The sequence below is a fragment of the Flavobacterium johnsoniae genome (assembly GCF_030388325.1).
In the GTDB taxonomy this organism is placed as follows: domain Bacteria; phylum Bacteroidota; class Bacteroidia; order Flavobacteriales; family Flavobacteriaceae; genus Flavobacterium; species Flavobacterium johnsoniae_C.
Map to the genome: position 1 here is coordinate 4,094,679 of NZ_CP103794.1, position 57,671 is coordinate 4,152,349.

General features: G+C 35.3%; 30 protein-coding genes (1 of these 30 only partly in view). All 30 read right to left on the bottom strand.

Going from position 1 to position 57,671, the window contains the following annotated elements; genetic code table 11:
* Positions 1-225: 225 nt before the first annotated feature.
* Positions 226-2,139 carry a glucosamine-6-phosphate deaminase gene (nagB, locus tag NYQ10_RS17670; protein WP_289877545.1) on the bottom strand — a complete coding sequence of 638 codons (1,914 nt, stop codon included), beginning with the start codon at positions 2,137-2,139 and terminating at the stop codon, positions 226-228.
* Positions 2,140-2,444: 305 nt separating this feature from the next.
* Positions 2,445-4,538: an alpha-L-fucosidase gene (locus NYQ10_RS17675; RefSeq protein WP_289877546.1), complete on the bottom strand. Its 2,094-nt coding sequence runs from the start codon at positions 4,536-4,538 to the stop codon at positions 2,445-2,447.
* A gap of 138 nt (positions 4,539-4,676) precedes the next feature.
* A complete protein-coding gene (locus tag NYQ10_RS17680; protein ID WP_289877547.1) occupies positions 4,677-5,324 on the bottom strand; it encodes a Pr6Pr family membrane protein in 648 nt (215 codons plus the stop codon).
* A gap of 47 nt (positions 5,325-5,371) precedes the next feature.
* A complete protein-coding gene (locus NYQ10_RS17685) occupies positions 5,372-5,929 on the bottom strand; it encodes a YdeI/OmpD-associated family protein (RefSeq protein WP_289877548.1) in 558 nt (185 codons plus the stop codon).
* Between the two features lie 116 nt (positions 5,930-6,045).
* Positions 6,046-7,317 carry a bile acid:sodium symporter family protein gene (locus tag NYQ10_RS17690; protein ID WP_289877549.1) on the bottom strand — a complete coding sequence of 424 codons (1,272 nt, stop codon included), beginning with the start codon at positions 7,315-7,317 and terminating at the stop codon, positions 6,046-6,048.
* Positions 7,318-7,459: 142 nt separating this feature from the next.
* Complete coding sequence (locus NYQ10_RS17695) at positions 7,460-8,122, bottom strand: aspartate/glutamate racemase family protein (RefSeq protein ID WP_289877550.1); 663 nt, start codon at positions 8,120-8,122, stop codon at positions 7,460-7,462.
* Positions 8,119-9,498: a four-carbon acid sugar kinase family protein gene (locus NYQ10_RS17700; RefSeq protein WP_289877551.1), complete on the bottom strand. Its 1,380-nt coding sequence runs from the start codon at positions 9,496-9,498 to the stop codon at positions 8,119-8,121. Before NYQ10_RS17700 ends, NYQ10_RS17695 begins: the two co-directional genes overlap by 4 nt.
* Positions 9,498-10,739, bottom strand: coding sequence for a ribulose-bisphosphate carboxylase large subunit family protein (locus NYQ10_RS17705; RefSeq protein ID WP_289877552.1), 1,242 nt, complete (start codon positions 10,737-10,739; stop codon positions 9,498-9,500). The genes NYQ10_RS17700 and NYQ10_RS17705 overlap by 1 nt, the downstream gene beginning before the upstream one ends.
* A gap of 243 nt (positions 10,740-10,982) precedes the next feature.
* Entirely contained in the window at positions 10,983-13,394 is a 2,412-nt protein-coding gene (locus NYQ10_RS17710; protein WP_289877553.1) for a sugar-binding domain-containing protein, read from the bottom strand.
* Between the two features lie 257 nt (positions 13,395-13,651).
* Positions 13,652-17,173: a malectin domain-containing carbohydrate-binding protein gene (locus tag NYQ10_RS17715; protein ID WP_289877554.1), complete on the bottom strand. Its 3,522-nt coding sequence runs from the start codon at positions 17,171-17,173 to the stop codon at positions 13,652-13,654.
* A 362-nt stretch (positions 17,174-17,535) separates the two neighbouring features.
* Entirely contained in the window at positions 17,536-20,286 is a 2,751-nt protein-coding gene (locus NYQ10_RS17720; protein ID WP_289877555.1) for an alpha-d-galacturonidase, read from the bottom strand.
* Positions 20,287-20,439: 153 nt separating this feature from the next.
* Entirely contained in the window at positions 20,440-21,324 is an 885-nt protein-coding gene (locus NYQ10_RS17725; RefSeq protein WP_289877556.1) for a sugar phosphate isomerase/epimerase family protein, read from the bottom strand.
* A gap of 161 nt (positions 21,325-21,485) precedes the next feature.
* Positions 21,486-22,631 (bottom strand): sialidase family protein, encoded by a 1,146-nt coding sequence (locus NYQ10_RS17730; RefSeq protein WP_289877557.1) that lies wholly within the window; start codon positions 22,629-22,631, stop codon positions 21,486-21,488.
* A gap of 143 nt (positions 22,632-22,774) precedes the next feature.
* Complete coding sequence (locus tag NYQ10_RS17735; RefSeq protein WP_289877558.1) at positions 22,775-25,525, bottom strand: glycoside hydrolase family 78 protein; 2,751 nt, start codon at positions 25,523-25,525, stop codon at positions 22,775-22,777.
* 237 nt (positions 25,526-25,762) lie between these two features.
* On the bottom strand, positions 25,763-27,331 hold the full coding sequence (locus NYQ10_RS17740; protein ID WP_289877559.1) for an MGH1-like glycoside hydrolase domain-containing protein: 1,569 nt from the start codon (positions 27,329-27,331) through the stop codon (positions 25,763-25,765).
* 296 nt (positions 27,332-27,627) lie between these two features.
* Entirely contained in the window at positions 27,628-30,078 is a 2,451-nt protein-coding gene (locus NYQ10_RS17745) for a glycoside hydrolase family 95 protein (RefSeq protein WP_289877560.1), read from the bottom strand.
* 268 nt (positions 30,079-30,346) lie between these two features.
* The gene (locus NYQ10_RS17750; RefSeq protein ID WP_289877561.1) at positions 30,347-31,765 is read right to left on the bottom strand and encodes an acetylxylan esterase; all 1,419 of its coding nucleotides are present in this window, start codon (positions 31,763-31,765) and stop codon (positions 30,347-30,349) included.
* Positions 31,766-31,916: 151 nt separating this feature from the next.
* A complete protein-coding gene (locus NYQ10_RS17755) occupies positions 31,917-34,697 on the bottom strand; it encodes a glycoside hydrolase family 78 protein (RefSeq protein ID WP_289877562.1) in 2,781 nt (926 codons plus the stop codon).
* A 222-nt stretch (positions 34,698-34,919) separates the two neighbouring features.
* Positions 34,920-36,782: a six-hairpin glycosidase gene (locus NYQ10_RS17760; protein ID WP_289877563.1), complete on the bottom strand. Its 1,863-nt coding sequence runs from the start codon at positions 36,780-36,782 to the stop codon at positions 34,920-34,922.
* A gap of 163 nt (positions 36,783-36,945) precedes the next feature.
* Positions 36,946-37,863, bottom strand: a complete 918-nt coding sequence (locus tag NYQ10_RS17765) for a glycoside hydrolase family 43 protein (RefSeq protein WP_289877564.1) — start codon at positions 37,861-37,863, stop codon at positions 36,946-36,948.
* Between the two features lie 79 nt (positions 37,864-37,942).
* Positions 37,943-39,511, bottom strand: coding sequence for a glycoside hydrolase family 28 protein (locus tag NYQ10_RS17770; protein WP_289877565.1), 1,569 nt, complete (start codon positions 39,509-39,511; stop codon positions 37,943-37,945).
* A 232-nt stretch (positions 39,512-39,743) separates the two neighbouring features.
* Complete coding sequence (locus tag NYQ10_RS17775; RefSeq protein ID WP_289877566.1) at positions 39,744-41,150, bottom strand: glycoside hydrolase family 140 protein; 1,407 nt, start codon at positions 41,148-41,150, stop codon at positions 39,744-39,746.
* Positions 41,151-41,324: 174 nt separating this feature from the next.
* Entirely contained in the window at positions 41,325-44,408 is a 3,084-nt protein-coding gene (locus NYQ10_RS17780; RefSeq protein WP_289877567.1) for a DUF6298 domain-containing protein, read from the bottom strand.
* A gap of 352 nt (positions 44,409-44,760) precedes the next feature.
* On the bottom strand, positions 44,761-46,467 hold the full coding sequence (locus NYQ10_RS17785) for a thrombospondin type 3 repeat-containing protein (protein ID WP_289877568.1): 1,707 nt from the start codon (positions 46,465-46,467) through the stop codon (positions 44,761-44,763).
* A 52-nt stretch (positions 46,468-46,519) separates the two neighbouring features.
* Positions 46,520-47,212, bottom strand: coding sequence for a DUF3826 domain-containing protein (locus tag NYQ10_RS17790; protein WP_289877569.1), 693 nt, complete (start codon positions 47,210-47,212; stop codon positions 46,520-46,522).
* A gap of 68 nt (positions 47,213-47,280) precedes the next feature.
* A complete protein-coding gene (locus NYQ10_RS17795; protein ID WP_289877570.1) occupies positions 47,281-48,990 on the bottom strand; it encodes a polysaccharide lyase in 1,710 nt (569 codons plus the stop codon).
* 91 nt (positions 48,991-49,081) lie between these two features.
* The gene (locus NYQ10_RS17800) at positions 49,082-51,079 is read right to left on the bottom strand and encodes a RagB/SusD family nutrient uptake outer membrane protein (protein ID WP_289877571.1); all 1,998 of its coding nucleotides are present in this window, start codon (positions 51,077-51,079) and stop codon (positions 49,082-49,084) included.
* Positions 51,080-51,096: 17 nt separating this feature from the next.
* Positions 51,097-54,426: a SusC/RagA family TonB-linked outer membrane protein gene (locus NYQ10_RS17805; RefSeq protein WP_289877572.1), complete on the bottom strand. Its 3,330-nt coding sequence runs from the start codon at positions 54,424-54,426 to the stop codon at positions 51,097-51,099.
* A 693-nt stretch (positions 54,427-55,119) separates the two neighbouring features.
* Entirely contained in the window at positions 55,120-56,106 is a 987-nt protein-coding gene (locus tag NYQ10_RS17810) for a pectinesterase family protein (RefSeq protein ID WP_289877573.1), read from the bottom strand.
* 212 nt (positions 56,107-56,318) lie between these two features.
* On the bottom strand, positions 56,319-57,671 hold the 3' portion of the coding sequence (locus NYQ10_RS17815) for an aceric acid hydrolase (RefSeq protein ID WP_289877574.1). Its footprint extends 669 nt past the window's final position; only the last 1,353 of its 2,022 coding nucleotides appear in the window; its start codon lies off the right edge, out of view — the gene reads right to left on this strand; its stop codon occupies positions 56,319-56,321.

Sequence of the window (57,671 nt, forward strand, 5' to 3'; positions counted from 1 at the left end):
GCAAAGTTTATTTACAAAGCTTTGCGAACTTTTTTTGCTCAATCTTTAAATATAAAGAATAAAAAACCTTTGCGAACTTTGCGTAATTCTTTGCGCCTTTGCGGTTAAAAAAATACTAGAAAACAAAAAAGCAGTCTCTCCAGACTGCTTTTTTTCTCAATTATAGGTAACTAACCAAAATAAACCATGAAAAATAGTTTATTATCTTCATTGCTGGAAAAACACCTAGAAATGATAACGTTTAAACGCCTCAATAGCCGAATAATCTGCTAATCCTAAGCTGTGGTATTTTTCTGCAGTCAATCTATTTCTGTCTTCAACTCGCACCCAAAACTCCCTGCTATCATCACCTTGAAACATTACGCCGTCTTTTTGAGACTGGTGATAAAAAATAGCATGTCGCTTCTTTAAAACTTGGTCAGGACTCATTGGTACTGCCATGTCAATTTGGTACGATTCCCATTCATGCCAAGCGCCTCTGTAAAGCCAAACCCAGCAATCATTCATAAAACTTACGTTCTTTAGCCTTTTTAAAGCTTCAAACAAACTATCCAAACACACTTTATGAGTTCCGTGTGGATCTGCTAAATCTCCAGCGGCATAAATTTGATGCGGTTTTATTCTTTCAATAATGTCACACATAATGTCGACATCTGCATCCGAAAGATTATTCTTTTTAACTGTTCCTGTTTCGTAAAACGGAAGATCTAAAAAGTTTACATTAGCATCTGGCAAACCAATATAACGCGTAGCTCCAAAAGATTCGCTTCTTCTAATTAATCCTTTTAATTTTCTAACTTCTGGCGAATCGATTTCGTTTCCAGTTCTGTTTTTAAGGAAATCAATAATTTCCTGAGAAACTTTAGAATCTGGATTCACGGCTTTTGAAATTTCTGCAAACTTCAACGCTTCTTCATTTGAAACGGCAATATTCCCAGAAGTCTGATATGCTACATGAACATCATGTCCCTGCTCTACCAAACGGTCAAAAGTTCCTCCCATCGAAATCACATCATCATCTGGATGCGGACTGAAAATAATGATTCTTTTCTTTTCCGGCGTGGAACGCTCCGGTCTATAAGTATCATCTGCATTGGGTTTTCCGCCCGGCCATCCCGTGATGGTTTGCTGCATTTTATTAAACATTTTAATGTTCAAATCGTATGCAGTTCCTTCCTCCGTCAAAAGACTCGACATTCCGTGGTCGTTATAATCTTTATCCGTCAGTTTTAGGAAAGGTTTCTTCGTTAACTCACTTAACCAAGCCACCGCTTTTAATTTTAGTTCGTCTGTCCAAACACAAGACTTTACCAGCCAAGGCGTTTTTACACGCGTTAATTCAGACGAAGCTTCTGTATCTAGAACAAATGTTGTGTTGTGATGCTCTTGTAAATACGTTGCTGGCACTTGCGAAGAAACCTCGCCCTCGATTGTCTTTTTTATAATTCCTGCTTTACTGATTCCCCAACCTAGTAAAACAATTCTTTTTGCATTCCTAACGGTTCCAATTCCCATTGTAATGGCTTTTCTCGGAACATTGTCAATTCCTAAAAAAGAAGAAGCCGCGTCAATTCTCGTAACGTGATCCAGAGTTATACTTCTAGTTCCTGAGTTTACGTGCGAACCTGGCTCATTAAACCCGATATGCCCAGTTCTTCCGATTCCTAAAAGCTGAAAATCTAATCCTCCGTAAGAGATGATTTTCATCTCATAATCAATACAATATTGCTGTAATTCCTCTGCACTTACTTGTCCGTCTGGAATATTTATATTTTCTGGATGAATGTTTACATGATGAAATAAATGCTCATGCATAAAATGATAATAACTCTGAATATCATTTTTATCCATCGGATAATATTCATCTAAATTGAAAGTAACTACGTTTGCAAAACTTAGCCCTTCCTCTTTATGCATTCTCACCAATTCTTCGTAAACTTTAATTGGCGAAGAACCTGTTGCCAAACCTAAAACACAAGGTTCGTTTAGTTCATTTTTTCTCTGAATTAAATTGGCAATTTCGCGAGCAACTAAGACAGAAGCTTCTTGCGAAGATTCGAAAATAACATTATGAATTTTCTCGTAACGAGTTTCTTCAAATTTACCAGCTTCTCTAAAACCTATATCTTCTTTAATCATTTGCCGCTTGCCATTTAATTAGTAAGATAAAAGTAGAATTAAATTACTCTTTCCTATTAAAATTTCGACTAATAACGATTGCGCTTCGGCAGAAAGCAAAATAAAGCAGTCCCAAAAAAAGCAACTTCTTTTTTTAAAGCTTCGGAGAAGCTCAATATTTATAGCAAAAAGAATAAAGATTTACAGCATAAAGCTCCGGAGGAACGACATATTATTGAGATTGTAAAAAAATATGTCGTTCCTCCGGAGCTTTTTTTGTCTTATTGCAATTCTATAAATATTTCACCCCGCTGGGGTTTACGTATTTACTCCACAACTCCAATTTCAGCAATAGAAACAGTTTGACTATTTCCTACTGCTCCTGTAGCTACAAATCTTAAAAATCTTGCTTTTACCACAGTAAAACTCTTAATTTGTTCAATTGGATTGTGTTTGATATTTGAGAATTCTCCTTCCGATCGCTTCGTCCAAGTTATATTATCTTCGCTCGTATAAAACTCATAATTTGAAATCAAACTCAAATTGCTTCCAACTTGCTGTGGCGTATAGGTAAAACCTTTTATTGTGCTCAATTCTCCCATATCAATAATTATGGTTTGAGGCAATTTATTTTCATTGTTCCCGAATCCACAAGCGGTATTAGCATCGCCATCAATAATTTTCTCAACCGATTTATCATCTCCGCTAGAAATAGAAATTACTCTCCATTTTTCTTTAGAAACACCATATTTTGCAGTTTTCACGGCGCTGTTGATTTTCTCTTTCGTATTTCTAGAAATGGCTTGAATTGTAACTGCTTTATTATAAGTAAAAGGAGCTTTATATAAAATACTTTTTTCCGAAGGTTTTTTTCCGTCAAGCGAATAATAAACGGCATTTCCATCTTCCGATTTAATCGTAACCAAACCATTTTTATCACGAAGAATTTGAGGCTCTTTAACGAAAGTTGGTGCATTAAACGCTTCAATTGTACTGATTACAAATCCAGCTTTTGCATCTAAAATATTGATTCTAATTGCCGAAGCGATAACACGATCTAAACGCAGAATTCTTTTGTAACCAATTGTAGTTTCATTGGCAATTGTTTTCCATTGTCCGTTTACATTTGCTTCAACAGAAAATGATTTCACACGTTGACCAAGTTTAATATATTCTTGAAGTAAAAGTCTATTAATTGCCGTTGGTTTTTTAAACGTAAATTCTATTGAAGCTTGTTTTACTTTATCATCTGTTGCCCAATAAGTATTTTTATTTCCGTCAATAACATTCTGAGGTTCGAAATTAGAATCGTTTCCACGAATGTTCGAAGCTTGGACTTTCGTTTCTGCTAATAATTCTTTCTTGAAATCGGCTTTAATTGTCGCAACTAATTCTTTCAATCTTGCTTCATCATTTTCGTGAACTAAACCTCGTTTATCAACTGGAAGATTTAATAACAAAGTCGCATTTCGTCCGATCGATTCATAATAAATATCGACCATTTCGTCAAGCGAACGCACTTTATCGTCTTCCACCGAATGATAAAACCATCCTGGTCTTATCGAAACGTCGGCTTCTCCTGGAACCCATTTTTCTCCGTCTTCATGTCCAGACATAAATTCGCTATAATGCACTTTTCCAGCCAACTCATCTTTCTGGCGAAGCAACGACCAATTTGTTTTTCCTGCACGTCCTTCTTCATTACCAATCCATCTTGCTTCAGACGGACCAACTCCCCAAACCAAAGTTTTTGGTGCGATGTCGTAAATTAATTTATAGGTTTCATCCCAATTATAATACGTAAGCGAATTGATTTTTCTGGTTTCGTTTGCACCGCCATAATAGCCGTCTCCGCCGTTTGCTCCGTCAAACCACATTTCGAAAACATCGCCGTAATTCGTCAATAATTCTTTTAACTGATTCCTGAAATACGTAACATATTCAGGTTTTCCATATTGCGGATGATTTCTATCCCAAGGCGAAAGGTATAATCCTAATTTTAAATCGTACTCTTTGCAGGCAGCAGCCAATTCTTTTACCAAATCACCTTTACCATTTTCCCAAGGCGAATTCTTTACAGAACGTTCAGTATACGCTGATGGCCAAAGACAAAAACCATCGTGATGTTTAGCAACCAGAATAATTCCTTTCATTCCAGCCTCTTTCACCACGCGCGCCCATTGGCGAACATCTAATTGCGACGGATTAAAAAGTTCTGGCGATTCGTCTCCAAAACCCCATTCTTTATTGGTAAATGTATTTAGTGAAAAATGCACAAAAGCATAGAATTCCATTTCCTGCCAATCGATTTGTTTTTGCGTCGGAACTGGTCCAAAAGGTTTTGGAGCATTGGCAAATTCTTGTGCCGAACTGCTAAAAATTACACCAAAAAGACATAAAGAAAGGTAAATGTTTTTCATTGCTGATCTGCTTTAAAATAGTCTATAAAACATAAATGTACTATAAATTGAATTTGCTTGTATAGAATTTCGACCAACAACAAATCTTAAAGTGTTTTTGGCAGAAAGTACATTTTACTAAAAATTGATTTTTATGAATTAAGTAAAACTTTTAGTCTTTAATCTTAAAACAGAAATCAAAATAATAGATAAAACCACAAAAGCAATTAAGATAAATATACCATTTACAATTGCAGTTTTGAAACCCAATTTAGTTGCATCAATAAAAGGATACGGATAAAAACTTGTGAGAATTCCGTGAAACAAAGTGTAAATGATGTAAATGATTGGATAAATCAACCAAAAAGAAATAACTTTAAAAGATATCTTTTGCGGACTTACAAAAAACAGCCAATAAAAGAAAAATAATACTGGAACTACGGTGTGAAAAATTTCACTGACAATACGGTGATGTCCCTTTAAATCAACAATTTGACGAAGAAGCAGATTAAAAACAATTCCAACAATCAAGATATAAACCGTAATTGCAGTAATTGTAGTGCATTTTCTAAAAAAAGTATTCATTGCACATTTTCCGCCAAATAACAGCATGGCAGTACAAATGAAAACTATAGTATTTGTGGTAATAGTAAAAAAACTAAAAAAACGAACTGCGGCACTGAAAAAAGTAAATTCAGAACCTTTTAGCAATAAATAAAACTGTACTGGCAAAGCGTATAATTCTAAAGAAAAAATAATACCCAGCAAAATTTCCCCCTTTATTTTTGTGGTATTTTGTATTTCCATATAGCACTATAAATCAATACACTAAAATAATAAATTTTATATAATCTTTACAATACCCTTTTTTGTTTTTCGCTTTCCACAATTGTCTTTTCTAATCTTGATAATTGAGTCTTTTCTTGCTTGGCACTCATAATCCAATGAATCATTACTTTTTTGTATGAAGGTGCTTGTTTCTCGAAAAAATCCCAAGCAGTTTTATTGCTTTTAAACTGTTTTTCATAAACTTCCAAAAGCGGAACAGGCTCTTTTTCGTGAGAATATATTTTGGATTTATTTTCGGTTCTAAGACTAAAAGCTTTCAAACCAGCTTCTTTCATAAGTCCAGCTTTAGTTAAATCTTCCATTTTTTGAATATTGATAGCACTCCAAATACTGGAAGTTTTTCTAGGCGTAAAACGAATGGTATAACTATCCTTATCGATAGATTTTCGAACACCATCTATCCAACCAAAACAAAGCGCTTGATCTACAGATTCTGGCCAAGTTATAGAAGGTTTTCCGCTTGTAACTTTATAAAAACCAACTAAAAGTTCTTTCTCGCTTTGATGATTTTTCTCAAGCCATTTTCTAAATTCTGATTGGTTTGCGAAGAAAGTTGGTGTCATTTTTCTACTTATTTTTATAATGAAAATTATTAACGTAATTCAATATGGCTCTAAATTACAAACTTCCGTTTAAATTGCTCTAAACGGAAGTTTTACTTTTATAAAATAATAAGAAATCAAGAAATAACTTCTTCCTCATCTCCTTTCTTTCGCCAATAATTAGCCAATAAAGAACCCGAAACATTCATCCACGGACTAAATACAGCCGAAGCTAAACCTAAAGTTGCCAGTTTTCCCATTGAACCTGCCAATCCAGAAGCCATGCCACCATTTTGAAGACCTACTTCGAAAGCGATAGTTTGACTGCTCTTTTTGTCCAGACCGCTGAGCCTGCTGAGCCAATAACCAAAAAAATAACCCGCTCCGTTGTGCAAAACTGAAGCTAAGAAAAGTAAAAAACCAATCTGAATTAAATTATCCCTTCCCGCTGCTGTGGTTACCAATGTAAAATAAATGATTCCGAACATAGAGAAATAAGGCATAATCACATCTATTTTTGGATATACTTTATACAATAAATGATACATTGTTCCAACGATAAAAGCGCCACAAGTGAAATTGATTATTTCTAAAATATGCGAAGCCGTACTATCTTCAGCAACTGCAAACGAATTTCCGAAGAATAGGACAATCGCCAGCCAAACAGCTGACAGGAAAGTCAGAATATAAATTCTCTTTTTTGCCAGATTCCCATAGTTTTTTAATATATCGTGAATCATTGCAGCTGCCAAAGGCACAAGGACAATTTTAATAATTTCCATCATCATATTGAAGAAATGCACTTCGACCATAGTACCTGCAAATATTTTCATCAAAAACGGAGTCATTATTGGCGCAGCCAAAGTAGACATTGCCGTTACAGTTACTGACAAAACCAAATTTCCTTTGGCTATATATGTCATCACATTCGAAGCCAATCCGCTGCTGCAAGAACCAATCAAGATAATTCCCGCTGCGATTTCAGGTTCAAAAACAAACGTTTTGGCAATCAGAAAACCCATAATCGGCATAATAGTAAAATGTCCCAACAAACCAATCAGAACACCTTTTCCTGATTTTCGAATACCCGTAAAATCTTCAATGCTCATCTGCGTTCCCATTCCGAACATTACCATTTGAATGATAATTAGAATAAGCCATTTATTACGCATATCGAAACTGCCTACGTGCAGAAAAAAATCAGGATACAGCAATCCTGCACAAACTGCAGTGATGATCCAAAACGTGTATTGATAACCGCTTAATACTTTCAGATGTCCTGCTCCAATGGCAATACTAGAAAAACCAAACAGTAACCCTAACTTCCATATTATCTCTATTTGCTGTAACCAGCCCAAAGCAGCTGCAATAAAAAATATTGGGATAGCCCAAAGAAAATATTTACGCATACAAATAATTATTAAAACATGTTATTATTCATTTCTTCCAAACCATATAAGGCATATAAGATTCAGATAAGTTTTCTTTTTGCATAATGCTTAAATGACCTTATATGCCTTATATGGTAAAAAATTAATCTGTTTATTGTTTTTAGAAATAAAGCTCTGCTAGTTTTTTCATTGCAATAGTTGGACTTGCCAAAATAGGCACTAGTTTTTCTTCGGCACTTAAGCCATCGACAACACGTGCCATTGAAGCCTGTGCCAAAACAATTACATCTACTTCTTTCATTAATTCTTTTAGCGCTTTAGCAACCATTTCATCATGTTTAGCAGAATCTCCGCTCATTAAAGCTTCAAAAGCACCTTCACATAATTTCGAAGTAATAGTTGCATTTTTACCTGCCAATTCTGCTCTTCTTCTAACCAAATCACTGGTTGGTTCCAAAGTCGTTGGCAAAGTAGCAATTACACCAATTTTGCTGCTAATCTGCACTGCTTCATCCGCCATTGCCTGATCTACACGAATCACTGGAACTGTTGCCAATGTCGCAGCCGTTTCGATCGCCACACCAATAGACGAACAGGTTACCAAAATCACATCCGCACCTGCAGTTTCGGCAGCCTGAACATGGCTTACGACTCTTGCAGCAGTATTTGGCATTAATTTTCCTTTTTTGATTACGTCTTTTATCAAGCTGTCATCCACTATATTGAATGTTTCAATTCCCTGTAAAAACTCATTGCTTAATTGCTGAAACAACGGAACCAATGTTGCCGATGTGTGTACAAAACCTAACACTTTTGCGCTCATAATTTTTCTCCTTTTAATACTTTTATAAAATAATCGGCGGTGCCCACTTGTCCGCCTTTAAAATTCATTTCTATTCCATTTACCCATTCATTGTCTGAAACTGCCATGCAAAGCGGAGCTCCAGGAGCGATTGGCGCAATCATTTCCAGTGCCAGAATATCCAATTCCGAAGCAGCATAACTCGAAGTATCGCCACCTGCAAAAAGAATTCTTTTTATTTTGACCGCTTTTAATACTTCTTTTGTTATTTGTCCCAAAACGCTTCCGTAAACTGAACTGCATTGTTTCTGAATTTCATTTGCTGAAAAGCCTTTTGATTTAAAAAACAATTCGGTTTCTGCAATACGCTGATCGTTTGAACCCTTGCTAGTATGTAAAATGGTACTTTTACCCTGATTGAAATTGTCGACAATTTGAGCAACTGTATTCTTTATAATTTCAGCCTGATTTTCAATAGCAACGGCTTTGCTTTCTAATGCGATTTCCAAAAATCCATTTTGCAAAGCATTTTCAATTTGACCTGATGTTACTGGAGAACAGCTTCCTGATAAAACAAGTATGGGAGAAATTTCTCCTGCTGATTCAAATGTTTTTTGATTTCCTATAACTTTTTTGTCTTTCCAATCTAATCCCAAAGCCATTTCGATTCCGGATGAACCCACAGAAAATAATGTTTTTTTGGCCGCTAATTCATTAAAAACATTTCCAATCGTTTTGAGATGTTCCAAATTGAATCCGTCGAAAAACAGGATTTCCGATTTGTTATTAGCTACTTCTTCCAGAACTTTTTCAGAACCCTTTTCAATTGTGGTTAAATTGACAAGATTGATGGATTTCTCGGTTTGTTTTGCCAAATGAATCGTCAAATCCCCTTCCAAAGCAGGTGTTACAGGATGTTTGCTCATAGACGGATGACGGTCGATACGGTAAATTTCTCCGTTTCCGATAGTTCCCATTCGGGCAAAGAGATTTCCAAATACACAAAATCTTCCCAAATGTGGTGCTGACGGCGAAACCAAAACTGTTTTCTGATTGAAAACCTCGCTTCCAATTTCAATTGCTTTTCCAATGTTACCAACGTGTGGTGCCGAATCGAAAGTAGAACAGACTTTATAATGAAAATGTGCAGGTTCAAAACTTTTCAGGTTTTCGAAAGCAGGAAAAAGTTCTTCTTCCATTTCTGAAGGCGACATTGATCGACTTTTTCCAGCTAGACCAATTGCTTGAATTTTTGGAAAACGATCTAAGTCCTTTTGAGTTGGTTTTCTAAGAAAGAGAATGGTTTTAACTCCAGCCAATGTCAGAAATTCAAGGGCATCCGTAGAACCCGTAAAATCATCCCCATAATAAGCCAATAGCAATTTATTGTTTTTCATTACTTAGAAAATTTCTTTACTGATGCGGCAAATTCAGGATACTTCAAAGCAGTTTCTTCCACAGACAAACCTTCAACGGCTCCCGTCCAAGCTTGCTGTAATGCGTTTACTCCAGCTTTTGGTCCCATAGGATGTGCTAAAATACCGCCACCTGCCATATACAACAAATCGGTAGTTTGGGTTCTTCTGTAAGTTTCTACCGCTTGTCCTCCCCATTGTCCCGAAGAGACAACAGGCAAGATTTCGTATCCGCCTAAAAACGGTTTCAAACAAGATTTTATGGACGTCACTACTGAATCATCCGATTCCCAAAATTTATTCTGAATTCCGTTAACGTGCAGTTGGTCGACTCCCGCCAGACGCTGAATTTTTTGATAAGCAGGAAACTCAATTCCCAACAGAGGATGACGGTTCAGCATTCCCCAGCCGTTTCTGTGACCGTGAATAACGAGTTCACCCTGATCACATATTTTCTTCGTTCCCGAAAGCCCGACACTGTTGATGCTAATCATTGCGCAGCTACCTTCTTCCTTTTTAATCAAATCGTATTTTCGTTGCATCTCGTCAATTTCATCACTTATATTGAAAGCATACATTACTTTTTTACCCGTTTTTTGTTCGTTGTCACGGATGACTTTCATTATTGCTTTTACCCTTTCGTCAAAAGGCGAATTAGCAGCAGATCCCATCAATTCATCGTCTTTAATAAAATCGATTCCGGCATCAATTAATGATTTTACCAAAGTTGCGGTTTCCTCCACGCTCATTCCTATGCTGGGTTTTATAATAGTTCCAATCATTGGTCGGTCGGTTACGCCACAAGATAATTTAGAGCCTTTGATTCCGAATTTAGGTCCTTTGAAATGATTTTGAAAAGATTCCGGCACTTCAAAATCCATTAGTTTCAAACCAGTAAATTGCGTGATTTCATATAGATTTCCTTGTAAAGTGCTGATTAAAACTGGCAGATTATAACCAAAATTTTCTATCGACCAGCTTACTTTTACTCTTGCTTTCTGATATTTTTTTCCAGGAATACTGCCGCCCGGAATGGATGGTTCATCTGATAAATCCAATAACTGAATATCTTCTACCCTTGCTGCAAAACGCTTTTTCAATTCCTCGGTTTCACCCGGAACTGACACAAAGGTTCCAGAAGATTGCTCTCCTGCCAAAACCGCCGAAGCCTGCTCTACATCATAAGGGGTCTCAATAAGATATTCTGCAAAAACTCTTTCCATCTAATATATTTTTTTTTTAAGAAATTCTAAATAAACGAATTTATAGGAAGTAAGTGTCCTGTGGTGTGAGGGTTACGAAAGAAATCTTAAAATAGTTAGTTTTCTTTTCCTTCTTTTAGATTTTATCAAAAGAAAAAGATATAATGGACAGCCAACCTTTCTGTCAAGACTCCCATAATAAATGTGGTTATCAACAAAAAAACTCCATTATTTCTAATGGAGTTTTTTAAGCTTTCTATTTTTTTAATTCACTTTAATATTAATTGACGAAATTGGAATTCCATTTCCGGTACTTGCTTTCAACTGAACATTGTCTCTTTTCCCATTCGATTGAATAATCACAACACATTTTCCATTAAACAATTTACAAGAATTGGCTTTAAAAGAATCCAAATTGGCTTGATAACCATTATCAACTCCAACTAATTTTCCTCCGCCAGAAACTTCAAAATTGATTAAATCCATCGCATTTGGCAATAAGTTTCCATCTTTATCTAACATAGAAACTGTTACATAAACCAAATCGTAAGTATCATTTTTGATTGAAGTTTTTTCTGCTTTTAAATCAATTTTAGAAGCTTCTCCAGCTGTGTGAATTTCTTTTTCTAAAACTACTTTTCCGTTCTTTCTAGAAATTGCTTTTAATGTTCCAGGTTCGAACTTTACACGCCATGAAATATGCAAATCATCATTTTGTTTTGATTTTTTACCAAGCGATTTTCCGTTTAAGAATAATTCCACTTCATCTGCATTGTTGTAATATGCCCAAACTTCTACTTCTTGATCTTTAGTCCAGTTCCAATGCGGTAAAATATGTAAAACCGTTTTATTCGACCATTCGCTTTGATACATATAATATACATCTTTTGGAAGTCCGGCTAAATCAACAATTCCGAAATACGAGCTTCTTGCAGGGAACGGATAGGGATCAGGTTCTCCGATATAATCAAAACCTGTCCAGATAAAAGTTCCCGCCATGAAATCCTGACTTTTAATCGTTTTCCAGTTTTCTTCATGCGTTGCGCCCCAATACGATTTTACCTGATCATAAGCCGAAACTGTCCAATCTGCATTTCCGTCAAACGGCGCACCATATTTTGTTGGCCACGCTTTAATTCCATCAGGAAAATCATAATGCCCACGAGTTTCCAAAGCCGAAACACTTTCTGAAGCTAATATTTTCTGTCCTTTAAATTTAGTTGGAAAATCTTTATAATCTTCATGTTTATAATTGAATCCCAAAAGATCTAAAGCTCCAGATTGGTAAATAAAATTCTTTTCAATTACATTCTCTGTCAAAGCAGAAGTTACGGGACGAGTTACATCTAAAGATTTTACGATTTTAGCTAATTCTCTAGTAATTGCAATTCCAGTTGAATCAAATTGTTCTCTAATTTCGTTACCAATACTCCACATCATAACTGATGGATGATTACGATCTCTTTTGATAAAATCCTCTAAATCTTGTTTGTGCCAAGCATCCCAATCTTTATGATAATCGTTGGTTACTTTTTTCTTTTTCCAAACGTCAAAAGCTTCGTCCTGAACAATGAATCCCATTTCGTCGCACAATTGCATCATTTCCAACGAATGTGGATTATGAGACATTCTGATAGCGTTTACTCCCATTTCTTTCATTAAAGTCAGTTTTCTTCTAACCGCATGAATGTTTTCTACCGCTCCCAAAGCTCCATTATCGTGATGCAGACAAACCCCGTATATTTTGGTTGGAACACCATTTAATGAAAATCCTTTTTCTGAATCAAAATTAAAAAATCTAAATCCGAGCGGAGTTTCATAATTGTCAACTAGCACAGATTTCTCGTAGATTTTTGTAACAACTTTATACAAATACGGGGTTTCAGTATTCCATAATTGCGTCTTTAAAACATCTAGATTATGCACTATAGTTTCAAAAGTTTTAGCTCCAATTTTCTCTACAGAAGTCTTATTCGCCACTTCTTTATTCTTAGCATCTAAAATAGAAGTGACCAAGGTAAATTCTCTGGCGGTATCATTATCATTATCAATTGTAACTTCTAAATGCACTTTTGATTTTTTTGTCGAAATCTCAGGCGTAGTTACAAAAGTTCCCCATTTTCCAACGTGCAATTTTTCGCTTGTCACCAATCTCACATTTCTGTAGATTCCAGAACCTGTATACCATCTTGAGTTTGGCTGAGCATCATTATCAACTTTAACGGCAATAATATTGGCTTGTCCATAATTTAAGTACGGAGACAAATCATAACCAAAAGAAATATAGCCATTTGGACGAACTCCTAATGATTTTCCATTAATAAAAACTTCGCTATTCTTAAAAACGCCATCGAATTCAATTGAAATTGTTTTGCTTTTCCAACTCGCTGGAACAGTAAATACTTTACGATACCAGCCTTTTCCTGCTGGTAAAAATCCTTGTGCTTGTTTTGTTTTAGCATCTTTATCAAAAGCGCCTTCGATACTCCAATCGTGCGGTAATTGAAGCGTTCTCCAATCTGAAGTATTGAAATTTGCATTTATTGCTTCTGGATAATCTCCTAATTTGAAGTTCCAGTTTTTATTGAAGTCTTCTACAATTCTGACTTGTTTTTGTGCAAAAATGGATACCGAAAACAGTATTATTAATGCAATTATTATTCTTTTTAAAATCATAATATTTAAATAATCATTTTTCTAATTCCTAATTTCTACAATCTTGTCATTTCGACGAAGGAGAAATCTTCGCGAGTAACTCCGCAACGTAATTCGCCAATCTTTGTCGAGCTTCTTGTGGAGATTTCTCCTTCGTCGAAATGACAAACTGGATGGATAATTGGAGCGTAGACGCACTGCGGTGCGTCTCTACAATATAATCCTAATTAAATCTTTGTCACTTTGAACCTCTGTGGCTTTGCATCCCCCAAAAAAACCTATTGAAATTCAAAATTATCCAACATCAATCCCTTCAAATCATCACCTTCTAGCGTTATTTTATATGTTCCTGCATTAATATAACCGCCGGATGTTGTATTTAAAATCTTCCATTTTTCAGGCGAAGGGAAAAATTCGATTGTATCATTTCGCATTAAAATTCCGTAAGCATCTTCCATTTTAAATTTGACTTTTAATGGCGTTTCATTTCGATTCATAAATTTAAAACGCATTAAATAGATCCCTGCAACTCCAGGTTTTACTTCAAACTCGATGCTGTTATTTGTCTTTTTTGTAAACTCAATGTAATCGGCTTTTTTGAAATTTCCTTTTTCAATTCCGATTCCAGTTGTTTTTGTCTTTTCTGCTTCAATAATTACGACTGGTCTTGAATCGTCTTTTTCGCCCATATCATAAGTTGGAACGACTGCAATTGTAGAAATTGTTTCTGAATTATCAAAAAGAACTTTCTCCCCTTTCTTTACTTTTTTAGTGAAAACATCAAAAGAAATTCCGTTGCTGTTTTTCGCTTTTTCTTCTATTTTTTTATAATCAGAAAGCCCGTTTAATGTTTTGATTTTAGTGTCAACTAAAACATAAACAGTCGATTCTTCTTTTACTGTAAATGATCCTGAAACTTTTGAATTCGAAGAAAACTGTAAATAATCTGCTCCAAAAACTTCTGATGGCAATTCAGTAAAAACAACTTCCGAGTTTATATTTTGTTTCGAATTAATATCTAACCAAGAAGCAATTTTAAAATCTTTAAAATCTAAACTTACATTTTGAATGTTTTTTGGAGATTCTTCTGCTGGTCTTGCATGAATATCTTTTGTCGCAATCGCAATGGCAGAAATAATTGCCTGTGAAGCTTTTACATTCGGGAACGAAATCACAATTTTTCCGTTTGTGCTTTTTACTTTGAATGTTTTCTTTAAAGCATTATCATGTCCAGCTTCTGCCCAAATATCAAAATCTTTTAAAACTACATTATTATTTATGGCAACATCAAACAAACGCCAGCCTTTGCAATCCATTCCGCCTCCAGTTCCGTACCAAGGTTCTGTGAAATAGAGTTCTATTAAATATTCTCCGTCTGGAGCAGGAAATTCATAACGCAGTTTATCAACTCCGTATCTAAAACTTTGAAATAATTCTGAATCTTTTGTACCGTTTATCGGGTCGAAAGTTTTTCTTTGACTGGCAAAAAAGTCTGGCAGTTTTTCAAAATTATCGGTCCATGATAACGAACCCCAAGTATTTTGTCCGTTTTTATGTGTATCCGTAAACCAAGTATTTCCGGCAGAATCAGTCAATTCAGAACCTCCGCAATTGACTCTGTAAATATAATTGTAACCGCTTTTTGCTTTTGTAATATCTGTTTTATTAGTTGTTAAAACATCTAAATTTGGAGCTTTAGGAAGATTATTCAAAATAATATAATCTTTAGCAACCGCTTTTCCGTTTACATATCCAACTGCATACAAAACATTGTACTGAATATTGACATTATTGAACTGGAAATGCTGTCCGATACCTGGATTTTTTAGTTTTCCTAAAGAAGATTTATTCACATCATTAAACAATTCTACTTCATCGCAGTTTGAGTAAATATCGATTCCGCTTTTAATTCCTGGTTTTTCCCAACGGCTTGGCCAAGTATGCGAAACGATATAAACCATCGGATTGGTTTTGTTCGAAACATAATTGGCGCGATACATATAAAACGCATCTAAAGGCTCGCCCCAAATGGTAAAAAGTCCTTTGTAATTTACTGGGCCAACTTTATCAATATCTCTAAAGCCTTCTCCGTTTTGCACACGTCCCGGATTTTCATGCGAAGCAAAAAGCCAGTTGAATTGTCCCGCAATTTTATCTTTTACCGATTCGGCTTCTCTAACTTTAATTTCCATTAATTGAGAAAAACGGTTTTCACTTAAAGTTCCCTTTTGGTCAAACTCACCTTCAGTATGTAAATCGGCTGAACGCCAAGCGCCGTATTCTCCGTTTAATAACTGAGTGGTCATTTCTAAATGGTATTTTAACGGATCTCCGCCATACGTTCCCGACCAGTTTTGAACGACATTCCAATCTGTTCCTTCTCCTCCGTTACAAGTTGTTACGATTCTTTGTGATTCTGATAAAGGATCCATTTCACGAATAATCTGCATACATTCTTCAGCAAATTCCTTTGGAATCGTGCTTTCATTCTGCAATCCCCACATTACAACAGATGGACTGTTTCTTCGTTCTTTGATCCATTCTCGTAAAAGTATTTTAAAGTTTTCTTTAAACTCAGGCGTATCGTACCAAATATGTGCTGAAAACTGACTCCAAAACAGAATTCCGTTTTCGTCTAGTTCTTTTTGATATAATAAATTATGAGGCTGATGTGCTTCTCTAAAAGCATTAAATCCGCCAGCTTTAATTTGTTCGATTCTGGAATGAATCATTTCATCTGAAAACGAATGGCTTTTTCCAATCAAATGTTCGTATTCGCAAACTCCATTTATAAAAACAGGTTCGTCATTGATGAAAAAACGATTGTCTTTTCCGTCACGGCTAACTGGCCAGCTCACCCAACTGATTCCGTAAGGCGTTGTTAATTGATCGATTACTTTTCCGTTTTCATAAATTGAAGTCACCAATTTATACAAATATGGATTGGATGGCGACCATAATTTCGGATTCTGAATCTCAGGAAATGTTTGTGCTATTTCTTTTGTTTCTCCCGAATTGATTTTATTATCGCTTTTTATAATCACAACTTTTTTTCCTGAAGCATCAAGAAGTATATTTTCGATAGTTAAGTTTCGTGCAGATGTGCCGTAATTCTTAATCTCGGTTGTAGTATGAAGAATCGCTTTTTGTTTAGAAACCGATTTGTCATTCCAGATATGAACACCAAACGGCTGAACTCTCACATTATTTGTAATTACTAAAGAGACTGGCCTGAAAATTCCCATTGGCTGAGAACCTTCTGAAAATCCCCATTCTCCAGAACAACCACCGCAAACCCAAGGAAGATCTGCAATAAATGATGGATGCGAAGCTTTTAATAAAATGATATTTGCTGCATCGAAAGAAACAGCTTTTGTAATATCAAGTGTAAAAGTGGTTCGCCCACCTTTGTGTTCGCCTACTTTTTTACCATTTACCCAAACAGTGGCGTAAGAACTAACGCCTTCGAAATAAAGAAAATGCTGTTTTGAACTGTCTTTTTTATCGAGTTTCAGCGTTTTTTTGTACCAGGCTGTACCGTGTAAATTTCCATGTTTTGTTCTTCTGAAACCATAATACTGATCCCAATTGTGAGGCACACTAACCTTCTGCCAATTGGAATCAGTTTCTGGATGGTCTACAAACCTCTCTTCCTGTGCGGGAAGATTTTCCAAGATTACGGTTTCCCAAGACGAATTCAGCGAAATTTCTTTACGAAACTTCCCTGAATCTTTGCTCTGACTCCAAACAAAGCAAAGACTTGAAAAAAAACAAAAAATAAAAAAAACTATTCTATTCATATTTTCTTATTAAACCATATAATTAATATAAGGTTATTAAAGTTTTTATTTTACTCGACTTTTTGTCATTTCGACGTAAGGAGAAATCTTCACAAGTAACTCCGTATAGAAATGTCGCCAATCTTTGTAGAGTTTCTTGCGAAGATCCCTCGTTCCTCGGGATGACAAGATTGTGTTTATATTTTCAATTAAAACTAACAGATTTTAAAAACATGTTTAGGTCTAAATTAACAACGAGTTCGCGTGAGGGATTGAGGCGGTATCCTTTTATGTAGCGGAGCGGAATAAAAGATATAGCCGAAAGCCCGACCCGGAGGGACATGCCCACACGAGCGATAGCGAACTGACGCAGTAAATTATTCTTAATAAAACAACCAATCTATAGCTGCTTTTTCTCCTGCATCAATATATCCAACGTCACGTGGCGTTATGGTTTGATCCGCGTCGATGAAACCTAAAATCAATACTTTTCCTTTTCCTAAATCTAATTTATTCTCACCCGGTTGGAACGTATAAGTATGAATATTTACTCTCGGAAGTTCTTTTAAATTCATAGCACTTGCCAGAATCACTTCGGCTTGACCGTGAGCATTTCCTGCTGCGTCTGTTTCTAAACTTGGCGGCAATAAAAATCTCTTCTGATCTGAATTGAAATAACCTACTACTAATTTAACCGCTTTTGTATTTCTAAACTTCAAATGCGTTCCTTTTTCATTTTGATCGTTTTCTACGAAAGTAAATCCTTTAAGGTTTTGAAGTTCTGGAGCGATTTTCGTTAATTCAGAAATATCTGTTCCGTACACTTTTGTACCAGTTTTCACTAAATAAGTTCCCGGTTTTTCGTCAATGAAAATTACTTCTGTTGGTTTCCAAGGTTTTCCTTCTTTAGTTTCAATTTTACCGTCTTTTGACGATTTTAGTTTATCTAAATTTCTTTTAAAATTAGCCAATTCACGCTCGTAATGCGGTAATAATTCAGCCCAAGTTTTGTTGTTTCCATCGTCTCCACCAATTGGAATTCTTCTTTGAGCAGTTTGCATACTATTTGCATAGTAATACGTGTCTTTTGTCAAGTTTACCAATAACTCATAGTATTCAATACTTTTCTCTAAATGAGGCATTGCTTTATCTAAATCGGCAATATCGTTTGAATAACTATATCTTAAAACCAATAAAGCTGCTTTTACCTTTTCTGAGAAGAAATCGGCAAACGCTTTATAAGCATGCATATCATTTTTAAGACGTGCAAATTCTTCTTTGTCTTTGGTTACGCTGGCTTCGGCTTTATCTATTGCTTCAACGGCTAATCTCCCGTGTTCTGTAATTTCAGCAATAATCTGCGTTGGAAGTTCGCCTGAATGCGGTTCTTTGTTCCATTCTTTTTTAGCATATTCTAAAAGCAGTTCGCCTGCTGGCCCGCAAGATTCGTGGAATCCTGGATAAACGCGCCATTTCGACGGATTCACCAACTGACTTTCGAACATTCCTAACAATAAAGTTTGGCGGTTTCCTTCTGTAATTCCAAAACGTCTTAAGGTTTTTGGAGCAATTTCTCCTGTTTCTTCGTAAGCTTTTAAAATGTTATTGGCAGCTTCCTGACTTGTTCCATATTTAGAAGCCAAATCTTTATCCCAGAATTTTACTTCTTCATTACGATCTCTTTTACTGTCCCAAGCATATCTCGCCCAAGCTTTGTACCAAATCCAGTCGCGATCCATTTCTAATAAACGTTCTCCCGATTTCGTTTTATCTGCCGAATATGGCCAATCCCAATACGAAGCTTGTGGATATAAATGCAGTGCATTTGCGCCGTGAACGCTATGCATCGCTTTTACCGTTTTCTGAATAAAATCTGGCGAACCGTATCTGAAAGGTTCTAAATTAGCCAAAATATGAACATTCTCAATATGAATTGATTTTAAAGCGCTTAACTGTTTGTGCGTTTCTCCCCAAGGTCCGCCCGGCGTATAGGTTGTTAAAGATTCTCCAGTATATTTACTTTCTGTATAAAGGTTTTTGTATAATGGAAGCGATTTTTCCATTACCAAAGGTCCGTCTGTATCGTGAGAACGAAGAATAATTGGCGGTTCTTCTGTTTTTCCTAATGCTTGCAAACCGTCGCGAACGCCCGGAATAATAGTTTTGGTAAACCATTCTACATCATCATCAACTGTGTTAATAGCTTCTCCCAAACAAACCATTAATCCAACATTTGGATATTTTTCGATAAAAGCAGCAATAGACTTTCTCGTATAATCTGATAATAAAGGCGTAATAGGTCTTGAACGATCTTGCGTTTTAATATTATAATGCTCTGCAAAAGGCTTAGAAACAATAATATTGTAGAACATCTGAATTACCCAGATTCCTCTTTTGTTAGCTTCAACAGTCAGAAATTTATAGATTTCTTCATTCTTTTTGAAATCTTCGTCGCTGACTTCAACTGCAAATGGATATTCTTTTAGTTTCACTAAAGAAGCAAACGGATGTCCGTTCCATAAATACAAAGAATTCATGCGGTTTTCTACCAGCATATCCAAGTATTTTATCCATAAAGCTTTATCATAAAACCACGGAAAAGTTTCTGGTGTATATGGATATTCGTAAACATCACGTCCTGGAAGATAAACTGGTTTTTGCATTCCGATGCAAGCTCCTCTCAAAACCATTTCTGGACTGTCTTCAATATTGATTTCTGATGGAAGTTTTCCTGAAGCTTTAATTTCATCTGATAATTCTAATGCACCGTACAATGTTCCAGAAGCATCTGCTCCTTCAATATAAATGACATTATTTTGAGTGCGAATCTGAAAACCTTCTTTTTTAGTTAATTTGCTGTCATCTATTTTAGCATTTTTCTTCCAGAAATCGGTTCCTTTTTCTCCAATAACAATTACTTTATCTTTTGATTTTTTGAATTTATTGACAGAAGTTACTTTGAAACCTTTTGCAGAAAGTGTTTCTGATAATTTCTCTGCTCCAAATTTTGCTCTCGGCGAACTCGGATCACTCACAACAGTGATGTTCTGCGCTGTCGCGAAAGAGACGTAAAGACATAAAAAAAGTAATTGTAAATATTTCATGGTATAATTTAATTCATTAAAAATTCTCATCTAGTTTGTCATTTCGACGAAGGAGACTCGAGCAATAGCGAACAGGCGAAGCAAATCTTCGCAAGTAACTCCGCAACGAGAATCCAATCTTTGTAGAGCTTCTCGTGGAGATTTCACCTTCGTCGAAATGACAAAAATGAGAAAACTATATTTTTAATTCTGAAAAATCTTCTTCAAATAAGCTACGTTTGCTCCGTAATTGGCTTTTACATTATGAACTTGTGTTACGTCACGAGAACGTTCTACGATAAGCCATCCGTTCCATTTCATCTCATCTAATGTTGCTTTGATTTTAGGCATATCAATCGCTTTGTCATTCTCTAACCAAAACTGATCGGTATTGGAAGCGTGAATCTGCGCTACATATTTCTTTCCTAAAATTTTTAATTCTGATGAAATATCTCTTTTATTATCTAAAGCATTCGCAAAATTAAAAGAGCTTTTAATATATTTTGAGCCGACTTCGTCTAAAAGTTTTTTCTCTTCTGTCGCATTCAATGAAGTTTCAATTGCGATTACTCCGCCAATTTTACCAACTTCTTTTCCTGCCCATTGCAGTCTTTTAATCACTTCTGGACGTAATTCTGGATTTTTAACTAAATCCGTTTGCGTTCCTAACGGAAGATACGCCACTTTTACTTTCATGTTTTTCATTGCCTGAATACAATCGGTAATCATTGGTGTGATTTCTCTTGTGGCAAAAGATTGAGCATAAAATCCAGACATGGCAATCGAGCTGATTCCAACTCCGGTTTCTTTCGATTTATCTAAGAATTTTTGTCTTTCAACTGGGTCACCCAATTTACTGTCAAAAGTGGGACGATTTCCTAAACCTCCCATATCTAGTTCGATTCCGTCAGCTTTTATTTCAGCTGCTAAACCAAAAGCACCTAATTTTTGTCTTTTCAAAATCATCCAGTCACAAACGGCAACTTTGTATTTTTGCTTTTTATTGGAAGACTGAGCAGTTGCACAGCTATTGAATGTTGTTGCTACAAGAACAAGTATTGTAACAATTAAGTTTTTATTTAGCTTCATGTTAATTGGTGGTTTTACCATTAAGATATTAAGAAAATTAAGCTTAGATACTTTTATTATTTTGGCATTAAAAGATTAAGAAAGTTAAGCTTAATGCCCTTTTTAAAGAATAAATGAGCACAACAACTTAATTTTCTTAATCTCTTAATGGTTCAATTCATTTATTCTTCTTCCGCTTTTACCGCTGTAACTACTTTTCCTTCGTCACCTGGCCAGATTCCGTTTTTGATTGGAAGAGCCACTAATTTACTTGGATCCACTTTTACATATTTCAGTTTTTCTCTTCTCCAAGTATACACAATATGCACCATTCCGTCAGAACTTTGAATCATCGAAGGATAAGAATATTGACTGATTTTTGAATCTTCCAAAACTAAAGCAGCGTTCCAATGAATTCCGTCTTTAGAAACCGAAACGTTTAAAGGCGTTCTTGGTCCTTTAGCTTCTTTTCCAGGAGGAAGTACGTGATTGTAAACCAATAAATGTCTGCCGTCTTTAAGTGTTACGGCATCAGTTCCTGAGTTGTTATTTGGAAGTCCGATTAACTCAACATCCGACCATGTTTTTCCATTATCTTTTGAAAATGTGCTGAAAATCGCTCTGTTTCTAGTTCTTCCGATGGCTTGAATACTTCCGTCTTTATGGAATAAAATACTTGGCTGAATCGCATTGATTTTTTGTTTTCCTCTTGGAAGCGTATCGCCCATTACCCAAGTTTTACCGAAATCTGGAGTAGATTCCATACGAAGTCTCCAGCCATCACCTTCAATACTTGACGGACATAATAAAGTTCCGTTGCTTAATAAAACTGGTTTATTTTTGATTGGCCCTAAGAAACCATCTGGCATTTTTTTAGCCTCAGACCAAGTTTTTCCGCCATCAGATGAAGTTCTGATTACGCCCCACCATTCAGATGGTTTTGGACCTATTTTGTAGAATAACATTAAATCCCCACCTGGAATTTGATATAAAACTGGATTCCAAGTTGGCAATCTCGGGCCTTCTTTCATCACACCGTCAGCAACTTTTACGCCTTCGTTCCAAGTGTCACTTCCTTTTGGTTTGATGGCTACATAAATGCAAACATCAGGATTTCTTTCATGAGTTCCTCCAAACCAAGAAGCAACTAAATCACCATTTGTCGCTTCGACAATTGTAATAGCATGACAAGACGGATATGGCGCTTTATCGTAAACAAACTGATCTACTAAAATTCCTTCTTTCCAAGTCTTTTTCTCTAAAGCCGATTTACAACTTCCTAAAAGGAAAAGTCCAAACAAGACAAATGCTAATTTTGCTAACTTCATTCTTAATTAAATTATGAATTATTTTTTTTGACTATAAATACATACCTAACATTTTTTTAGGTAAAAATATTTAATAAGTGTAAAAATAACACGAAAAAATTAACAATGTATCCTGTACTGTCCCGAATTATTAAAAATGCAGATTATTTAACGTTTATAGCATAATTCCCTGACGAAAGTGTCACAACTATTTGATTTTTATCTTTAGAATAAGCATATGAAGTCTTATCTAACTTCTGTTTGTTGATTGAAACAGCCGAAATCTCACTCGTAGGAAGATACACAATTGCAGAAGTATTCGCAGGAATAGTAATATTCCAAACCAAACCTTTTTTATCCTTTTTCCAATCGCTTTTAATTGTTCCGTAAACTGATTCGTAAGAAGCATTTACATAAGTCAATCCTGCATTAAAATCTGGTTTCATGATAATTTGCTTAAAACCAGGAGTATCAGGATTGCTCTTAATTCCCGCCATATTTTCGTAATACCAAATCAGTAAATCGCCTAAAAGCATAACATGGTTTTGCGAATTCATTGCTGGGTCGGCGGTATTTCCGTTCCAAAGTTCCCAAATGGTTGTGGCACCATTTTCGACCATATAACCCCAACTTGGATAGGTTTTGTTTGAGGCCAATTTGAAAGCCAAATCACCACGACCAAAATTGGTTAACGTTCGCATTAAAAACTGTGTTCCAATAACTCCCGTGCTTACATGACCGTTTTTAGTTACTTCTACTTCATGAACTAAATTTTCAAATACTTTTTGCTGTAATTCTTCTGGAACCATTCCGAAAGTCAAAGGAAGTAAATTCGCTGTTACAGTATTATTGGCGTAACTATTTTTGGCTGAATTAAAATATTTAGTGTTGAATGCTTTTTTGATTCTTGAAGCTAATTCGTCATAATGTTTAATATCATTTTGAGCATTGGCGATTACCGCAAATTTCTTCATGATGTTTAAAAGCTGATAATAAAATGCACTAGAAATCAATTCGCCATCTGTTAAACGAGAAGGATCTTTCGAACGAATTAATTCCAACGATTCTGGCGGAACGCACCAATCGCCATATTTGTCTTTGGTCATGATATCATCAACCAAATAGTTTTCTTCCATATAATCCATCCATTTTTTCATCGACGGATATTGTTTTTCTACTACTTTTTTATCTCCAAATTGTTGATACAACATGTCTGCAACTGTAATGTAAGTTCCCGGCCAAGTTACATTATCACCGTAATAACGCCAGAAAGCTGGTGCCACGTCTGGAAGTCCACCATCAATTGTTTGTGAGTTTTTAATATCGTCTAACCATTTTGCATATAACGTCTGATTATCAAACAAGAAACTTTCTCCATAAGCTCCAGTCGTTCTGTCTCCCAACCAAGGCTGACGCTCGTTTCTCTGCGGACAATCAATAGGCATTCCTTTATAATTTCCGCTGATTCCCCACCAAGCGTTTTTAAAAATCTGATTCATAATTGGGTTTGAAGAATCGAAAGTTCCTGTTGTGGCAATGTCATCATAAACGACTTTTCCAACGAAATTTTCTAAAGTCGGTTTGGTTCTGAAACCTGAAATTTCTACAAATCTGAAACCGTGAAAAATAAATCGGGGTTCCCAAACTTCTTCTCCTTCGCCTTTTAACGTATAAATATCCGTTGTTTTAGCATCACGTAAATTGGCAATGTATAACGAACCATCTGGCTGTAAAGATTCAGCAAATTTTATGGTGATTTTGTCGCCAGCGTTTCCTTTCACTTTCAATTGTAGCCAGCCCACCATATTTTGTCCCATATCTAAGATATAAGTTCCTTTTGGTGTTTGTTTAATCGAAATAGGTTTTACTTCACGTTTTACCTTCATATTCGCCGACATCTGTCCTTCGTAGAATCCGCCTGGTTCTTGAACATATTCAGCCGAAAGCCATTTTTTATCATTAAAATTAACGGCATTCCAGCCTTTCATTTCTTTACGGGCATCATATTCTTCGCCATCGTATTCATTGTTCGATAAAATCGGACCGTAGGTTGTGATTTTCCAAGTATCGTCTGTACGAATAACATCTTTACTTCCATCAGTATATTCTACAAACAACTGCAAAGCCATTTTCGGATAACCAAAAGTTTTGATTTTATAAGGTTTGTAATCTTGACGCATCGTAAAAAAACGTCCGTTTCCTAAAATCGTTCCTAATGCATTTTTACCTTCCTGCAATTGTGAAGTCACATCAAAAACATTGTATTTTACATTCTTGGTATAATCCGTAGGAACGGGAGCTAAAACCTGATCACCAATCTTATTTCCGTTAATATATAACTCGTACAAGCCCATTCCCATGATATAAACTTTGGCATTTTTGACCTTCTTTTTCAAGTCAATTTCTTTTCTTAAATATCTCGCTGATAATCTCGAATACTGCGAAATACTATCTCCTGGAGAAGTTTTTTCATACCCAATCCATCGTGTTGATTTCCAATCCGCATAAGTCAAAATTCCGATGCTGAAATGTGCTGTTTCTTTTGATTGAACTTCGCCTTTATTTGTAAAAACATTTACTTTCCAATAAACGTCTTGTCTGTCTTTTAGCTTTTTTCCGTTATAAATTACATTTACAGATTCGTTGCTTTGTACCTTTCCGCTATCCCATAAATCTGCGTTTCCTGCATTTAGTTTTTCTAAAGACGAAGAAGCTAAAATTTGATAATGAGTTTGTTTTACATCATTTATTTCTGCTTTTATTTTCCAGCTCAATCTTGGCTGTAAAACATCAATTCCTTCTGGATTTGTCAGCATTTCGCATTTTAAATCACTTACAATTATTTTAGTTTGGGCTTTCGCCGAAATTGTAAAAAGTGAAATGATTAATGTAAGATGTAAAAAAAACTTTTTCATGGTATTATTTTTAAGCTTTTGGCTTTTTTTTTTTTATTTCTCCCGCAGATTTGGCAGATTATTTTACTCAATTAAAAATCTCCTAAATCTCCCAAATCTGCGGGAGTAAATTATGTTCATTTTTGTCATTTCGACGTAAGGAGAAATCACACTAGAAACTCCGCAAAGTAATGCCAATCTTTGTAGAATCCCGAGTGTGATTTCTCCTTACGTCGAAATGACAAACTAGGCATTTATTTATTTCGAAACCAACTTCTCTAATTTCTCAGAAACCGCAATTTCTTTTCCATTTTTAAAAATTCTGAAACCTTTACCCTTTTTATATTTTTCTCCTGTTTTATCCCAAAGAATTGTTATTATATTTCCATGATACAAAACATTATCCAAACAAAACCAATCCCATTTTTCTTGCGGAATTAATGGATTTACTTCAATCTTTTCATCTGCTCTCGGGCGTAAACCAACCAAACCTGTAATCACCAAATCATTGAAAGTGGAATGATTATAATAACGGCTTCTTTCTCTGTCGCCCATTAACCAATAACCCGTTGTTTCGTCCAAATATTCGCCAAGATAAGGTTTCCCTCTGTAATATTGTGATTGCACATACAAATCCATTTGTTTGAAATAATCTGTTTTAGCTACAAAATTCTGATTGTAATTATTCAAAACATTTGCTAAAGCCGTTAACGTCTGCGAACTTGCAAATGGCCAAATCGCACCGTCCCATTCACACGTTCCTGTTCCGTGTGTTCTAAATCTAGGACTTCTTCTTTCTGCTGTTGTTAAACCAAACGGAGCCGAAAATCCTTTTTCATCTTTAATTTGTTCCCAAGCTTTTTCAAAACCTTTGTTCTGCTCCGGCAGATTAAAATACCACGGAATAAATCCGATTGCTTCTCTAACCTGTGCCAAAGTATCTTTTTCTGTAAAGGTCTCAAAAAATTCGCTTTTCTGATTCCATAATTTAGTTTCTACTAATTTTTGTAAAACATCAGCTTTAGCTTTGAATTTGTTTTCTGTTTCCTTATCACATTTCAACTCAGCCATTTTAGAAATTGCTATAGCATTTCCATACATATAACTGTTTATCGTTGGTCTCGCATTTTGCACTTTTCTTCCTCCGCTTAAAGATTCTTCCATTCCATCTTTTACATCATGTTGCCAAAACAAACCATCTTTTCTCTGACGATCTTTTTCCCAAACGGCATAATCTGTAACCATGTCTGGATACAAATCCAATAAAAATTTTTCATCCTTATTTACCAAATAACGATTGTACAAAGCATCTGCTGTCCAACTGCTGAATTTATACAATTTATTCATTGGTTTTCCATCATTTCCTCGATACCAAAGTTTGACATCCTGCTCAATGTATTTAGGATCATGAACCCATCTGAACTCGTTAATATGATGGCCTAAAGCACAACTAATCATATTATATTTATCGGCATACGAACGATCAACTAAAAACTCGGTAATTGCAAATCCTTGCGGTGTATTTTTAATATGTTTTCGAATGCTCCACCATCTGAAATAATAGATTTCCTCAAAATTCTGCTGTGGACATTCAAACAACGGAATATTCTTTTCCATCCACGCCCACGCGCTGTCATTCGGAATTGCGAATTTTAAGTTTTCATCTTCCATTGTGTTTAAATAATCCACATAATGTTTGAAGTTTTTTTCTTTTAAGATAACTGCTTTTCCTTTTTGAGAATGTACTGTACCCGATTTGCAACCGCTGTTTATACAGGCGATTACTATTGAAAGTGCTATTATTTTATGTTTGAAATGTTGTAACATATTCTAATTATTATTTTAAAACTAATTCTTTGGGCGTGTCCCTCCGGGTCGTGCTGTCCGTTTCCGCTTTTTTTGTTCGGCTGAAAAAGCCTCACAAAAAAGAGCTCCACTTCCATCACTCACGCAAGAGACCTTTTCGTTTTCTTACTCCTGCAAGGTTTTCAAAACCTTGTAGGTGTTTTATTTTAATTAAAAACTAAACCTTCTATTTCATACCTACAAGGTTTTGAAAACCTTGCAGGAAACGTATCAAGACCTAACAGGTTTTAAAAACCTGTTAGGTCTAACCTCATATATTAATTCCCAGTAAAAGTATAAGTCTGCCCCGCTTTCATATTCACATCGTAAATACTATAATTTGGCAATTGTACTTTAGGCAATTTTGCTTCATTAGAAATAATCGGTTTCTTCACTTCTACATCATAAAACAGCGGATTTGAATTTTTCCCTTTTGCTTTTTTGATTGAAGAACCTTTTAAAGTATTCTCTACTTTCAATCTGCAGTTTCCTCCAATTTTCGAATAGATTTTCAAAGTCGAAACTTTATTGTTTTTCCAAGTCATATCAATTACAAATCCGCCTCTTGCGACTAAACCTTTTATACTTCCGTCCTTCCAAACCGTTGGCAAAGCAGGCAATAATTGAATTGCATCTTCTTGACTCTGCATCAGCATTTCGGCAAAACCGGCTGCGCATCCAAAATTTCCATCAATTTGAAATGGCTGATGCGCATCTAACATATTCGGATACGTTCCTCCTCCTTTTCTTTGATCCGCGGTTACCAAATGCAATTGATCTTGAATCAATTTATAAGCATGATTTCCGTCTAATAATCTCGCCCATAGATTCACTTTCCATCCCATTGACCAGCCTGTAGATTCGTCTGTCCTGTAGATCAAAGATTGTTTGGTTGCTTCAAATAATTCAGGTGTTTTAATTGGCGAAATCTGATTACTTGGATACAATCCGTACAAATGTGAAACGTGTCTGTGATTGTCTTTCGGATTGTCCCAATCGTCCTGCCATTCTTGTAATTGATTATGTTTGCCCACTTTCATTGGAGGCATTTTTGCCAAAGCATCACTCACTTTTTTCACATAAACAGCATCTGGAGAAACCAATGCTGAAGCTTCCATAACATGTGTAAACAAATCAAAAACCAACTGATTATCCATTGTTGTTCCTGATGCAATTGTTGCTTTTCCAGTTCCGCCTGCGTGTGTGTTTTCAGGTGAACTCGACGGAACAACCACTAAATATTTTGTGTTTGGATCTATCACCATGAAATCTAAAAAGAAATCAGCTGCACCTTTCATAATTGGATAAATTTCTGCCAAATATTTTTTATCTCCTGTATATAAATATCTTTCCCATAAATCCTGACAAACCCAAGCACCACCAGTCGGCCACATTCCTGAAGCAGCAGAATCTACCGGAGCAGTTACACGCCAGATATCGGTGTTATGATGTAAAACCCAACCGCTGGCATTATACATTGTTTTGGCTGTTTCCGCACCTGTAACCGCCAATTCTTTTGCCATTTGCACAAAAGGTTCGTGCATTTCCTGCAGATTGGTTACTTGTGCGGGCCAGTAATTCATTTCGGCATTGATGTTTGTTGTGTATTTACTGTCCCAAGGTGGTGTTACCATATCGTTCCAGATTCCTTGTAAATTGGCTGGCTGACCTCCTGGCTGTGAACTCGAAATCAAAAGATAACGTCCGAATTGGAAATACAAACTCGCCAATTGAGGGTCAAACTGTTTTGAAAAATCTCTAATTCTTTCGTTTGTTGGTTTCTTTGTCAATTCATTTGAACCTAAATCTAAAGATACTCTGTTGAAGAATTTTTGATAATAATCAACATGGGCTTTCTTTATGGCTTCAAAATCTTTTATTTCCGCTTTCGCTAAATAATCTTTGCTTTTTGCAATTTCATCACCCGAAATATCCTGATAGTTTTTGAAATTCGTTGCAATCGAAATGTATAAAGTCACTTCGTCGGCTTTGTTGATACTTAAAACACCGTTGCTTGCATCGATTTGACCACCTTTGTTTTTAGCTGTAAATCGGCCTTGAAATTTCACTTTTCCTTTTACATTTTCAAAATTAGTTCCAACTCCTGAAAGTATAATCTGGTTTCCTTCTGTCGAAGCTACCGTTTTATCAATTGGACTGTTCATGAAAACGTTACAAGTAATTTGTCCAGGCTGACTAGCAGAAAGTTTTACTACAATAACCTGATCTGAAAATGCGGTTAGAATTTCTCTTGTAAATTCAACGCCGTTTACTTTGTATTTTACTTTAGCTGTAGCGTTGCTGATGTCTAAATCACGGTAGTAATCGGTATATTTTTGATGTCCGTTGAATGAAATATAAACGCTTCCAAAAGTCTGATAGGGCATTCCGTCATTGGTTTGCGACATAATATCCTGCGTAGCCAAATCTTGTGCTTCATCAAATTTTCCGTCAAAAATTAATTGACGAACAATTGGAAGTGCTTTTATCGATTTAGAATGTGCATTGCTGTTTGGAGAACCTGCCCAAATGGTTTCTTCGTTCAACTGCAAACGTTCTACTGCCGGATCGCCAAAAACCATTGCGCCCAGACGTCCGTTACCTAAAGGCAAAGCTTCGTTCCAGATTGCAGCTGGTTTATCGTACCATAATTTTAGGTCGCTTTGAGCTGTTGCTGTTAAGGAAAAAAATCCAAGACAGATTGCCGTTATTTTAATTTTTAACTTCATATTCTATGGTTGATAGTTAATAGTTGATTGTTGTTGGTTATTCTCATCAGAGTATATTTTTCGATTTCAACAGATCAATTATTAAATTCATATTTCTTTATTTCTTAAACTTCTAATCAAAAGACAAATATCCTTAAATGACTAGAGCGCGTGAGGGATAGAAGCTGGCTACCGAAGTAGCGCGGATAGCCCGACCCGATTTGAAAAAGGGGGCGAAATATGCGGTTACAAAAGTGCCCCCTTTTTCAAATTGGGTCACGCCCAAATATCATTTCTTAACTTCATACACTTTCAGATTTTTTTCTCCGAACATTTCATATAATTTGTTGATGTCTTTCAATGCGTTTTTTGGCAGATTTTCAGCTTTATTTCCAAAAACATATAATTTCTCATAAGGTTCAATCACACAAGTCGATTCGTCGATTTCTCCTTTATCATTCTTCACTTTATTCAAATCTAGGTTTAAATATTTCGCCATAAACGGATACAAAGCCATACGTTTTGAGATTCCGAAATCGTGTCCTTCCTTTGCAAAATGAGCGTTTCCGACTAAATCTTTCTTTCCATACAATTCATACGTTCTTTGGATAAAAGGAAATTCCAATTCGGGAACTGCCAAAGTCCAGTCTTTTCCGTCAGAAACAATCAATTGTGGTTTTGGTGCCATCATAGCTGAGATTTCAGCGTTATTAGTTCCGTTTCCGCATAAGTGAATTCCACGACCGCTTTCGCATGGACAACCACCTGAGAAATGTGAAGAAACCATCACAACTGGAGCTGAAACTTTTACACGATCATCAATTGCTGCTAAAAACATCGTATGCGATCCTCCACCAGAACCTCCTGTAACACCTACTCTTGACATATCGGCATTTTTTACGGTTGCCAAATAATCTAATAAACGAATTCCCGTCAGCAATTGAACTGTAGATGCAATGCTATTTCTATGCGTTTCTTCTGGAAATTGCAATAACGATTCTCCCCAAGCAAATAAATCGTAACCGACTACAATTGCTCCCATTTTAGCCATCATCGCACATCTGTATTGCTCGTCTTTTCGATATCTTCCGTCTCCGAAATGCCCGTCAGGAGTTATGATAACCGCTGCTTTTTTATTTAACGGATACGGTTTGTAAATCGAACCTGTGGCATAAACGCCAGGTAGAATTTCTAATGCAATATTTTCGACACTATAATCTTTATAAATTCTTTTTGGTGTTAAAATCGGTTTCGATTTAGGCATCGGTGGCGCTTTGTCCAAACCAAAAGATGCAATCATGCAAGCTTTTAATTCTGCTTTACGTTTTTCCCATTGTTCTTTAGTTGAATAAAGGCTTTCTAGATAAAACAAACGTTCTTTTCCTTTATCTACAGAAACTTTATGGTTTTCATATTTACGAATAATATAGGTTCCATCAGGCTGTTTGAAATACATTAATTCAAACGGCGCTAAAATATTAGTCAGCGAAAGCGGTAGATTTCCAGGTTCAATTCTCCAATCTGCATAATCAAGTTCTTTTCCTTTTAATAAACCTCTGTCGTCGTTGATCGTTACGTTAAAAACAGTTTCAATTTTTTTTAAAGTTTCTGAAACTGGTTTTCTAAAATTAGTATCAGAAGTGCTTTGCGCATTGGCAAATGTCAAAGCAAAAATGGAAACTAAGAAGATGTATTTTAAATTTTTCATTTTAATATTGTTGTGTGTTGATACGCTCATGAAACAGATTTACTTCGTAAAGACGCGGATTAAAACGGATTTTCTTTTTCCTAAAAACAAATAAAAAAATCCGTGTCAATCAGCGTTTTCGCGATAGCGAATCTGCGTCATCCGCGTTCCATTATATTGTGCATTCTATTGTATAAATTCCAGATCCTAATTCCAAAACAGGATTTTGCGCTTTTTCATCAAAACCTACTCTAACCTTTTTATTGTCAATTTTTATTTCTGAATTTTTAGCAACTGGCAATTTGATTGTCGCTGTTGTATTTACAGGAATCTGAACCGTCAAAATAAATTTGCCGTCTTTCTTTTCCCAAGAAGAAGCAATTTTTCCATAAACCGATTGATAGTCCGCTTTCGCGAAAGTCATATCACCAACTACTTCTGGCTGAATAAAGAAATGTTTGAATCCTGGCTTTTCAGGATCGGACATAATTCCGGCTAAACTTTGGTAAAACCATTCTTCAATTTGCCCTAACATAAAGTGATTCCACGAATTTCCTTTTCTAGGATCCCATTGTTCCGTTAAAGTGGTCAAGCCAAATTTAATCTGAAAACCATAACCAGGTGCATCGTAATGATTGTGCATTCTGTACATCGTTTCATTTTCGCCGTTTCTTGCCAAAGTCTGAAATAAATAACGATTTCCAACATCTCCCGTTGTTAAACGATCTCCTTTTTCTTTGATATCGGCTAACAGATTTTGCATTACAGCTTCTTTATACTGAGGTTCTACGATATCCATAAAAATCGGAACCGAGTTGCTAAACTGACTCTTTGTTCCGTATTGTTTGGTTTCTTCGTTGAAAAACTCTTTATTGAAGGCTGTTTTAATCTCAGAAGCCAAAGCATTATATTTCTCAAAATCTTCAGTTTTCCCTAATAATTTTGATGCTTTTGCTACTAAATAAGCTCCATAATAATAGTGCGAAGTCGCAGAAAGCGCAATCGGACTATTCTTTGAATATCCTGCAGGATGCGTTCCGTAATCGTACCAATCGCCTAATCCGTGTGAAACGATATGATTTGTTGCTTTCGTTCCTAAATAATCCACGTAATTTTTCATTACTGGAAAATATTTCTCTAATAATGAAGCGTCGCCATAATATTCATAATACATCCAAGGCAGAATAACTCCTGTAACTCCCCATTCTGGAGAATCGGTAAAATCACCTCCAAAAATTACATATTCAGGAACAATGGTCGGAATTAAACCATTATCACGTTGTGAATCAGAAATGTTTTGCATTGTTGCTGGAATGAAATTCTGAAGGTTATAATTGAACATTAAACCTGGACCATTTAGTTGAATTTCTTCCAACCAACCTAATTTTTCACGCTGTGGACAATCGGTAAAAACGCTTTGAAAATTACTTTTTATCGAGTTATTAATCAATTCGTGTGTTTTATTAAAAATTTCATTCGAACATGAAAAACTTCCTGCTTCTCCTGCCGAATTGTAAATGAAATTCGATTTCAATTCAACCAAAGTTGGAAGTTCTTTATTTTTATCTTCTTTGTAATTAATATTTTCAATCTGAACATACTGATAACCGTAGAAACCGAATTTTGGTGTCCATTCTTCCACTCCATCGCCTTTTAAAGTATAATCGTAATAGTATGGTTTTCCAGATCTTCCTTGCGCGATTGTCCCTTCTTCATTTAAACCTTCGGCAACCCAAACACGAATCGTTTGTCCTCTTTTTCCTTTTACTTTGATAGTTGGAAATCCTGAAAGATTCTGTCCCATGTCAAAAACATAGAAATTCGGTTTCAGCTCTTTTACGGTTTTAACTTCATATTGTTTCTGAATTGTAACTGGCGGAGCTGTCTGAGGTCTTAAAACTCCTTTTGGCGCTTCTTGAATGACAACTTTTTTCCACTCTCTATCTTTGAAACCTTTTCTATTCCAGCCTTTCTGTTCTAGATTGGCATTGTAATCTTCTCCTCCAAAAATGCTATTATAAGTAATCGGACTTTTGCTGTATTTCCAAGATCCATCTGACTTTACAATTTCTTCTGAACCATCGTTATATTTAATTTTCATTTTGAAGAATAAAGTCGGCGGACCAAAACTCACAAAGAATTTGGTATATCTTTCTGCAAGCGTATTGTACATTCCGTTTCCTAACAAAACACCAATTACGTTATCGCCTTTTTGAAATTCTTTGGCGCTTAATTCGTAAACATTGTAATTCACTGTTTTATCATAATCTGTCCACAAAGGCGCAAATTGGCTGTTTCCAACTTTTTTCCCATTGATTGTTAATTCGTAATGCCCTAAACCTGAAATATAAACAACGGCTTCTTTGATTTCTTTTTTTACTTCGAAAGGTTTACGAAGCATAATACTTCTTCTTGCCAAAGAATCGGAAGCATTGATAAACGAATTCTTTTTTTCTCTATTGAAAGTGGCTGTGTGGTAATTTCTTCCTTCTGGTAAATGACTGTCGGCTTTTGTAATCGCACCAATCCAAGTCGGATTTAAATCTGATTCTAAAGAAGCGGTTCTGAACGAAGCAGTTCTACTCCATTTTGAAACTTTTCCTGATTGATTCCAAACTTTTACTTTCCAGAAATATTTGGTTTCATTTTTTAATGGTTTTCCATTATAAACGATATGTAGGTTTTTGTCTGTATTAACTCTTCCGCTGTTCCAAATATCCCCATCATCCATTTTTAATTTTTCTTCCGAAGAAGCTACTAAAATCAAATAAGCGACTTGTGATGCATCAGATTCTTTTGAAACCAATTGCCAGCTTAATCTCGGCTGATTCTGAACTATTGCTAATGGGTTTTCAGCCATTTCTGTTGTTAAACGTACAGGCAGAATTTGTGCATTCGAGATGAATGTCATTAAAAAGATAAGTCCTAATAATATGTTTTTGAAATTCTTCATTCTTAATTGTTGAGATTCGTACGCGGATGACACGGATTTACTTCGTAAAGACGCGGATAAAAACTGATTTTTTATTTGTTTAAAAATAAAATCCGTGCAAATCTGCGTCTTCGCGGTAGCGAATCCGTATCATCCGCGTTCTATTTTTTTTGCCACGAATTACACAAATTTCACTAATTTTTGAATCAATAATTATCAAAAATAATTCGTGACAATATATTTTTACAATTTCTTAGTAATCAACGATTCGATATTGAATACTGCTTCTGGAATTAATTTTCCGGTTTGAGGCAGATCGTCGTAATCGTCTGTATCTGGCTCAGTGTCTGGATTTGGCGTGTATCTTTGTTCTCCTGTTCGGAACATAATTCGCTCGAAACCGTCTGTTGGCGCATAAAATATCTTTGTTGATTCTTTTCCATCGTTTACTTTTATAGTGTACTGACGGTTTTTAGCATCTAATTTAACGGTGATTGTATATGCTTTGTTTGCTTCGTATTTTGTAACCGCACTCAAACGCGCACCATTTTTTACCTTTAATTCTCCGTCCGAATCAAAAATCAATCTTACGGAAGGTAATCCTTGTTTATTTTGGAATTCAATCTGTAATAAACCATGATCGTTCTGTTCTGGTTTTACGGTGAAAACGGCTTCCATTTTTGAAGCAAAAGGAATTACTCTTTCAGCACGAGAATAATCAAAATAATCCTGATCTCTTAACGTGAGCCATTTTTTACCATCGGCTTTCTTTTCGATTTTGGTTGATGCCCAAGAAAGATCGTAGGTATTCCATAATTTTAATTCCTCACCATCAGGAAGTGCATTGAAAACATCATTTGCTTGTTCTTTAACCTCTGAAGTTACAGGAACAGGAATCGAAGCTACCCAAATATCTTCTTTATTTACACTATAACCAACCCAAATTTTTCCGTCTGGCGGAGTTCCGTTTTTTTCCGTGATTCCGCGAACGTATTGAGGACCTGCAGATTTGTAGTTTCCGCCGTAACGCATCGGACTTACTTCGCCATGAACTAATAGTAAATCTTTATAATTCAGTCCGTCATCACTTGTTGAAATCGCCAACGGCCAACGATATTCTGATGGATTGTAAAGTGTTGCATAACGATTGTCTGATGTTTTTTGTCCCCAGATTTTAGCGTTGCTGTTTACAAATCCTGGCGCACGTAATGGCATATAATCCCAAGATTTTCCTCCGTCTCTACTGATTGAAGTTAAAGCGTGTTTCCATAAACCAACCACATTTCCGTTTGCCAAATGGTAATAACTAAACGCTTTGTAAGGTTTCTGTAATGGAATCAATTCATCATCACGATCGGCTTCTTCTACCCATTGCTGTAAAACCAATGGTTCTGATAAGATTTCTTCGCAGGCTTTTTTGAAACCTTTGTCTTTTGATGTGGTGTAAAATGGGAATTTCGATTTCGATTTGTCCCAAGTTTTGTTGTATCTGATAAAATAGATTTCGCCAAAACTACCGTCTTTTTTAATTTCACGAATGACACGACCAATTCCTTTTCCGTCGTTTGGATCGTCTTTTTCATCCATTGCGATTCCGTAATACGCTAACGCAAAAAGTCTTTTGTCTTTTGACGTATAAAATCCCATTCTTTGGTGCATAATCGCATCGAGATTTTTGGCAACGCCTTCAACTCCTTCTTTTTTCCATCCATCAGGAATTCTATAAATAGGGAAAATTACTTCTGGTTTTGTCCACGTTACACCATCTTTAGAAGTCATTAGTAAAGTCTGGCTTGGCGGAATATGTTCGCCTGAAGGATCGCTTAAATAATGCAAATAAAAGGTATTATTCCAATACGCCATCATCGGCTGGTGGTTGTATGTCCATCCAAAACCATCCGCTTTTTCAGGATGTTCACGGCTTGCACGCATAATTTGCGTAGCGTGAACTCCAACCGCTGGACTTAACATTCCGTGATGATAATCAATGTTTGAAAGTGTTTTTCCAACATAACGCACTGTGTCGTTTTGAGCATTTACAGCGTTACAAGCCAATATAATTGTGGCTGTGATGATGTTGGTTTTTATGTTTTGGAAAGCAATCATTGTGTTTATTTTTTTGCCACAGATTACACTGATTAAAAAGATTATTTTTTATCTGCTTGATCTGCTAAATCTGCGAGAGTAAATTTTTTCCCGCAGATTTATATTTTTAATTATTAGATCTTAAAAAAATCATTTTAATCTGTGTAATCTGTGGCTATATAATTTATTTTCTATCAATTAATCCTTTTAAAACGTCCGCAGAGATTGTTGTAATCGTTCCGTGTTTATGTCCTTCTGGAAGGCTTATTTTGGAAGAAACATCTTCAAAATGAACAAAATCTGTTGTGCTTAACGCTTTATAATTTTTTGAACCGTAATTATCATAATACAACAACCAATTTTTACCGACTTTCACCACCGTTGGACCTTCAGATAAATACTCCGTTAAAGGTTCTGAACTTTTTTGAAAGGGCCCTAAAGGCGATTTTCCGAAAGCTACTTTTATATTTCGCATTGGTCTTGTATTATCTTTTAAAACCAAAACATAATCCTTTTTGCTTTTTTTGACAATCACACAATCAATTACGCTGAAACCTGGATCGTAATATAATTTTGTATCCGAAAACGTTTTGAAATCCTTAGTCGTTACATAATACATTCTGTGGTTGTTTTTCTCTTCTTCCACTCCTTTTGGATATCTAAACGGAATTGTTGATGCCCAAATAATAATGCATTCTTTTTTTACATCATCATAAAAAATCTCTGGTGCCCAAACATTTACAACTTCTGGTTCGTTTTTCATAACCGGAATATACTGCTGTTCTGACCAATGAATCAAATCTTTTGAACTTGCATAACCAAAACCATTTCCACCTTTCCAATCGGTTGTCCAAACCATGTGATAGGTTCCGTCTGCTCCTTTTGTGATTGAGGGATCGCGCATGATTTTACTGGCTCCGATTTCTGGTTTTAAAAATGATCCTTCCAATCCTTTCCAATTGTAACCGTCTTCACTATATGCCAAATATAAGCCTTCTGTCGCTGGTTCTCTAAATGACGTAAAAAGATATAAATCTTTCTTTTTCTGCGAATAACACACAGCAAAAAGCGAAAGGGTTAGTATAATGAATATTTTTTTCATGATATAAAATCGAACACTAATTTCACGAATTATCACGAATTAAATTGGTGTAAATTCGTGAAATTAGTGTTATTATAATCTATTCTGTAATTGCTTTTTTATCTAAAGAAGCTCCTTTTTTGATTTTCGTTGTAACGTTGTTTAAAACATTATTTTTTAAGAAAATGTTTTTAGTGTCTTTTCCATCGGCTTCGATAAAAACATCGGTTGGGTTGCATGGAAAATTATTACTAATCAATGCATTCGAAACATTATCTAATTTGATAACAGGAACTCCTTTTATTGCTGTTGAAGATCCGACGTTGTCTAAAATAATATTTTTTGAATCTGATATTTTGAAAGAAGAACCTACAGTTGCATTTACTTTTACATCGTGAAATTCAACATCTGTTGCTGTGCTTACGGTAAAACCTTCTTTTCCATCCATATTGATGTTCGAAAAAGTGATGTTTTGAATTGGCATTTCAGTAATTCCAAGAATTTGTCCAGCTTTGTTTACGTTTGAAGCTGTAATATTGCTCATGTGAATGTTTCTGAAAATCGGAGTTTTCTCGGTTACAGGTTCAACTGTGGTTCCTTTATCGTAGAAAAGGCTCAAAACGATAGCTTCTTCTTTGATATTTTTCATTACGATATTATCGACGCGAATATCTTCTACAACTCCGCCTCTTCCACGAGCCGATTTAATACGGATTCCGCGATCTGTTCCATCAAAAACACAGTTTGAAATCGTAATTTTTTTGATTCCGCCCGACATTTCGCTTCCGATAACTACTCCGCCGTGACCGCTTAGCATGGTGCAGTTTGTAATGGTTACATTTTCTGTTGCTTTTCCGTATTTACGTCCGTCTCCGTCTCTTCCTGATTTGATTGTAATACAGTCATCGCCAACGCTGATATGGCAATTTGAAATGTGAACATTGGTACAAGAAGAAGGATTAATCCCGTCTGTATTTGGTGAATGCGGATTGAAAATCGAAATCCCGGTAACGGTTACATTATCACAAAATTCTGGATTGATGGTCCAGAAAGGCGAATTTTTGAACGTAACGCCTTCAATTAAAATGTTTTTGCAGTTATAAGCCTGAAAGAAAGATGGTCTAAAGAATTTCTTATCAACTGTTCTTTTATAATATGGTTCTGTGTAAAGTCCTTTGTTTTGCTCTTCCCACATGGTTTGGTATTTGGTTGGAGGCAATGGTTCTTTTGCCGTTTCAATTCTATACACTTCATTCCACCATGCTTTTCCCTGTCCGTCGATTATACCTCTTCCTGTAATGGTGATATTTTCGACGTCTTTTGCGTAAAATAAGGGTTGAAAACTTTTCATTACAATTCCTTCGTAACGCATTTCTACATACGGAAGAAAATCATCGAAGTTCTCTGAGAACTTTAAAAGTGCTCCAGAATCTAAGTGAATCGTGATGTTGCTTCTTAATGTTAAAGCTCCAGTTAAGTATTCCCCAGCAGGGAAAAAGATCGTTCCACCGCCGTTTTTAGATGCTTTTTCTATAGCGTTCTGAATGGCTTGCGTGCATTTTATTCCTTTGTTGTTTCCGCCTTCGTTTAGGATGTTTAACCAACCGTCGTTTGCGAAAGTGGTGTTTAGTCCGGTAATGAAGCAGAATATTATTAGTATGTTTTTCATGGTTGTGTTGTTTTATTTTGCCACAGATTAAAATGATTAGCACAGATTTTTTACTCTCATTTTTTGTCATTTCGACGAAGGAGAAATCTTCTTTAGTGGCTCCGTATGCTTGAGCAACTTTGTAGAGTTTCTTGCGAAGATTTCTCCTTCGTCGAAATGACAAGATTGTGGATAATTCGTGATTACTTACTCACAAATTGCATTTCACTAATTACTTTTTACTTTTCACTAATCACTTAGTAGACTTCAAAATCAAAACCCAGTCATTACCATCTTCCTTTTTACCTTCAGGTTGAAAATTCTGAGTTCCTTTATTATCAAATGTTCCGATTTTAGTTTTCTTTCCGTTTCTTGGATTGTACCAAGTTGCTTCGAATTTATCTCCTGAAATTATTCCTAGTTTTACTTCAATTATTCTTCCGTTGTAAGTGTATAATAAAGCGTATTTTTCTCCTCTTATTGCAGGAATATAATCGTATTTATCGCCTTGATTAACAACTAAAGAAACATCTGGAACTCCTTCTAAAAATGGCACTTCTTCCATTAATTTCTTAATGTAAACCATTTGTTTTGCTCCTGGCGCATTGATAGCTGATGTCCATAATTCTTTGTTTCCGTAAGCAGGTTTATCGCCTTTTCTGAACATTTGCATTACCGCATTGTGTCCGTAAGTGTAACCAGCTCCGCCTGATAAAACCGACCAATATCCGTAACGGCGAACGTCGTTTGCTGCCCATTTTGGCTGTAAAGTGTCGTGTAAACCGTGCGGAATTCCTTCATAAGATGGTTCTCCGTCAAGTGTCGGTTTCGTTGGTTTTAATTCGAAATCTCTTAGAACAAATTTATAATTATCTTCTTTGAAATTAGTTTTTGATGAATCCTGATCGTATCTTCTATGTCCAGATTGGAACATATTGAAATCCAGCCATTTTTCGTTATGAAAGTTCTCTGAAGAATCTGTTCTTCCAAACGGGTGGAAAGTTACTAACTGATTCGGATTGTTTGTTTTTAAAGTATTTCCGATCGCATTCCAAATATCTTGAAATTCATTTCCGTGTGTGTCTCCACCGTTTAACCAAATTACATTGGTTCTGTTTTTATATCTTTTAGCCAAGAAATCAGCATAAACTATTGCTTGTTCTTTGCTTACTTTATTTCCTTTTGAAACATTTGTTCCCCAAACTGGAACCATGGCTACGTAAATTCCGTTTTTCTGAGCTACATCTAAAGTGTAATCCACATGATCCCAATAGTCATATTGCTTTGCATCTTTAAAATCATTTCCTGCCGTAATCAACGGTTTTGAAACATCTTCGTTGATTAAAGCGGCATCTCCGTAAACATTAACAGCATTGATGTTATGCAAAACCATAACCTGAACTACATTAAATCCTTTGTCTTTTCTGTCTTTGAAATATTTCTCAATTCCTGCTCTATCCAGTTTTCCAAATGCCAGCCAGCCTGTGTCGCCTAACCAGAAAAATGGTTTTTCGTTTTCGGTAACAAAATAATGCTGATTTTTAGATACTTTGATTTCAGGCAGAGATGTTTTTGTTTTGGCAGATTGCGAAAATCCGCTTTGTGCTGTCAACATAAAGCTTATACAAAGAGCGTATAAAGATTTAATTTTCAGATTCATTTTGGGTTGTTTTTGAATTTATGTTTTTTGGGTTTGGTTGCCACGAATTACACGAATTTTCACTAATTTTTATTCTGCTTGTGTTTATTGTTTCACGCAGATTTTGCAGATTGAGCAGATTTAATTTAAAATTAAATTCGTGCCAATTCGTGTAATTCGTGGCAAACCCTTCTTTTACTTTCTTACTACAAAAAGCACTTTTTCTTTTATTTCGGCTTGTGGAATTGTTACTTGTTTTCCTCCAATGATGTTGGCTTTTTTGGTTATAGTTCCTATTGAAGCATTGATTGCAAATACTTCAAATGTACCTTTTTCGTTTGCTAAATCGATTGTGATATCCTGATCATTTTTCAAGAAAAAAAGGTAGCTTTTTCCTTTGTTTTCCAATTTCCAAAGATTGTCTGAAAAGGTATTTCCGTCAACTAATTTCATTTCGCTTAAAGCGGAATAAAACTGAGGCAACTCGATTTTCGGAATGTTTGGCATTGAAGCCCCCGCCATTAAAGCCGGCCATCCAAATCTTGATGAACCGTCTGTTGAATATAAAATGACTTTTTCAGGATATTTTTCTCGGTATTCACGAACGGCACGATAAACTTGATTATCAGTTTCTTTTCCGGTTTTTAGTTTTCTGGCGTGCTGTCTTGGTGCTAAATTTACACCTCCTTGCGGTGCATAAGCTGAGCCGTCTTCTTTGTAATACCAATAACGAATGTCAATTACATCAACGGTTTTTACTCTTTTGGCATCATTCAAAATAGCATCCTGAACATCTTTTGTCGCGCTTAAACCGATTAAGCCTTTTTTACCTGTTTCGTCTTTCCATTTTTGAGCTTGGTCAATCCAGAATTCCATAAAATGTAATGGACCAGTATATTCTGCACTTGTAAGCTGAATTACATTGCTGTTTTCCTGAAAGTTCTCAAATGATTTTCTGATGAAACCTTCGTGCAATTTTCTTCTTTGAGCATTTGTAATATCGTAAAACTGCTCTGCCATAAAAATACGTTTGTCTCCTGCATAAGGCGGTGGCTCCGGAAAACCTGTGCTGTTGATATTGTTTGCTGAACGCCAAGGCGAACTTGCCCAGTGAGCTCCTGCTTCTAAAATATTATGCTGAAAATATTGCTGATTGATTAACAATTGTCCGTTTGGTTCTGCTAATGTTGCAAACTGTGCTAAACGATTCCAATACCAATCGTTGAATTTTGTTAAATCGTATTTACTCAAATGATCCCAAGCTAGATCTTGTCCGCTTCTTGCAAAAGGCTGTTCGTAAAACGGAGGCCAAACATCGTCATCAACTCGGCGTACACGTTCGTGATCGTCCATTCTTCTGTCGTACCATAAACCGTAATTATGTTCTAAGGCAACGATATTATTTTTTGTCAAATAATCTACAGTCTCCTGAACTTTATCCGTCAATCCATTTCCTGTTCTTCCTGGAACGAAACGAGTGATGTGCGGTGTTGATTTATTAACGAAATCATCACTTAAATCACCTCTCCACCAAGCTACGTTGGTTTGTTTTCCAGCAATTACTTTTCCTTCAAATGTCAACCAACCGTTTTCTGTTGTTACTTTAGAAGCTGATTTTTCTGTTTTATTTGAAGCAACTTTTAAATCGTTTGCATTTTTTAAACCTTTACTGTCTGTATTAATTGGATTTGCTTTTGAAGCTTCTGCAATCAATTCTTGTAAACTTTTTGCAGTCGTTGCTGAGCTTTTAGTCAATTCCGCAGCCACTTCTACACTCGGACTTGAAGAAGCTTCTGAACCTAAATCGTAAATAAATGGCTGAACCGGAAGTTTTCCTAATCTGGCTTCTAGTTGTGTGTAGAATAAACTTCTTGGACCGATATGTTCGTTTACGTTTTTCCAATGTCCGTTTCCTCCAAATTGCCCCCAAACTCCAAAAGCCCAGTTTTGTGCTGTTGGCGGACTATAACATTCTACTTTTGATGCCGATGATTCCCAAATAACAGAATTCGCCGATGTCCATCCTGCACCTCTTCCACCTTGTTCTCTGTTGTTATAACTTAAAGGTTTTCCGTCGATATTGGCAATGTCAAATAAAACTCCAGTTGCCCAGCTTCCTATTGTTCCACTGTTTTCGAAAGGCAAATGTGATTCACATTGTACGAAAGCATTTGGACCAGTTGTTCCAAATCCGCCTACAGCGAAATCATGATATCCAAATTCTGAATAACAGCGTTGGAAAAGTGTCTGTTGACCTTCTGTATAAAAAGTATGTCTTCTAAATGAAGCGATTTCAGAAATTGGTTCTGTGGAAATACAATCTTCAACTGTAATTTGCTGACTAGTTTTTAAAATCGTAACCGCTCCGCCTGCAAAGTGTTTGAAATTCACTTGTTTTACCCAAGCATTTCTAGTATTTTCAATGCTGATTGCTTGCCAACGGTGTTCTTCGTCTTTTAAATTTGAAGGATTATAGGCTGATTTTATTAAGATATTTTCAATTCCGTTATTTTCAATTCTTCCCTGCCAAGAATAAACTGTTACTTTTGAAGTTCCGAAAACATCATCTAAAGACATTGTGATTGGAGCGTTTACCGTTACTTCGTTTCCGTATATTTTGGTTACGACACGATTCCAAGTTGTAATCCAGTCTCCTTTTTTCCAGCCAATCCAAGAAGTTTCTCCACCGAAATCCTGCATGTTTACTTCTTTAATGAAATTATCCGTTAAAGGTTTGCTGATTTCGATTTCGTCGCCAACTTTTAATTTTGAAGTATTTTTTAGTTGGATTTTCTGCGTTCCAAGTGGCGTGTAAGAATTTGCGAATTCAAATGAATCTTTGTAAACTTTATCATTTTCACCCAAAATTCTAATTAAAGCTTCTCTTTCTAAACCAGTTCCTAAAAGTACGGTTCCGTTTTCCGCATTTCCGCTTCCTCTTAAAACAACTCCCGATTTTCTAATGTATAATGTTCCGCTGATTTTGAAAGTTCCTTTGTCCAATAAAACAGCTCCACGAAATCCTGATTTATCTGGTTTTAATGCACTTACATAATCAATCGCATTTTGGATTTTCTGCGTTGCATCTTCTTCTAGTTGAGATACAAAAATTTTGTTGTCTAGATTCGGAATTGCAACTTCAGAGTTTCTATATCCTGCAAAAGAAAAATCAGGGATTTGATTTCCTTGATTATCTTTTGTTAAAGAAAGTTTTCCTTCTTTGGTTTTAACGATGTCTGGGAAATTGTTTTGGGCTGTGATGTTGGTACATATAGACATCGCAAAACACATTATTACTAATGTGTTTTTTAAGCAAGAGATTATATTTTGTTTAATGAAATTCACTTTTTCTTATTTTAAATTTCAGGGTTTAGATTTTATATTCTTAAAATTAACCTTTTAAAGAACAATAAATTTATAAAATCCTATTTTCTCCAATCTTGTCATTTCGACGAAGGAGAAATCGCACTAAAAACTCCACTCTGAAAATCGCCAATCTTTGTCGAATTACTTGTGTGATTCCTCCTTCGTCGGAATGACAAACTGGATGGATATTATTTCTGTGCTTAAACCTGACAGGTTTTTAAAAACTGTCAGGTTTGCGTTGAGAATATTTAACTAATTAAAATCCTTATTGTAATAAAGACTTTAATTTCGCCAATGTATCCGTATTATTTTCAACTTTTGTCCAGTCAATTTTACTGTTTGGATCTATTCCGTTAAAATACTTTTCGATATTCGTATATCCGTCTCCGTTTGCATCTTTATTGGCGTCTGAAGCATCATTTGGATTTAATCCAAATTTCTTCTCCCATGCATCTGGAATTCCGTCGTTATCTGAATCTTTGTACGCTTTTCCTTTGTAAGTCGGATATCCACCAACTTGATCAGGATGCGTTATAATTCCTTTTTTATAAGAATCAGCTGGTAATCTTCTTTTGATAAATTCTTTTCCAATTGAATTTTCTAAACCGTCTTTAACTTCGATTTTTCCTGTTTTAACTTGTTTCAGAATTCTTTCGTCAACGGCATCTCTTTTCGGAATTGTCGCTCCAACATTCGCTAAAACAAAATCATAAGCTTCTTCTGCTTTCATAATAGTGATATGAGGCATTGAGAAAGGTTTTGGCACTTTGATATCTGCTAAGAATTCTTTTGTTTCTGCTTCTGGAAGGTTTTCCAATTGCACTCCACCATTCCAGTTATCTGCTGTAACTTCTGGAGAACCTACAATGAAGTTTCCTGAAACATAAGCTCTTCCGTATTGTTTTGGTTCAATATATCCAGATTCTGGTTTTACGATTCTATGCGAAATAGGTTCGTTTTGCGGTGTAATTGGTCCTGGTTTAAAGTAGTTGTTGATGATGTTTAACATCGAACGATAATCACCTCCGTCAAGCGTACGATTCCACCAATTAAATACTACGTTATTCACAAAATTAAAGTCGCCATACATTCCGATAGAAGCATTTCTAGAAATGTTGTCAGCCCATAAGTTGCGCATAAACGTACTATTTAATCCGCCAATCGTGCTTCCGAAAGCATGATTGTAAGTATCTAAACCTTCTGATGAAATAGTGTTTTGAATTGTGATATTACAAGCAGGAAGTTTCTCTAATTTCGATTTTGCATTAGCCGCAAATTGATGTCTGTATAAAGAAATATTTTCGTCTAATCCCCAACTTACAGAGCAGTGATCTACAATGATATTTCCCATTGGATTTCCACCCAAAGCGTCATCTCTTCTTGTTACTTCCGTTTCGCCACGTCTAAAACGCATGTGTCTGATAATAACATCGTGTGTGTCGATTTCTAAAGTTTCTCCAGCAATACAGATTCCGTCACCAGGAGCAGTTTGTCCAGCAATAGTTACGTAAGGCGCACGCATGCTGATTCTCTTTTTTAAGCGAATAATTCCTGAAACATTAAAAACAATAGTTCTTGCTCCAACTGCTTCACAAGCTTCACGGAAAGTTCCTTTTCCGCTGTCTTCCAAACTAGTTACAACAAATATTTTTCCGCCACGACCACCTGGAGTGTAAGCTCCACCACCTTCTGCACCTGGAAAAGCTGGAATATCAGCATGAACAAAATCTTTAGGATAAGAAGCCCAAGGTAAATAAGGTCTTCCCTCTCTAGCTTGTTCTTTTATGATATGATAATTAGCTTTCCAAATTTCGCCAAGTCTTGTTTCTTCTTCAGTTAAAAGAGCATCGGCTTTTTCTTGAACAGGTTTTGGAATTACGGGATATTGGGCATACGCAGATGAGAAAAGAGAACAAAATGAAAATGCTAATAATGTTCTTTTCAAGGTAAGATTAGGAAAAATATTTTGCATGGAATTGATGGTCTAAGGTTTAATAGTTTTTGATAGAAAGTTAAATCAGAATTTAATCTTTTTTAGAAGTAGAGTCTTTAGCTTTATTTTTTTCTCTTTCTTCAACACGTTTATGCCAATCAGCACTTTCTTTGTTAAGATCGTAACCTTGTTTAGATAAATAATTGTTGATTCTTCCTTTGTATTTACCAAACCAGCCGTGTTTTTCTTTAGAAGAACCGCCATCCATTGCATGTTCTCTTGCTTCAACTAAAGCTTTATAAATGTAATCTTTTTGTTCTGCAGTCAAGTTTGGAAGCATATCATTATAACCTGCAACTGTGATAGGAAGCACGCCATAAGTCATTCCGTCTTTAACCTCAGTAATTTTGTCTTCTGATAATTCTTTACCTAATTTTTTGATGTAAGATTTATGCAGTTTTGCAATTGATTCGTCTGCTTTTGATTTTAACTTATCAATTTTTTCATTTTGTTTTTCTTTTGCTAAAGAAGTGTCTTCTTTTACTTTTTTGATTTCAGCATCTCTTCCGTCTTGGATTTCAGTTAAATCTCTGAATTGCTGAGCAATAATATTTGAAACTGCTTTTTCTTTTGCTTCGTTTTTCAAATCTAATTTGGTAACGATTTTTGCAGCTCTTTCATTTGTAACCTTTACATATTCGGGGTCCAAATGCTGTTGTGCACTTAAAGTTGAAAATGCAAAAACCAACGATAATAAGCCAACATTTAATTTATTTAGTGCCATGATTTTTATTTTTAGTATTTGAAAACATTCTTGTTTTAATTTGACAAGAATGTTTTCAAAAATTGTTCCTATTTTAAATCTAATAAAGGTCTAACCAAAGTTTCTTTGTTATTAGCCAAATCTTTCCAGTCAACTTTTATTGCTGGATTTACTCCATTGATGTAATCTTCAATATTAGAGTAACCATCTCCGTTTAAATCTCCTTTTGCATCAGATGGATCATTTGGGTTTAAACCGTATTTTTTCTCCCATGCATCTGGCATACCGTCTTTGTCTGTATCTACATACGCTTTACCTTTATAGTCAGGATATCCTCCAACTTGAGAAATATCTGTAATAATTCCTTTTTTATAAGAATCCATTGGTAAACGTCTGTGTTCGAACTGATAGAATTCTTTTTTCTCTAAACCTTTAGCATATTCAGGAACTCCAGTTTTAACCGTTCTTACAATTCTTTCGTCTACTTTATCTCTAATTGGTAACGTTGCTCCCACATTTTTAAGTACAAATTCATAAGACTCTTCAGCCGTCATAAATTTATTGAACCAAGGCATTGGGAAAGGCTTGTCTGCTTTCATTTTATCGAAATACTCTTTCGATTCATCGTAAGTCATTAACTCTCCTTTTTTATTTTCAATTTGGATTCCGCCATCCCAGTTGTTTTTTGTAACTTTTTCGTTATTATTCACAACATTTCCGTTTACATAAGCTCTACCGAAAACCATATAAGGCAATTTGCTTCTTCCAGATTCTGGTTTTAAGATTCTGTAGCTAATTGGCTGAGTCAAATCGGTAACTGGTCCTGGTTTGTAAAAGTTATTAATGATATTATAATTCGCAGTATAATCTCCACCATCAGTAGATCTGTTATACCAGTTGAAAACTACGTTATTCACAAAATTAAAAATTCCATTCCATCCAATAGAAGGATTTCTACCAGCATTATTAGCCCACATATTTCTCATAAAAGAGCAGTTTTCACCACCCAAAGTACTTCCGAAAGCGTGATTGTAAGTATCTAAGGCTTCACCAAATAAACTATTTTGAATAGTAATGTTTACGGTTCCAACTTTTACATCTGGATAACCAGGTCCTGGACTATAGATATGTCTGTAAATTGACATATTTTCATCTAATCCCCAAGTTGCAGAAACGTGGTCGATCATGATATTTCCAACAGGATTTCCTCCAATTGAATCGTCTCTACGTCCAACAAAAGTTTCTCCTCTACGGAAACGCATATGTCTGATAATTACGTCGTGCGTATCAATCCAAGTAGATTCTCCTGCAACACAAATACCATCTCCAGGCGCTGTTTGCCCAGCAATTGTGATGTAAGGTGCACGAATAATTAATGGACTTTTTAATCTGATAATTCCTGAAACATTAAATACCACAATTCTTGCTCCTCCTTTTTCGCAAGCTTCACGTAAAGTTCCTGGTCCGCGGTCTTCTAAACTTGTCACTACGTAAACATTTCCACCACGTCCACCGAAAGTATACATTCCTCCTCCTTCAGCACCTGGGAAAGCTGGAATTTCTGCCTGTGGTAAATCTGTTGGTCTTGATGCCCACGGAATGTAAGGCTTACCATGCTTTGCCTCTTCTTCAATAACAACTAATGCTTTTTCCCAAGCTTCGTCAGAAAGTCTTTGAGCTTCTGCTTTAATTGCTTTTTCCTGAGCCTGAACTTCTGGACTTATTTTAGGGTATTGAGCAAAACATTTTGCACTTCCCAAAAAAAGTAGAGATGCGATAAATAATGCGGAATTTTTCATGTTAATTTTTAATTATGGTAATTCTTTTAAACAAATCACCTGTATCTTTTGAGAAGAATACAGGTGAAAAGCTTTTCTTTGATTTTAAAATCTATTCTTGGTAATTGTAATTTCCATCTGCTCCATTACCATCTTTCCATCCGATAGTTTGTGTCAACCAAGGATTACTAACCAAAGCACTTTGATTAAGTCCCATGATATAGTAGTTTGATCTCCATAATATTGGAGTAGCAACACTATTCACATTATCCATTGGTGTTGGAGGCGAACGCAATTCAAAATTAGCAGTATAAAAAGTTGCTAAAGCTGTAATTTGAGCTTGGAAGTTTGATGCATCTGGATCAACAGAAATAGAAGCGCGAGCAGCTGCCAAAGGATCAGTACCTGCTGCACTAGTTCCATTTTTATAATGTAAATAATTTCCAATACGTTGTGTTCCGTTTATTACTGGAATACCTAATTTGCTATTTGTGTTATCATTAATTGCTGCATCATCACTATAAAGCATCCATCTTTGAGTATCCCAAAAACGTTTTCCTTCATAAGCTAATTCCACTCTACGCTCATATAAAACAGCTTCAAGAGCTGCATATTTGTCTCCTAATGTACCAATTCCGTAATTTTCAGCTGCAGGAATTCCTACACGTTTACGGATTCTTCCTAAATACTCTGTAGTATTTGCAATATCTCCTTTCGCAGCATAACATTCTGCAATGTTCAATAATAATTCAGCATAACGATATTCTATAATATCTGTTCCAGAAAGCTGGTAGTTTGATGCATTACTTACTGTAGGACTAGACATTTTACGAACAAAAGCTGGACTTGATACATCATTACCCATACTAAATGCTACACCAGTAGTTGCATTTGTAGACCAACGATATGCCCAAACTGTAGGTGCTGCAGCTGTAGTTAAACTGTTGTTGTAAGGCCAGTAACTTCCTGAGAAACCAAATGTTCTATAAAAACGTGGATCACGATCTCTAAAAAATAAGAATGCATTATAGTTATTTGCTGCTGTCGGTCTTTTTCCGTTTGCCATAGGAAACAAATCAATCATACCTTTTGGAGCTTTAACTCCACCACTTCCTTGTCCTCCTTGACTTGCCAAACGAATCGATCTCTCCCAACCATTGTTTGATTGTAAAGAAGTAGTAACTGTAGTGCTACTTGCTAAAAGTTTAATTGCAATTGCTTCTGAAATAAATGCGTTATCATTAATATAAAACATTCTTTCCCAATCTCTTGCAGTAGTTCCATATAAACCATGACCTTGCGAACTTAATTCTGCTTCTGCTGCCAATCCAGCTGCCAAAGCGGCATCCCATCTTGAAGTTGAAGAATCCCAGTTTTTATTAAATAATGGGCTAGCATAAGTTAATAAAACACGTGATTTTTGAGCTAACGCCGCACCTTTAGTAAAACGACCGTAATCACTAGCTGGCCATTTACCTGGTAATAAACTAGCTGCTAAGTCAAAGTCAGCTGTAATTTGAGCAACTAATTCAGTTACTGTCGCTCTAGGAATCTTAATTGATGGATCATCTTTAGAAGGAGTCTGAACAGTTGTAACAATCGGAACACCTCCATAAGTACGCATTAAATCAAAATATTGAACTGCGCGTAAATAATACATCTGTCCTTTAATCTGATCGCGAAATGTCTGGCTCAAATTAGCTCCATCCACATCAATTCTTTCCAACATAACATTAATATCTCTAATTCTGTTATAAGGGTCATTAGCAGGATTTTCAACTAATGTTTTTCCGAAATAACCAGATCCATCTGCTGCAGTTCCTAAAGTTATATTTGGATTAATCATAGCAGAAATACCTCCTAATTCTTCTGTATAAGTAGACTGAGTAGTTGTAAAAGATCCAACTACTACCGCAGTTGGAGTTTTATATCCATCATAAAAATCGTAATATAAATTGTTTACGTACCAATTTACACGTTCTTCACTTTTAAAGAATTCTGCATCGTAATATTTATATTGCTTTTTTTCTTCTAAAAAGTCGTCACTACAAGAAACTCCTAATACCATTAAAAGAATCATTGTTATATATGTACAAATTTTTGCTTTCATAATTGTTTTAATTAATATTAGAATGATACATTCAAATTGATTGACCAAGTTCTAAGAGTTGGATATCTAGAAGCTGAATCATCATACATATTTCTATAATGATCTGGATAAGGATTATACAAATCCCATAAGTTATTACCTGTTATTCCTAAAGTTGCTTTTGAAATATTAATTTGTTTCATTGCTTCCCTTGGAAGTTCAAATCCAACGCTCATATTTCTTACCACACATCTAAATGTATTTAATTGCCAGAAATCTGATGGAGCAAAGATATAATCTTGTTGTGCCATATTAGGATATTTTCCGTTAGGATTATCAGTAGCATCGTACATATCATTCCAGAAAGATTCATGAGCCCAATCATTATGAGCAGACGAAGTCCCTTGTTTTACTAGATCGATAGCATTGTAACCTCCCCATGAAGTTTGAATCTGAGTTTTGAAGTAGAACGTTTTATACTTGAATCCTAAATTACTTGTAAAACCGTAAGTTCTGTTATTATTAGCTAATTTAACATAATCTTCATTTCTCATAATTCTACCATCAGCACCTGCTTGAGTTCCTGTTGAAGCATTATAAACTCCTGCTGTATCCTCGTAAGCTAACATTCCTTTACGCATAGCATTTACGTTAGTGATACCCATATAATTAGGAACTCCACCAACAGCAGTAGCTCTCTGTGTTAAATAACTCCAATAGTTAGCTACATCTTCATCAGTTCTTAAGATACCATCACCTGTTGAAGTTTGTTTCCAAGTATTGAATCCCCAAACTGGAAAAAATGTGGAAGCTCCAACTGTTGTTATATTTGTATTTGCATCAGTTCTAGCAAGATTAGGATATTTTTTAACTTCATTATTATTGAATCCAAAGTTTATCCCTACACTATAGCTTAAATCTTTTTTAATATTGTCATTCCAATTTAAGCTAAACTCACTTCCCCAAGCATCAACAGCTGCATAATTCACCTCTGCAAAACCACCTCCAACTGTAATTGGAGTACCTGCCTCACCTGCTAATCCGATCAACATCTCTGTAGATTTATCATAGTAGAAATCAGCTGAAAGTTGCAATCTGTTTTTTAAGATACCAAGATCAATACCAAAGTTGTTTTTGATAGTAGTATCCCAATGTACATCTACGTTTGGATTTGGTCTCGGTGTAATTCCACCTCCTAAAAGACCTCCGCTGTTACCGAATTGAGCTCCTTTATCTGGCAATGGTTCATAAAACTGTAGCCATCTCCAGTAGTCAATATTATCTTTTCCTGTTTTACCAATTGAATAACGTAATTTCAAATTACTTACCCAAGATACATTATCAGTAAACCAGTCTTCTTTAGAAACAACCCATCCTAATTGCGCACCTGGGAAAAAGCCCCAGTAATTATTCGGAGCAAATTTAGTAGAAGCATCACTTCTAAAAATAAACTCAGCAAGATATCTATCTTTAAAACTGTAGTTTACACGTCCCAAGTAAGACTGTGTTCCAGACTCCACTTTTACAGCTTGTGAGTTTGTACTAATTGGTCCAGCAGTCGTACTATTACCTAAGAAATCTTTTGAAGTTCCTTCGTAAGCTAAACGAACATTTTTATTCCATGCTTCAGATTGCTCATAACCAAACATCGCAGATACATTATGATTTCCAAATGTTCTAGCATATGTTGCAAAAAAGTTAGCTTGTACTAATTTATCTAAATCTGTAGTATAATAAACTCTAGAACCACGAATATTTGTTTCTACAGCATATATAGAATTAGGGTTTTCTAAGTGGTTATCAGCTAATTGGTAATTTGTTATTCTTGCCAAATCATACGGTAATTGGTATTGCTCTGTATAACTGCTTGATTGGCTTCTAGCAAAACTTCCTTTTACGCTTAAACCTTTTACAAATGGTATTTTATATTCTAAAGATAAATTCACATTATATGAAAATTGCTCTTCTATTTGTTTTCCAGCATCTAAACCTGCAAAATAGTTCCATCCTGCAATAGTTGTATTAGCGTTAGCACTTCCTAAGTTACGATCTGTACGTGGAAACGGAGACATCCAATATTCTTTTCCACCAACAGTAGTTGACCATGGAATGTATTTTGGCATGTGTAACAAGTAAGCATAATCTGCTTGTTCTCCACCAGCAGCCGAACCAAAACTACTATCGTTTAAGTTTGCTGAAGCTTTAGAGAATGATTTTGTTACGTCTGTTGTAATAGCAGAAACGGAAGCAGAAAATTCTAAATCTTGAGAGATTTTAATAGTAGTTCCTGTTCTGAAATTCCATTTTTTATAATCTTGCTCTCCTAAATTAGCTCCTTGATCAAAGTAAGTAACACCTGCAAAATAAGTTGCTTTTTCAGTACCTCCACTTGCAGAAAGTGATTGTCTTTGCTGAACAGCAGGCATCCAAGCTTTTTTAAGCCAATCATAATCTAAACCTTTCATTTTTTCAAGCTCTGCAGCAGAAAAATATTTAGATCTGTCAGCATCCAAGTTAGAATTTAAAAATCTATTTTTCCAAATTCCATGCTCATAAGCATTCATTGTTTTACTATGGCTTACTGCATCATTCATTGCATATTGGCTGTAGTATGTAAATTTTGGTTTTCCAGATTTTCCTCTTTTAGTCTTTACTATAATAGCACCTTGAGAAGCTCTTGATCCATAAATTGCTGCAGAACCGTCTTTTAAGACTGTCATACTTTCAATCTCTGAAGGATCTAACTGGTTAAAGGTATCTAAAGTAGGTTTTCCATTTTGAGGATCAATTTGCACCATATCATCAATAACTACTAAAGGAATATTCGAATTACCATCTTTAGAAAATCCAAAAGTCTGACGTATTTGAAGTGTTGCTGCATCTCCAGGACGACCCGCACCTCCAGATACACTCACTCCTGGAGTTAAACCTCTTAAAGCTTCAGATAAATTCGATACAGGCAAATCCTGAAAATCGTCTGGTTTTAAAGTAACAATAGCTCCAGTAACATTATTTTTCTTTTGCGTACCGTATGCCACAACTACAATATCATCTAATACATTAGAATCATCTTGCATTTTAACATCCAGGTTAGTACGGCCATTTAAAGGAACTTCTGTTTTTTTCATTCCAATAAATGAGAAAACCAATGTTGCTCCTGGCTTAACCTTAATCTGATACTTACCATTGTAATCTGTGGTAACTGTATTCTTCGTAGATTTTTCCGTTACGTTTACTCCCGGAAGAAGGCCTGATACATTATCAATTACAGTTCCTGTTACTGTAACTTGATTACTTTGAGCATAACTCAGCATACTCATCAATGTAAACAAAAGAAAACTACATCTTTTTATAAGTGCTTGTTTCATAAATGTTTTTTTTGGTTAGGTTATTAATTGTTAGTTAGTCATGTTAAACATGTCTTAATTTTAATAAAATTTTACTTAAAGAAATCTTAAAGCTTTTTATTAAATGTTTAAAACACATTTATTTTAGTATTCCAAAAATATAACGATGATATATGAGAACCGTCCTGCTGTATCCTGTTTTAATAGCATAATTTCAAAAAAAATGAGACAAAAAAAACAATATTAATAAAAAACGGACGTAAAAAATAAACGATGTAAAATATTCAAGAGAAATGATTGCTTAAAATAAAATTTATAATCCTGTTTTGATCAAAAAACAATAAGATTTTTATCAAAAATATACATATACTATTTATTCTGCAAAACTAGGCGTTACCATAACTGATGCATAGAGGCTTATAAATAGTTCTATTTTACGAAAACGTTAGAGATAATTATTAAAATAACATTTAATTTACATTAAAAAACCTACAAAAACAATACAGGATACTATTAAAATAAGACTAAAAAATATTATAAAATAAAAAATATTTTTAAAAGTAAATTCTGACCAATGAATTGTAAACGATTACATTTTTAATTTTTGAACTCAAAAAACGAATAAAAAACCCGCTAACCATCAAAGGCAGCGGGCGTTAAGCTAAAATTATTTTATTCAATTAAAATTTACAAAATTTTAAAGTTTTAAGGAACTTATTTATTCGGATTCCATCCGTTAAAAACCAAATCTTTTTTATATTTCTTAATATCTTCTTTCTTCAACTGATGTGACCATGAAACACGCTGAGACAAATCTTTTGCACTCAACCCTTTACTGCCGTATTCTGCATAATAAGCCGTTTTATCTTTATCAGGAAATCGAGAATCAAGCCAAGCATTCCAACCTTCTGGAATAATGTGCGAACCTAAATCTGTATTAATAAAAACAGTTTGTGCATAAGGTCTCCAAGGTCTTCCCAGAAATACTTTATCAACAGATTTGTCTTTTGCAGTAAGCTTACAATCAACAAAAACAAATCCGTAGGCTTGCCCTTGCGGAGTTGAAGCTGCGGTAATATAAGAGTTCGTTAAACTTTCAATGTTGCATTTATAAAAATAAGCCGTTGCGGCTCCAAAGATAAAATCAGTTGTTCCGTTGATAAAACAATTTTCGAAATAGGTTCTTGTATTTTCTTGTGATAAATAAAGCGTATCTTGATTTCCTAAAAGATTACAATTTTTCACAATAACTCGATCACTTTTTATGTGAAGCGCAACCGCCTGTCCTACTCGTCCCGCGCTATTTTCGACAGTTAGATTTTCAAGTGTACAATCATTTCCTTTAATTAAAAAAGAATACGAAGTTGAAGTTCCAAATTCTTTTTTACCCGACGGATCTGGTTCTCGAAGCGGTTTCCCTGAATAATCATCAAATGAAATTATCGTTTTATTTCTGTCTAAACCTTTTAAAGTAATAAAGGGTTTTGAAGCAGGAATTTCCAATTTCTCGAAATACTTTCCTGGCTTTATAGTAATTATAACTCTTTTCTCTGAATCGTCTTTGACATTATTAACAGCTTCCTGAATGGTTTTAAAATCTCCAGAACCATCTTGGGCAACGGTTAATGCTAATTTATTATCGAGCGTTTGAGCTGATATTGACAATGTCGTTATTAAAAATAGAGTTAAAATGTATTTCATTTGTTTTTTACTTTTTTTTGTCATTTTGACGAAGGAGAAATCACACTAGAAATTGCGCAATCTAAATCGACAATCTTTGGCGAGTTACGTATGTGATTTCTCCCTTTCGGTCTAAATGACAAACTGAACGATTAATATCTTTGACAAAATTTAAAAATCCGTTTTTAATCCGCGTCTTTACGAAGTAAATCCGTTTCATCTGCGTCCAAAACTTAATGCGACATCCAAACCGTCATTTCGCCTTTTCCTTTATTCCCCCATGCAAAATAGGGAATCAATTTTACAGATACTGCCGTTGCATCTTTAGAAGAAAGCGGTTTGTACAAAGATTTATTCCATGAATTATTAGAATTTATAACCGCTTCTGCATCAATGCTAACTAAGTTTCTATTATTCAATGTAAAAGGGTTAGTCGTAAATTTTGATTTCAAATTCAAAGCCACATCATTCACACTAACTTTTGCAGGAAGCTGATCAGATTCTAAACAATAAACCAAAGGTCCTCTTTTTACAGCTACTTGATTTTTAACTTCTTCCACTAACGGATTTGCTTCCATTAATTCTACTGGCATAGGAAGATTCAATTCGATCACGTCTCCTTTTTTCCATTTCTGATTTAATTTCAGATAAGTTCCAGAAACGATTTTATCTGTAATTTTCGAATTATTCACCGAAACTTCAGCATTCTGACTCCAACCCGGAATTCTTAAAAAGAAATTTTGTAAATCTTTTGGCGCTTTTACAATTTTCAACGTTATTTTTCCGTCCCAAGGATAATTAGTTTGTTGTTCAATTTCTATTTCTTCTCCGTTTAAAGATTTAGTTTTTAATGAATTACTTCCATATAAATTCACATACAAACCATCTTTTGAAATATTATAAGCATAATTTCCAATTTCTGCTACAGTTCTCGTTACGTTTGGCGCACAACAGTTTGATAATGCAATATAACCTTCACGTTCATTTCCCCATCTTTGATGAAACGGTAAATCATTAGAAACATTCAACGGATTGTTATACAAGAATTTTTCTCCTTCTAAATCCATTCCCGAAAGTACACTGTTATACAATGCCAGTTCTACAATATCAGCATATTTTGCATCTCCCGTAATTTGAAGCATTCTCCAATTCCATAACACATTTCCAATATTGGCGCAAGTTTCGGTATGAGCTGTTGCATTTGGCAATTGAAAAGGTCTTCCGTAAGCCTGATGAATTTTCTGAACTACAGTTGGATCATAAGAAGTTCCATCTGGCGAAACTCCATCGTATAAAGAACCACAACCTCCTGTAATATACATTTTACGATACGTAACATCATCCCAAATCGATTCTAAATTATCCAGTAATTTTTTCTCTCCTGTTTCTGCATACAAATCGGCAACTCCAGCGTAAAGATAATTTGCTCTCACGGCGTGTCCCATTGCGGTTGTCTGTTGTCTAAACGGAATTCGATCTTGATTATCATCGGTTCCGTCATTTGTGGTTCCGCGAATATCAATTAAATTATTAGCTAACTCTAAGTATTTTGGATTTTTAGTCGTTCTGTACATTTCGACAATTCC

Coding starts and splice junctions, on each gene's coding strand:
- NYQ10_RS17765 (WP_289877564.1), bottom strand. CDS start 37,863: ATGAAAAAAATATTCATTATACTAACCCTTTCGCTTTTTGCTGTGTGT.
- NYQ10_RS17695 (WP_289877550.1), bottom strand. CDS start 8,122: ATGAGCGCAAAAGTGTTAGGTTTTGTACACACATCGGCAACATTGGTT.
- NYQ10_RS17675 (WP_289877546.1), bottom strand. CDS start 4,538: ATGAAAAACATTTACCTTTCTTTATGTCTTTTTGGTGTAATTTTTAGC.
- NYQ10_RS17795 (WP_289877570.1), bottom strand. CDS start 48,990: ATGAAAAATTCCGCATTATTTATCGCATCTCTACTTTTTTTGGGAAGT.
- NYQ10_RS17720 (WP_289877555.1), bottom strand. CDS start 20,286: ATGAGAATTTTTAATGAATTAAATTATACCATGAAATATTTACAATTA.
- NYQ10_RS17750 (WP_289877561.1), bottom strand. CDS start 31,765: ATGAAAAATTTAAAATACATCTTCTTAGTTTCCATTTTTGCTTTGACA.
- NYQ10_RS17705 (WP_289877552.1), bottom strand. CDS start 10,739: ATGGAAAGAGTTTTTGCAGAATATCTTATTGAGACCCCTTATGATGTA.
- nagB (WP_289877545.1), bottom strand. CDS start 2,139: ATGATTAAAGAAGATATAGGTTTTAGAGAAGCTGGTAAATTTGAAGAA.
- NYQ10_RS17680 (WP_289877547.1), bottom strand. CDS start 5,324: ATGGAAATACAAAATACCACAAAAATAAAGGGGGAAATTTTGCTGGGT.
- NYQ10_RS17755 (WP_289877562.1), bottom strand. CDS start 34,697: ATGAAGAATTTCAAAAACATATTATTAGGACTTATCTTTTTAATGACA.
- NYQ10_RS17785 (WP_289877568.1), bottom strand. CDS start 46,467: ATGCAAAATATTTTTCCTAATCTTACCTTGAAAAGAACATTATTAGCA.
- NYQ10_RS17710 (WP_289877553.1), bottom strand. CDS start 13,394: ATGATTTTAAAAAGAATAATAATTGCATTAATAATACTGTTTTCGGTA.
- NYQ10_RS17685 (WP_289877548.1), bottom strand. CDS start 5,929: ATGACACCAACTTTCTTCGCAAACCAATCAGAATTTAGAAAATGGCTT.
- NYQ10_RS17800 (WP_289877571.1), bottom strand. CDS start 51,079: ATGAAAGCAAAAATTTGTACATATATAACAATGATTCTTTTAATGGTA.
- NYQ10_RS17735 (WP_289877558.1), bottom strand. CDS start 25,525: ATGAAAAAGTTTTTTTTACATCTTACATTAATCATTTCACTTTTTACA.
- NYQ10_RS17740 (WP_289877559.1), bottom strand. CDS start 27,331: ATGTTACAACATTTCAAACATAAAATAATAGCACTTTCAATAGTAATC.
- NYQ10_RS17780 (WP_289877567.1), bottom strand. CDS start 44,408: ATGTCTATATGTACCAACATCACAGCCCAAAACAATTTCCCAGACATC.
- NYQ10_RS17725 (WP_289877556.1), bottom strand. CDS start 21,324: ATGAAGCTAAATAAAAACTTAATTGTTACAATACTTGTTCTTGTAGCA.
- NYQ10_RS17775 (WP_289877566.1), bottom strand. CDS start 41,150: ATGAATCTGAAAATTAAATCTTTATACGCTCTTTGTATAAGCTTTATG.
- NYQ10_RS17790 (WP_289877569.1), bottom strand. CDS start 47,212: ATGGCACTAAATAAATTAAATGTTGGCTTATTATCGTTGGTTTTTGCA.
- NYQ10_RS17730 (WP_289877557.1), bottom strand. CDS start 22,631: ATGAAGTTAGCAAAATTAGCATTTGTCTTGTTTGGACTTTTCCTTTTA.
- NYQ10_RS17745 (WP_289877560.1), bottom strand. CDS start 30,078: ATGAAGTTAAAAATTAAAATAACGGCAATCTGTCTTGGATTTTTTTCC.
- NYQ10_RS17770 (WP_289877565.1), bottom strand. CDS start 39,511: ATGAAAAACATACTAATAATATTCTGCTTCATTACCGGACTAAACACC.
- NYQ10_RS17690 (WP_289877549.1), bottom strand. CDS start 7,317: ATGCGTAAATATTTTCTTTGGGCTATCCCAATATTTTTTATTGCAGCT.
- NYQ10_RS17810 (WP_289877573.1), bottom strand. CDS start 56,106: ATGAAATACATTTTAACTCTATTTTTAATAACGACATTGTCAATATCA.
- NYQ10_RS17715 (WP_289877554.1), bottom strand. CDS start 17,173: ATGAATAGAATAGTTTTTTTTATTTTTTGTTTTTTTTCAAGTCTTTGC.
- NYQ10_RS17760 (WP_289877563.1), bottom strand. CDS start 36,782: ATGATTGCTTTCCAAAACATAAAAACCAACATCATCACAGCCACAATT.
- NYQ10_RS17805 (WP_289877572.1), bottom strand. CDS start 54,426: ATGAAACAAGCACTTATAAAAAGATGTAGTTTTCTTTTGTTTACATTG.
- NYQ10_RS17700 (WP_289877551.1), bottom strand. CDS start 9,498: ATGAAAAACAATAAATTGCTATTGGCTTATTATGGGGATGATTTTACG.